A 57671-nucleotide genomic window follows, 5' to 3' on the forward strand; every position below is an offset into this window, starting at 1 on the left:
AGTTTTCCGTACGCCTAGTTGCTGATTGGGCCTTCAGCCAAGGTAATCACGTGGTCAACTAGTCCGTAATCCTTAGCTTCCTGAGCGGTGAACCAGCGGTCACGATCGGAATCCTTGGAGATCTGCTCAAAAGACTGGCCAGTGTGCTCAGCGATAAGCTGTGCCATCTCGCGCTTGGTTGCTGCAAACTGCTCCGCCTGAATTGCGATATCTGCTGCAGTACCACCAACGCCAGCGGAAGGCTGGTGCATCATGATACGAGCATGTGGCAATGCGAAACGCTTGCCCTTAGTGCCACCGGAAAGCAGGAACTGACCCATGGAAGCAGCAAGACCCATACCGTAAGTTGCGATATCGCATGGGGAGTACTTCATAGTGTCATAAATTGCCATGCCTGCGGTGACTGAGCCACCTGGGGAGTTAATGTACAGGGAGATGTCCCTGGTTGGATCCTCAGCCGACAGCAGCAGAATCTGAGCGCAAAGCTTGTTTGCGATCTCATCGTCTACCTGGCTTCCCAGGAAAATGATGCGCTCACTCAGGAGGCGATCAAAGACGTCATTTCCGAAACCAGGGCCACCTGGGGCTGCCATACGAATATCGCTCATGAAAACAGTCAACTCCTATATTCTTCAATCTTGTGTACGTTCATTAAGTTCAATGTCACCAGACTACCCGCGTATTTCCGCGAAACCGCCTCTGTTCGCTATCAGCGTTTTCACCCTCTAAAAACGCAAAAAATAACGCTTTTCGACGCGCGCTTGGGCGTCGAAAAGCGTTATTTGTTTTTAGAGATTAAGCCTCAGACTCAGTCTCTTCGACTTCTTCTTCACCGAAGTAAGCCTTTGGGTCAACGTCATTACCCTCAGAATCCTTGACGTTTACACGGCAGATAGCCTGTGCAAGTGCCTTGCCGCGACGAACATCAGCGAAGAGGTTCGCGATCTGGCCGGACTGCTGCAGCTGACCGATGAACTGGTTAGGGTCCATTCCGTAAGACTGAGCGGTGAATAGGATGTGATCGGTGAGCTCCTGCTGGGAAACCTCAGGCTCTTCAGCCTCAGCAAGTGCATCGAGGAACAGCTGGGTGCGCACAGACTGTGCAGCATCTTCGCGGTTCTGAGCTTCGAACTCTTCACGAGTAAGGCCCTGTGCTTCAAGAACAGAGTTCAGTGCAGCATCGTCGTGTGCGAGCTCACCGAGCAGCTGGTGCAGCTGTGAGTGTGCCTGCTCATCAACGATGGAGTCGGGAACTGCGAACTCAGTTGAGCCAATTGCTGCAGCGAGAACTTCGTCGCGAAGCTTGGAAGCCTGCTCGTTCTTCTGCTTTTCCTCGACGGTAGCAACAGTGGACTCGCGGAGCTCTTCGATGGTGTCGAACTCGGAAGCTAGCTGCGCGAAGTCATCATCCAGCTCAGGCAGCTCGCGCTGCTTGGTAGCGGTGATTTCGACGCTGATCTGAGCTTCCTTGCCCTGGTACTCGCCATTTGCCAGCTCAGAGGTGAACTCTACGGTTTCATCCTTCTTAGCGCCAAGCAAAGCCTTATCCAGGCCGTCAATCAGATCGTCAGATCCGATTTCGTAGGACAGACCTTCGGTGGTTGCCTCGTCAATCTTCTCACCGTCAACAGTTGCGGTGATGTTGATGGTGACAAACTCACCCTTCTTCAGCTTGTGGTTGTGATCCTTCAAGGTGGAGAAACGAGCGCGCAGGCTATCCAGCTCTGCATCGATCGCTGCTTCATCAGCCTTGATAGCTGGAACCTCAACGTTGATCTCTTCAAACTTAGGAAGGTCGAACTCTGGGCGAACGTCAACCTCAGCAACGAACTCAACAAGCTCGCCATCTTCGATCTTGGTGACGTTTACCTGAGGCTGGCCAATCGCCTTGATGCCCTCAGCCTGAATTGCCTGCTCGTAACGGCTTGGAAGCATGTCGTTAACGACCTGCTCCAGAACTGGTCCACGGCCAAAGCGCGCGTCGATCAGCTTGCGTGGAGCCTTGCCCTTGCGGAAACCTGGAACCTGGACCTGCTGCGCTAGAGCGGCATAAGCCTGGTCGATCTCTGGCTTCAGTTCAGAAAATGGAACCTCAACGGTGATCTTTGAACGGGTGTCGCTCAGCTTCTCGACAGAACTCTTCACGAGTGAATCTCCTGGGTGATCGGGAAAGTAAAAGGTATAGATATTACAAAAACAAGCCCGGTTTCAAACGATTATGCGATTTCTCGCGTCGTCCGAAACCGAGCTCGTCCTCAAGTCGGGGCGACAGGATTCGAACCTGCGACCCCCTGCTCCCAAAGCAGGTGCGCTACCAAGCTGCGCCACGCCCCGATATTAAATTTGACCCATGAAGACTAACACATTCGATATAACACAACAAACTTATTTAGCCGCTGCGTAGAATCTCTACGCGTCATGCTCCTTGGTTCGTTTAGAAACTTTACACACACACTGATCAAATAACGAAATCGCTCACATTTATGCAGGTAAAACTAATTTCAAACATTCAGGCAATGAAGCATTTCCACATCACACCCATACCAATGCCCTAAAACGCACTACTCACAACAACCCCACGCATACTGCCCTATATCAAGCCCCCAGAAAGCACAGAAAGCCATGAGGGCATTAACCCTCATGGCTTTGCGTATTAAAAAGGAAAATCAGCTTAGCAAGCAACCTCTGCAGGCTGCCCTGAACTAATGAGTCCCTTATTACCAGCTGCGCGATCATCTACCCACTCTTGAATGGTCTGGGAATCCCACAATGTAAGTCCATGTAGCTTAGCAACTGGCTTTGGCGCACGACCGCGTCCCGCGTAACTGGTGAAGGTACCGCGAGCAGTACCGGAAAACTCTGCGCATTCAATTGCAGTCCAGAGCTGTCTACCCGATTCTGAATCGATGATTTTTGGCTTCATAATTCACGAGGCTACGCCACGAGGGTACCTTTTGTCGAAATTATCTTAAGGTTTCTACAAGGAAATTATATCTCCATGTTTTACCGTATAAATAAAGGACTAACTGGCACTATAAATTATCCATTATGAATTTTACACAGCCATATTCTTAACTTTTACTAACATTTTATTAATTTTTTCTAAGGTAATGCAGGTTTAACTAAAGAAAAATACAGCAAAATGTACAAATACGTGCTAAGTGCAAAGATATCGAGAAATCTCAAGCAGGCCCACAGCCCAGAAGCTCACAACAAAAACCAGCTACTCACCCCTACAGCAAAAGCCTCAAACCACAGTGCTGGCCAGCCGATTTCTTTTCCATCAACAATGTGCGCTATGCTTTTGAACGAACCAAACAAGAGTTCTTGCCAAGTTCAACTTTGGGAATGTCGTATAATGGCTATTACCTCAGCCTTCCAAGCTGATGACGCGGGTTCGATTCCCGTCATTCCCTCAAAGAATAAATAGCCCTTAACCAGCGAAAATGCTAAGGTTAAGGGTTTTTTCTTTTCCCGATTATTCTAAAGGGGAGATACTTCGGAGATATAGCCATCACTCTGGGAACTTTCATCGTGGTTGATCCGTTGTTTAAGTGATAAAGACCAACATGTTGGTGAGAGTTTAAACCCCGAACCCCGCCATCCTAATCCTTGAGTGAGTTGAAGATTTTCGTGGAAGCACTACTTCTTATCGCAATCGTCATTGGTGGTGGCGTTTTTGTCGCATCAAAGATGGGCTCTAAAAATACTAAGAAGCAGGAAGAAACTGAGTTCGCTGATGCGCAAGCTGATGCACGCCGGTGGATTGAGCGCCTTGGTTCCCAGGTATTAACGATCGCAGGAAATGACACTGCATCTACTCAGGCTATTGCGGATGCTTCAGAACGTTATACTGCTGCTTCTTCTCAGATTTCTTCAGCAACTACTCCCCGACAAGCAGAGTTGGCACGCGAATCAGCACTTGAAGGTTTGCACTATATGAACGCAGCCCGCGAGATCATGGGTATGACCCCTGGCCCAGAGCTGCCTCCTCTTGAAGGTCAACGCAATGCAGGTCGCGTCACAGAGAAGCGCACCATTGAACAGGAAGGTCGCCAGATCACGGCCTCTCCTGTGGCAACTGATGCAACTCCGAATTACTACCCAGGCGGCAATGTTGCTGGGCGTCCAGTTCCTGCCGGTTGGTATTCCGAGCCGTGGTGGGCCAGCGCTCTGCGTTCCGGTATTTGGACTGCAGGTTCCGTCATGATGTTCTCTGCAATGTTTAATGGCATGGCAGGTGTTAATTATTCAGGCGCTGCCTTTGAAGATGGTTATGGCGAAGGCTACGAAGATGGTCTCGCTGCTGGTGACGAAGGCGGAGACATGGGTGGTGACACTGGAGCAGATATGGGAGATGCCGGTGGAGAAGACGGCGGCGGCTTCTTCGACGGATTATTCGGTGGCGGTGACGGCGGCGATGGTGGTGGCGGATTCGACTTCGGTGACTTCGATTTCTAACACCTACTAGTTCCCACAATGCCAAAGAGGCGGTCAGATCTTCTGAAGAAGATCTGACCGCCTCTTTTTTAAAATGAATTATCTACTCGTTAGGAACCACAGGTGCAATACCGGTGCGCTCGTAATCAGCAAGGATATCGATGCGACGCTGGTGACGCTCCGCGTTGCTCCACTCCTGCTCGAGGAAAGCATCCACAATTGCGAGTGCTTCTTCGGTGGAGTGCATACGTCCGCCGATTCCGATGAGGTTTGCGTTGTTGTGCTCGCGAGCGAGGCGTGCAGTTTCAACGGACCAAGCAAGTGCACAACGTGCACCCTTGACCTTGTTTGCTGCAATTTGTTCACCGTTTCCGGATCCACCCAGAACAATTCCGAGTGAACCTGGATCATTGACGGTGCGGCTTGCTGCTTCGATGCAGAAAGCTGGGTAATCATCTTCTGCATCATAGGTGTGGGCTCCGCAATCGATCACTTCGTGGCCGTGGGCCTTCAAGTGCTCAGCGATAGCATTTTTAGTTTCGAAACCAGCGTGGTCTGCTCCAAGGTATACGCGCATGCAGAATAGTTTACTGTAGAGGTTTCTTAGCTGGTCGAAACCCAGACTTTTCCCCTCTTTAGGGGATACTCCACACCTCCAAAATTAAAAAACTGCCGAGGATCATCCTCGGCAATTAGGTCACAGGCCTAGTCGAACTGTGGGTCTTCGGTGCGTGAGCGCTTGATCTCGAAAAAGTGCGGGTAGCTGGCCAACTTGAAGGAGGCGTCGAAAAGCTCTCCGGCCTCTTCGCCGCGTGGAATGCGGGTGAGCACTGGGCCGAAGAAGGCGGTATCGCCGAGCTTAACCACTGGGGTGCCGACGTCATTGCCAACCTCGTCCATCGCGCTTTGGTGGAAGGCACGAAGTGCATCATCCCACTCGGTGCTGTCCGCAATCTCACCAAGTGCAGCATCCAAGCCAACTTCTTCCAAGGATTCTGCGATAACGTCCTGGAAAGAACTCTCGATTGGTCCACGACCATCATTGTGGATACGGGTGCCCATCGCGGTATAAAGATCACCCAGTTTGTCCGCGTGATCGGTGGCAACAGCTGCGAACACACGTGCAGGTCCCCATGCTGCCTTCATGCGAACTTCGTATGCCTCTGGGAGATCACGGCCATCATTGAGTACAGCCAAGCTCATTGGAACCCACTGGATTTCAATATCGCGGACTTGTTCTACTTCTTTGATCCACCTAGAGGTGACCCAGCAAAATGGGCAGGTGGTATCAAACCAGAAAGTTACTTTTTCAGCCATGTTTTTTCCTCTTTCAAAATGGTTTCTAGCAATCCACACTAGGCGCGAACTATCGTGGTGTCATTGCACACCTTAAATTGACTGTGCGCACCTCTTATATTTCAAGGAGCTTTTAATGACGTCAACAAATCTCACCCGGCAAGAAGCGCAGGATCGTTCGAAGTTGCTGAGTGTAGAAAATTATGACATTGCACTTGATCTCAACAATGGCGATGAGTTTTTTAGTTCCTCTACTGTTGTCAGTTTCACGGTCAAAGAAGCTGGAGATACCTTTATTGATCTTCGTGCCTCTAGTGTCGAAGAAGTTCGGCTGGATAATCAGTCCATCAAAGAACACGCACTGACCTTGAACGCACAGGGCTATGACGAGACCTCTGGCATTGCATTAAAAGGTCTGACTCCCGGCGCGCACACCCTGCGAGTAACTGCGACTATCCCCTACTCCCGTACAGGTGAGGGCCTACACCGCATGGTGGATCCAGCTGACAATGAGGTGTATCTGTACACCCAGTTGGAAACGGCAGATGCCAAACGACTATTTGCGTGTTTTGATCAGCCAGATCTCAAGGCTACCTACGATCTAAATATCAAAACTCCTAAGGGCTGGAAGATCATTTCCAATGCTGAACAGGCCGTATCTACTCAGCATGTGGATTACGATACCCATGTCTCTCGTGTGGATTACCCACTGTCGACCTATTTGATCGCAGTTTGTGCAGGCCGCTACCACGAGGTGCGTGAGGTCTGGAATGGTCAGTTAACCCACCATGCGGAAACTCCTCAGGATCAGCCAACCGAGCTCTCTGTTCCTCTTGGTCTTTACTGCCGCAGGTCTTTGGCCAAGGATCTTGACGCCGAGCGTCTGTTTGCTGAAACCAAGCAGGGCTTTGATTGGTTCCACCGTAACTTCGGTGTCGCCTATCCATTTGGCAAATATGATCAGATCTTCGTCCCTGAATTTAATGCCGGCGCGATGGAGAACGCGGGCGCCGTTACCATCCGCGATGAGTATGTTTTTGCGTCCAAGGCGACCCGCTACCGCTATGAGCGCCGTGCGGAAACCATCCTCCACGAACTCGCACACATGTGGTTTGGTGACTTGGTGACCATGCAGTGGTGGGATGATCTGTGGCTCAACGAGTCTTTCGCAACCTGGTCTGCGGCGATTTCCCAGAATGAAGAAACTGAATACAACACCGCGTGGGTAACCTTTGCCAATGTGGAAAAGTCCTGGGCGTATCAGCAGGATCAGCTCCCGTCCACTCACCCAGTGTTCTCTGATGGCTACGATATTGAAACTGTTGAGCAGAACTTCGACGGCATCACCTACGCCAAGGGCGCTTCTGTGCTCAAGCAGCTACAGGCTTATGTCGGCCGCGAGGAATTCCTCGCCGGTGTGCGCAGGCATTTTGCTAACCATGCCTGGGGCAACGCCAGCTTCGACGATCTGCTCGGCGCACTTGAGCAGGCGTCCGGCCGCGACTTGTCCGATTGGGCAAATCAGTGGCTCAAGACCACCGGCATCAACACCCTCGGCGCGCAGTTCACCACCGACAACGGCAAGTACACCTCTTTCGCAGTCACCCAGACCGGCGCCGCGCCGGGTGCAGGTGAGCTGCGAACTCACCGCATCGCGGTGGGTCTTTATAAGCTTATCGACGGATCCCTCGACCGCTTTGCACGCGTCGAAATTGACTGCAATGGCGCGTCGACAAGCGTAGAAGAGATCATTGGCCTCGAGCAGGCAGACTTCGTGCTGGTCAACGACGATGACCTGACCTATGCGCTGCTGGATCTGGATGAGGCTTCACGCAATTTTGTGATCGACAATATTGATAAGTTCAGCGATCCGATGCCACGTACTCTCGTATGGTCTGCTGCTTGGGAAATGGCACGCTCCGGCCAGATGAAGGCCCGTGATTTCATCGCATTGGTTGCCCGTGGCGCTGCTGCGGAAACTGAAATCGCTGTGCTGGAACGCATCCTCATGCAAGCAAGCTCTGCACTGAATAACTACGCTGACCCAGCGTGGACGCAGGCTACCGGAAATGATCTGCTTGCCAACGCATTCCTCGACGGTGCCCGCGGTGCTGAAGCAGATTCTGACACCCAATTGGCATTCATCCAAGCACTAGCAAAAATCACGCTCAATGATGCTGCCGCCGATTATTTCCGCGAGATCCTTGCCGGAAATATTGCAGGCCTGACAGTAGATCCTGATCTGCGTTGGTGGGCTCTGACTGCTCTAATTGCGCGTGGCGATATCGCTGCACCTGAGGAAGAAATCGCTACCGAGCTCGCCCGCGATAACTCCAACTCTTCCTACCTTGCATCTCTTCGCGCAGCAGCTGCAGTAAACGATGAAGCCACCAAGGCTGCGGTCTACAAGGAAATCACCGCACTGGACAGTGGATTGTCCAACCTTGAGTTACGCCACAAGATCGAGGGCCTCACGTTTACGGGTTCTTCCGAATTGATGCAGGCGTACAACGAGCAGTACTTCAGAATCCTCGACAATGTCTGGGCAACCTTCTCCGGCGAAATGTCTCAGCAGATCCTCCTCGGCCTCTTCCCTTCCTGGAATATCTCCACCGCAGGACTCGAACAAGCCGATCAGTTCCTCGAAGAGGATCATGTAGCTGGCATCAAGCGCATTGTTGCAGAATCCCGTGACCGCACCGCTCGTGCACTGCGCAACCGCGAGGCTGACGCTGCTTAATTAGTTCTGAGCACGGTGTGCCACTGTCAGGCACACCTCTGCGGTCCATTTACTGGTATTCGCCAGATAAGACCACAGCTGCTGATCTGACAAACCTGCTGGTAGATTAATTCGTGCTTCAGCAAAAATACCCCAGCGCGCACCATTTTCGATCTCTTCAGTAAACACGGTTACCAGCACGTGTTCCTTTGAATACAGGTTGCATAATCTAAGAAGCTGCTCCATATGCTTCTTAGATTTCACAACCATGCCGGTACCTGAAGAAACAGCCAAAGTTTGTCGGTCGCTGCCATCAGTGCCATCGGTCAACCAAGCGCTTACCCGTTGGCCCATGTACTGAAATTCTACGAACTTTTCTGTTTGCTTCAGCTCTTCTGCACCGATCGTTTCGTATTGCTGATAAATACGATCCAATGTGACAGCGGGGGTTGGCTCATCAAGCAGCCCAAAAGGGTTTCCTTCTACTAGTTGCTCCTCGGTAAAAGCAAAATCCACCGCAGGAGGCTCCGACATGGTGAATTCTGTGCGGGCCGGTGCAAACTTTGGCCAAATCTGCTCACACCAAGATACAAAGCTAGTAGCCACATCAGTCATGCAGTAATACACAAACTCAGCTGACTGTTCCCACGTTGCGCCAGCTCCAGAGAATAAAAACTCTCTTCCCCGCACCACCAAGCTCTTGGGATCTGCTTCATCGAGCACCACTTGAAGATCACGTGTTGGGCGGTTGAAATCATTGACAGCACGCAAATATTCTGTTTGTTTCTTCGCTGGCACATAGGCGTGCCACATAAAATCAGCAGTGACGCACAACGTGACTGCATCCAAATTGAAGTTCACTGTCAATCCAGGTCGGCGAACAATCAGTTCCATGCTCTTATCTGTAACTGCCATGTCGTGGTTATAACCTAAGGTCAGCAGCGCCATTTGTACAGGCTTCATCCGCATAGAGAGCAATGCATTATCAAGATTTTCAGTCATCGAAATACTACTTTCTTTGAATGTAAAAAATGCTTCCACTACAAGGCCTTATCAACCTTGAAATCAATCGCTTTTAACAATAAATTTTGCACAATTACCAGAGAATAACATTTGATATCTCTGCGTGTGAGGTGAGCAAAAGTATACATTCAGGTTCTTCCAGCCTCTCTATAGAAGAGGCCAGCAGAGCTTAATACTCTGGACTAGAATGCAGATCAATCACGTTTGTCTCCTTCTAGAAAGTGAATACTTCTATGCCTGCGATACCTGAAATCTTTGAAAGTGACCTGTTTCCGGAAATCAGTGGCACCAAAGAATTTCGCGGGCTAACTTATATTTTCTTTGATCAATTCACACTGCCTACCTCGGAACAATTGGAGCAGGTTCCCGGATGGTCTGTATTTACTTGGGGTTGGTGGAATGCTGAAACCGATTTGGACGATGCTGATCTAGAAGAGATCACTTTTGACGGGGACCGTCTATCACAGCTCTCAGAGATATCCTCTGCATCAGCATTGAATACTTTCAGCTTGACGGAGCAGGGACTTCCCAACGGTGAGCGTGAACCACAGCTCATCGAAAGCGCTGAAATCCTCACGGCAATTTTTGCAGAAGAAGGAACCTGGGGTCTTGTGGCGATCAGCTGCCCCAACTGGCAAGTTCCAGCAGCATGCGAATGGCTTGGCTGCATGAATATCGCTGAACCACATGAAATGGCACTAGCGCTAAAAGCTTGGCAAACAGGTTGGGGTGTTGAAGCACTCGCTTTTGGCGGCGAAGAAGACGATGCCGATCTGCTCTTGCGTATCCCTGATGAGCATGCAGATAATGCAGAGCTGATTAATGCCTTTGCGGTAGCTGCTGATCAGGTGAGGACTTTCAAGCATGAGGATCTAGGTCTCTTGGCTAGTCTTTGGTTCGACTAGATTATCTTTACTAAAATTAATGTCCTCCATATGTATCGAGAGACAAAGAGAATATCTTGCCTTAACCTCAAACTATGAGATACCGAGGTTTCATGATTCTTCTTGTCTCCGTTGTACTCATCGGGCTCATGATATGGGGAGGATATAACGGCTTTCTTCGAGAGTTCTTCTTATGGGCAGCTCCTTTAGCACCTTTTAGCACTGCTTTTGTAGCTATCATCGCTGGAATAATCGCTTGGGAAACCTATAAGCATCGAAGAATCGCTGATAATAGGGCTGAATGGTGGCGTCGCACACAATATGCAATCGACTTGGTCACTGCTGATGATGATCGAATCGGACGCAATACAGGTCTAGCTTTACTTGCGCTTTTAGCAAAGGATCCAGATCCTACAGACCGTGATCTTAAGTTAATTAAAGAAATAACTAACAACTTAATAAATGAAATCTTGTTAAGAGAAGAAAACCAAACAGATAAAGAAGATGAAACTCTTTCGCTGAAACCTTCTAGTGCCCTAGCAAAAATCTTGTCTATACTGAAACCACGGAAGAAAGTTAGGAGACACACGGTATGAAGCTTAAGCATCCAGTCCCTCAAAAACCGCTGAAGCTGCGCTCTCGAGATAATCAAATCGTTCATGTGTCTGATCCCCGCGACCGAGCTTTTCTCGAACAAGCTGATGAGCTGATTATAAAGATCGACGAGCTGTTAGAGGATAGAAAGTCAAAGAAACGCACAAAGTTTTTTAAATAACAGAGAGTTTCTCGTGAGGAGAGTCTCCCTGATGATTTATATCTGAGTCGGTCCGACGCTCTTATCGCCGTGTAACCGCTTCAGTACGTTTTCTGCAGAGATCAAACACATCGGAACACCGACTCCAGGGACAGTCGTGGCACCGGCGTAATACAAGCCATCTACTTTGCGGGATTTGTTAGATCCTCTGAAAAATGCAGACTGTGCCAAAGTGTGTGAAGGCCCAATTGAGCCGCCACTCCACGAGTTGTAACGATCGGCGAAATCAGCAGGGCCGATGGTGCGTTGTGCCACGATGCGCTCTTGGAAATCATCAATTCCAGCCCAGCGCCCAATTTGGTCTATCGCTGCAGCTGCAATGCGCCCGACCAGTTCTGATTCCTCGCCGTAGGCAGAGCCATGTCCGATGGAGGTATCTGCTGGAACGGGAACCAGGATGAAGAGATTCTCGTGCCCGTCTGGGGCGACATCTGTATCGGTTGCTGAGGTTTTGGAAATGTAGATGGATTCAGAGGCAGGGAAATCGGCGTGGAAGCCCTCGAACACTGTGCGGAAATCATCATCCCAGTCGGAAGAAAACAGCAGAGTGTGATGCAGCAGCTCCGGCAATTCCCCCTTCACACCCGCCAATACCAGCACGGTACTTAAGCCCGGTTGTTTGTGCTGCCAGGTCTTCTCTGGTTTTGTGCGCAGCGCTGCGGGTAAAAGTTGCGTTTCCGTGTGGTGCTGATCAGCGCAGCTAACCACAATATCGGCATCGATGAACTCAGATCCCACCTGCACACCGGTGGCGTTTCGGCCATTGGTGGTGATCGCGGTGACGGGAGTGCCGAGGTGAAGGACGGCGTCGTCGATAAGCGAAATTAAGGCCTTAATGAAGGCGGTGAAACCGCCGCGTGGATAGTGGACGCCCTGGACCAGATCGGTGTGGCTCATAAGGTGATACAGCGCCGGAGTGGTTGAGGGGTCTGAGGAGAGGAAAACCGCAGGGTAGCTCAGGATTTGGCGGAGTTTTGCATCGCGGAATTGGGCATTGACTTTAACTTTGAGCGAGGTAGATAAACTCGCTAGAAGTTGTGGCAACAGGCGCAGTACTCCGGGGGAAAGATATGGGATGAAATTGGTAAAATTGGTGTACAAAAAACCATCGACTGCAAGGTTATAGACCTTCGTGGCAGAGTCAATATAAGCGCGTAATTTAGCGCCAGCACCAGGTTCACGGGATTCAAAAAGTTCCGCCATGACATCAATATCGGAGATGACATCAACGCGTTCATTATGTTCATCAATCACGCGGTACGCAGGCTCTAAAGGCACGAGATCAAGATGCTCCTCAATAGTGGTGCCGCACAGCTGGAAAAAGTGGGACATCGCATCGGGCATCAAATACCAGCTGGGGCCTGTATCCCAGCGAAAACCGTCCAGTTCAATAGTTCCGGCGCGGCCACCCAACTGCTCATTTTGCTCAACTAAATGTACCTCATAGCCATCACGCAGGAGCAGCGCGGTGGTGGCAAGGCCGGCAACTCCGCCACCGATAACCACGGCTTTTTTCATTTAAAAAAACACTTCTTTCACCATTGCTTTAGCAGCCAGACCAGCCTTTTTCGCAGGCGATACACTAATGCGCCCAGCTTTGAGTTCTTCCATTGAAGCGGACTCTAGCCCATTCACCAAACAGTCATAAAGATCCGTCGCAGTGCGCACACCAGCACGTGCGCCCAGGGGAAGCAGCTGGATACTTGCACGCGCGGCGGTGAGATCTGAGCGAATATCCGCGATGAGATTTGCTTTGGATTCGTGGGTGAACGCTGGCAGATAGTCGCGGCCTAGGTCTTCATTGTCTTCGGCTAAATCCCTTAAGAAATTCACCTTTTGGAAAGCCGCACCCAGACGTTTTGCTCCCTGTTCCATGGTGGCGCGTTCTTGTGGCGTTGCGACAGAATCCTGCAAGAAAATGCTCAAACACATCAGCCCAATAACCTCTGCCGAGCCATAAATGTACTCATCTAGCTGGGTGGGATCATAGGAAGTCTGATAGAGATCACGGCGCATGGACTCAAAAAAAGCCACAATATGTGCTCGGTTGAACATGCATTTTCGGGCAGTATTGCCGAAAGCGTGAATAATTGGGTCGGTATGAAATGGGGTATCTAGGCTACAGAGCACCTGTTGTTCATAGTTATCCAAAATCTCTGCCACTTGAACCGTAGTGCAGCCGGCAGCAGCAGCCGCCCCATCGACCACTTCATCTGCTACTCGCACCATGCCATACAGCGCCTCGATATCGCGGCGAATCTTCGGCGATAACAGCCTAGATGCCAGCGTGAAACTGGTGGAATAACTAGCGATTACCGTGGCCGTCGCCTTTGAGCTCATCGCATCAAAAACGCCCAAAAAATCTTGCTGATCAGCCACACTCGCCTCCTTCACACAGAAACTTTACCGCGCTAAATCAAGAAAACCGAAAGAGCTGCTTTTCGACGCCTCCCCCTAGCTTTTTAGCAAGCGCCGCAGCGCTCAAGATTCGAATAATCACGTTGTACAAATAATTTATCTACCCAATAATTGACAGCGTATGCATTATAGGGAAATTATCTACCTCCAAGATCCGGCTCTGAAAACTTTTAAGAAACAACAAATATTCCCTGCATTTACGTAACTTTCCACCAAATGTAACCAATTTCCCCAATCACCCTTTCCAAAGTTCGTGATCTGAGTTACACTCAAAATCGTACTAATGCATACGTATTCACAAATGGAGGAAAATTGAAAATACTAAAATCTGGACAAAGTAAATCATTCTCTGACACTAACCAGTCAAGCGTTGCAGAAACCGTCAAAAATGCACTAGATAATGTACGCACCTCAGGCGACGAAGCTGTCCGCCAACTCTCAAATCAATTTGATAACTGGAGTCCGGCCGATTTTCGACTAAGCCCAGAACAAATCCAAGACTGCTTCGACAAAATCGATCCTCAGACATTGGCAGATATTAAATTTGCGCAAGATAATATTTCAAGGTTTGCCACAGAACAGTTAAAGACCCTGCAGCCACTCGAAGTTGAAAGCCAACCAGGAGTCTTTCTAGGACATCGCCACATTCCAGTTTCCGCGTCCGGCGCGTACATCCCAGGAGGTCGATACCCAATGCTCGCCTCAGCGCACATGACAATTCTCACAGCAAAAGTTGCAGGCGTAAAACGTGTCGTAGCTTGTACCCCACCAATCAATGGAGAAATCCCCGTAGCCACTGTTGTTGCAGCAAGTCTTGCCGGAGCCGATGAGATTTACATCCTGGGAGGCGTACAGGCTATCGCTGCCATGTCCATTGGCACAGAGACAATTGCACCCGTAAATATGATCGCAGGTCCTGGAAATGCCTTTGTGGCTGAGGCAAAGCGACAAATGTACGGTGAAATCGGTATTGATCTATTCGCAGGACCAACCGAAGTTCTTATCGTTGCCGATTCAACGGCTGATCCACTTTTAATCGCAGTGGATCTTCTTTCCCAAGCAGAACATGGCCCTGAATCACCAGCAATCCTCGTTACCACGGACGAAAGTGTTGCGAATGCCGTGATGAAGAATATCGAACAAATCTTGCCAAACATGAGCACCGGAGAAGTAGCCAAAAAGGCTTGGGAAGACTTTGGTCAGATCATCTTGTGCGAAAGCTCCGAAGAGCTCTGGGCCATTGCAGATGATCTAGCCTCCGAGCATGTACAAATCTTTACCGCGCAGCCTCGTGAAGCCCTAGAAAAAATGAACAATTACGGGGCATTATTCCTTGGCCAGAACACCTGCGTGGCCTATGGCGACAAAGTAATTGGAACCAACCACGTTCTTCCAACACTAGGAGCTGCCCGCTATTCCGGTGGCCTATGGGTTGGCAAATTCCTCAAAACCTGCACCTACCAAGAAGTACGAGACCCTATCGCTTCTGGTGAACTAGGACGTGTTTGTGGACGAGCATCAAGAGCTGAAAATTTTGAAGGACATGGCCGATCTGGCGATATTAGAGCAGCCCGTGCTCTAGGAGATCAATTTGAATGGATCGAGGAGCTCGCCGATGTCTAAGGCTCCATCCGACTTATACCCAGGTGCTGTACTTATCACTGGCGGAGGAAGCGGACTTGGACTTGAGATTGCTAGAACCCTGGTCCAAGACTCACGTCCTGTCATAATCACTGGTCGAGATGTAAAAAAACTAGAACAGGCAGCTCAAAGTTTAGGCCCACTCTGTACCTACTCAATCTGTGATGCTTCAGATGAAAAATCCGTGCAACAGTTAGGACAAGACCTTGCTGGAACACCCATTTCGGTCCTAATTAATAATGCTGGTGTCGGAGGTCCAGTTAAACCTTTGATAGAACTTTCTACCGCAGAATGGGACGAGGTCTTCGATATTAATGTTAAAGGTACGTTCCTCATGTGTAGAGAATTCGCACCACAGATGGTTAAAAGGAAGAATGGGTTCATTTTAAATGTGGCATCTGTAACCGGAAAACGCCCACTAGAAAACAGAACCCCCTATGCGTCTTCCAAAATGGCTGTATTAGGGCTAACCACTACGTTGGCCTTTGAACTCAGTAAAGATCAAGTAATGGTTAATTCATTATCCCCGGGGCCAATAGTTTCCGAGAGAATGACCAGAAATTTTCGCAACGAAGCAGAACTTTCAGGACGAACAGCCACTGAAGTTGAACAAGAATTTGTCTCTCGTGCTGCACTTAAACGAATGGTGACGCTCGAAGAAACTGCGCAAGCAGCAGCTGCCCTGTTGTCTATCCCTGGTCTAACAGGTTCAGACTTCGATTTCTCAGGAGGAATGATCGCATGATTCTCAATAAATCACTTCGACAGAAAATTAAAAACGGTCAGCAAGTAACTGGAGTGCTGATTCGAATTCCAAATGAGGAACTCGTAGAAATTGCGGCATGCAGTGGCTTTGATTTCATCCTGATAGACGGAGAACACGGAGCAAACGATGCCGTTGCTCTCCGGCAACATATTGCTTCAGCAGCAATATTTGGCGTAGAAACGCTAGTACGAGTTGGCGCAGGTGATCAAAGTTCGGTACTTAGAGCTACTGATGCAGGAGCCGCCGGCATCGTCATTCCTCATGTCGATTCTGCAGAAGAAGCCGAACAAGCGGTCCAATGGTCAAAATACAGGCCAACTGGAAATCGAGGATTTGCCTTATACAGTCGCGCAGCATCTTATGGAAAAATTTCAGCCGCGGAACACATAAGACAGACCGCTGAATCCATGTTGCTTTTCGTCATGCTCGAATCCCCTACTGCTGCATCGAGATCTGCGGAGATCTTGGGAGTAAACGGGGTGGACGGTTTCATGATCGGAACATCAGATCTTGGGGCTTCGACCGAACCATCAGATCCAAGCGTTTCAGAATCTGTCCAGACAATTCATAACAATGGTCTTTCCACGGATGCACTTCGAATGGACATTGTTAATAACTTTGAACAAGCAAAAAACTCTCGAGAAAATGGTGCCAATGTTGTCGTGTACAACACCACCGCAGTCTTGATGGATCTGTTCAATAAACTCAAATAATTTTGATGAAAAGGCCACTGCTATGAATGCCCACAATAACAAAACACACTGGTGGGAAACTGCCACCATCTACCAAATTTATCCTCGTTCATTTAATGATTCGAATGATGATGGCATTGGAGACCTCAATGGAATTCGTGAGAGAATCCCCTATCTCAAAAATCTAGGTATAGATGCGGTGTGGCTTAGTCCCTTTTATAAGAGCCCAGGTGCCGATGCAGGATACGATGTATCCGATTACCTAAGCATCGATAAAGCCGCAGGAGATTTCCCGGAATTCGATGCTTTAGTATCTGAACTTCACAACAATGATCTCAAAATCATCATTGATATCGTTCCCAATCACTGCTCCATTGAGCATGAGTTGTTTCTTAAAGCTTTAGCATCCGCACCTGGATCAGCGGAGCGAGAACTATTCCATTTTCGAGATGGAACTGGCGAAAATGGAGAACTTCCACCAAATAACTGGAAGTCCCATTTCGGAGGAAATGCCTGGACCCAGATTACAAACCCAAATGGGGAACCAGATCAATGGTATTTACATTTATTTGACCCCGGCCAGCCCGACTTCAACTGGGATAATCCCGCAGTAGAACAATATTTCCTCGATGTCCTTGAATTCTGGCTAGAACGGGGAGTAGATGGATTCCGAGTCGATGTAGCTCACCTGCTCTCTAAGGATCCACTCCTCCCCAATTGGGACGGCCCTGCAAATGGAAAACAACACCCCGACTTCCCCACCCAAGACTCTCCCATGTTTGGTCGAGACGAAGTACACAACATTTTTAGATCGTGGAGGGAACTTCTCGATAAATACTCCTCTGACACAGGCACTGAAAAAATGATGTGCGGCGAAGTATGTGTTCAGCCTTTAAGCTGGCAGGCGCAATGGGCTCGCCCCGATGAAATGCATACTGTCTTTAATTTCTCACTACTTGAAATCGGCTTTGACTCTGAAGCATGGGCAACAACTATCAGTAATTCCCTCGAGGCTTTCAACGCAGTTGGAGCTCCAACAACATGGGTACTAAATAACCACGATGTGGCTAGATCCACAACTCGCCTCGGCTATTCAGAGGGCTACCCAAAACCTGGAGATGGCGTCGGACCAGATGATCCACAACCAGATATTGAAAAAGGACTAAGACGAGCATGCGCCGCAGTTTCCACACTCTTCGCGCTTCCCGGCTCTGTTTATATTTATCAAGGAGAAGAACTAGGACTTCCCGACCACACGACACTTTCCGCACAATTTCGAAACGATCCTACGTATTTTAGAACAGCAGGAAAACGTATAGGACGAGATGGCTGCCGCATTCCGCTACCGTGGAATTCCACAGAGAAAAACTTTGGCTTCAGCGATGCAGACTCTACATGGCTCCCACAACCAGCTGAGTTTGATACCTACTCAGCAAATCTGCAAGAGAGGGATCAAGATTCCACTCTTCAGCTCTACAAACTGTTAATAAAGACTCGCAAGAATCTAAATCTAGGGTCTTCAACATTGCGCATGATCGATCACAATGTTTCTCCGAGAATCTTGGCTTTTACAATTGGTGAAACCACAGTTGTGATGAATACAGATGACAGGCCAATCAATATCTCGGAACTGACACAAGAGAAACAGCTAATTCTTGCATCAATTCCCGAGGCTTTGGTAAATGAGCATTGGCTTGCAGCAGAATCAACAGTTTGGCTATCTGTTTAAATATCTACGGCAGTGACTTCCTAGTGACATAGTAACTAGGAAGTTCTACTGTTTTGAAGTCTGCCTCGGGATTTTCAATCCGCTCGAAAAGTAAGTCCACAGCAACTGCGGCTAATTTTTCAAGGTCAAAGCCGACTGTCGAAAGCGAAAAAATTGGCCATTTAGCTTCAGGAAGATCATCAAAACCCACAAGTGCAACATCTTCAGGAACTTTGATGTCATAAACGTGAGCCGCATTGATAGCACCCATCGCAACAACATCATTTGCACAAAAAATAACATCTGGGGGAACCTCACGAGACATGAGCTCCTGGAATCCCTCAAGTCCGGCTGGAATTGAAAAATCTCCATTGACTCTGTAATCAAAGGGGACAAAAATCTCATTCTGCGCGAGTAACTCAAAAAATATATTTGCTCTTAAAGTACCTGTTGTTGCGTTTTTAGGGCCGAGAATTGCCCCCACTCGTTTATATCCATTTCGTTTAATCGCATTTACTAGATCTTGCATGCCATCAGTTAAATCAATTACAGCCGCATCAGCAGGAACAGCTGGCGCAATACGGTTAAAATAGACAAAAGGAATATTTTTTTCTCGGAGCTTATACGGAATAACCGAGTCGGTTGTCGTTGTCGCAAGGATAACTCCATCCAACCCGAGAGAAATAATCCTATTCGGAATATCTGACGTACTTTGGTTATCTGCCAACAACACGACCTCGTGTTGATGTTCATCTACGCGATCAACAACTGGGCCAATCAACCTATGATAAAACTCATTGGAAAGATCTGTTACTAAAAGTCCGATACGGTTTGTCCGACCTGATGACAATGCTCGACCTGCCAGATTCGGTACATACCCAAGAGTTTTTGCGGCATCCGCTACTAATGTACGGGTTCTTTCTGAGACTTTGGAATCTCCTCGCAATGCTCTCGAAACGGTCGATTGCGACACCCCCGCTAATCTCGCTACATCAAAACTATTTACCATTTTCCCACTGTATTCTCTTACGTGTAACAGAAGTTAGTTACAAACCAAGAAACTGCTCCAAGGTCTAAACCTCAGAGCATCTCTATGTCATCACATGTTTTAACAATTTCAGCTAAATAGTGACGGATCCTTCTCATTTGTTACGTTGCAGACATGTAATCACGCTTACAACGTAACAAAGCACTAGCACTACTTTAAACGGACTCCACTTTCACCATCAAAAAACAATGCCCGATCTTTATCAAAAGAAAAGTGCACTTTCGACCCTTTTTCAGGAAGATTATTCTGATCGCCTCGCACTACTAATGGAAAACCAAGTCCAGTGGTGCAATAAAGATAATCGTCTGCGCCAAGTTCCTCAATCATGTCAACTGTGGCTTCAATACCCTCTGTTGACATGGAAAGATGCTCAGGGCGAATGCCTACAGTAACGCTCTTTCCTGCGTTCTCAGGGACAACAATTGGATTGCCGCCCAAAAGAACTTCTTTGTTTTCATTTACTTCTTTAGTAAACAAATTCATCGAAGGTGACCCAATAAAACCTGCGACGAAAGCATTAACTGGGTTCTCGTACAGTTCTCGCGGAGGCGCACATTGTTGCAACTCTCCTTCACGAAGCACTGCAACCCGGTCCCCCATTGTCATTGCTTCCACTTGATCATGGGTCACATAGACCGTGGTAGTTGCCAAACGCCGTTGCAATCGAGCAATTTCTGTTCTGGTTTGAACTCGAAGCTTCGCGTCCAAGTTTGAAAGTGGCTCATCCATGAGAAAAACTTGAGGAGCTCGGACGATAGCTCGACCCATCGCTACGCGCTGCCGCTGTCCGCCGGATAGAGCCTTTGGTTTCCTATCCAGGAACTGTGTGAGATCCAGTAATCGTGCTGCTTCTTCCACCCGTTCCTTGATTTCAGACTTTGCTACTTTCGCCATTTTCAGTGCAAAGCCCATGTTTTCAGCAACCGTCATATGCGGATACAACGCATAATTTTGAAAAACCATAGCCGCATCTCGGTCTTTTGGCGGAATAGTAGTGACGTCTTTCCCTCCAATCATGATCCGTCCTGAGCTAACTTCCTCTAGTCCAGCCAACATGCGAAGCGTAGTTGATTTACCGCAACCTGACGGCCCAACAAGAACGAGGAATTCACCGTCCTCAATCTCTAAATTAATTTGGTTTACGCTTGGTTTCTTAGCACCTGGATAAATAAGGCTAACGTTTTCATAAGTAATGCTTGCCATGTCATTTCCTTTCAAATTATTCGTTGGTTAAAAGAATTATTTCTCAAAATATAGATCTACTCGGCGATCCAAAAAAGCATCATTATCTGGCGATATTCTCGAATTGGAATTCACTTCGACATCAGCCACCCATATCTCAGGCACCGATGGGGTTTTAATGTGTGGACCAGACAACGGATACCCATCCTTACCGATAATTATGCTTCCGCCGATCCAGTCGGTACCTCGTTCTTCACCGCACCGATCAGCGATGACAATCGGCAATCTATACTCTGCGGCATGGGCCATTGCTTTAAATATCTCAATAGGCCAGCTATCACTCGGCCGAGGATTTTTCGGCCAATTTACCGGAGCAGTCAAAACTTCTGCCCCCATTTCTGCTGCGATTCTGACAACTTCTGGAAATTCAATGTCATAACAAATCGCAACAGATATTTTCCCTACGCTAGTAGTAAAAATTGTCGGTAAATGATTTCCCTGCTCGAAAAATTGCTTCTCGGTGTTCCACAGATGCGTCTTCCGATATGTTCCCAGAAGGTGTCCATTGTCGAGGATGATCGCTGAGGAAAAAAGCACACCTTCTTCAGAAATCTCTGAAATTCCAGATACCAATACGATCTGAAATTCACGAGACATTTCTTGCAAAAATGTAGTCCACTTTCCAGGGATAACTTCCGACCTTCGTGTAGCTTCAGCCTGATCAGCAAAACAATATCCAGATGTTGCAAGCTCCGGTAGGACAATAAGCGAGGCTCCAGCATCAGCAGCGGCTTTCACGCTACTAATCATGCTGGCACGAATGCTCTCTGGATTATCAATATCAATGTCAATCTGGCACGAAGCTACTCGAATTGTGTTCACTGTTATCGAAGCCCTGCTGCCTCAAGCACACTGACAGGTGCAACATAATCATTCGGATCAAGAGCAAATCCTGCTTCATGCGCAGCATTGATCACTTCTTCATGCCAGTCAATCTTGACTCTATTATCTCCTGCAGAGACAACAAACAATTCGCCTTCAGTATCTGAGATGCACCTGAATTGTCTCCAAGATCCTTCTGGAATTGAGATGGCATCGCGTGAAGATAACGTAACTACTTGCTTGTCATCACCATCATTAATGGTGATCTTCCAAGTACCAGACTTAATAGTGATTGTTTGTGGTACCTCAATTTTATGTCGGAGGATACCTTCACCAGAGTTCGCAACAATCCATGCCGCAGAGAAAGAATGTGGCTCATGGATTGGTGGAACCTGGCGACGATTTTCAGTCAACCCATACCCAATAACTAGAGCTAATTTCGCACGCCCTCCGGGGAGAGATGAGCACAAAAATGCTTTATCAAAATACACTCGATCTTCTCTAGTTATCACACGCTTACGGAAATCATCCTCGGAGAATACTTCCAGGGATTCCAGCTGTGCTTGGGAGAGCGGACGAATCAAATTCTCGGAGGACGGAATTGGATCTCCTGCTTCTGTATCAACCAATAGATTTTCCCTGGTTAGATGCAGCCCATACCCTTCAGCATCTTGGAGAACCTGAGGTCCCCAAATAATTCCACCAGTATCGTCTCGTCCAAGTGCCGTATACAAAATTCCATCGTCAGGACCGATGTTAGTGAAACCACGAAAGATCCAGGTAGGAACAGTAATTACGTCTCCATCTTGAGAGATGTAATTACCTTGTTCACCATTAGGCCCCCAGCGAAGTTGAAACTCCCCTTCAAAGTTAACAAACACTTCAGCAGTAAAGTGTAAATGCAAACTATTTGAGACTCCATTGGGCATTCCGGCCGCGCCTAGTTGAAAGCCATGCGCTGATGAGACATTCACAAACTGATCTGAGCTTTGAGAAACGCCTGGACCAACGAAGGAGTAATTGTCTTTTTGATCAGATCCTGGGGTTTTGCAGTCAATAAATGCTGCTTTACACGGTACCCAGTCACTGAATGTAATCACCCTTGAGCTGAGTTCTTCTTTAGATACGATTTTTGTCATGATAGCTCTCTTTCAAATCTTTGAATGCTTGTTTTCTACTTGCGTTCTGGCTTAGTAAAGATTCTCAAATTTGTATTCACCATCTCCTCGTGTTGCTTCGATTTGGGCCAAAACTCCAACCCAATCAAAAACCCTGACTTCCCGGATGATCTTCTGATCATGAATCTGGAATTGAGAAACACCGAGGATCTCAATATCTTGGCCTGAAAGTTCGCCAAAGATATCTACACCCGAGTAGTTTCCTTTTAGTTTCCAAGCAACTGCTACTCGCAGACCTCCATACCGGGTCTCGAAGTTTGCTTGAACATCTCTTACTTCAAATTCACATCCAGGAAAACCACTCACTAGATGAAGAAGGTCTTCTTGATATGCTTTCGGCCTAACAACGGTTTTGTCTCCAACCGAATGCAAAATTACGTCGCGATCGAAGTACTTCGACATACTCTTGAAATTTCTTCGAGACCATACATTTTTGATCATCTCTAAAACCATTTGGCATTCTTCGGGATAATCATTTTCTCGAGGGCCCGAATCACCAACAGAAAGCACATCACTGGGTGCATGATCTTTGAAACTCCCTGAGTACCCGACATATGGAAGTTGTTCAGCTGCAACTGCAGGGTCGATTCCCAGCTGAAGGCAATTCGCAAGAGAATCTCGAACAACCCATTCTTCTACCATGCGGCCTTCTCGGTAAAGACAATTGGCAATAGTGCGACTTCTCGTGATCTTGAGCCCTTCTGGGGTAGGAACATGATCGATCCCCAGTACTAGGTGGGAACTTAGAAATGCATTATCGTTTCGGGCTTCCCAAATAACATCTTCTGCAAGTCCAATATGATCTGGGACTTTCGCAATGCGCATTGTTGTCCCCTGAACCACCTGCTCAACACCAATTGCAGTTCCTCCAGGACCATGAACAATAGAGTCCGGTTCATAATTCTCATAGATATGCTCGATATCTCGTTCGACCCAAATACGGTCGGTAACTTCACGGATAAACTCATCAGGATTTGCATATGGTGCATATGCAATCTCTTTGATATTTAGTGGATTGTCCATTGGCATGACGGTTGAACTCCTAGTTCTGTATTAATTGGGTAATCGCATGATTAACAGTTTCAGGCGATTCAATCGGAATTAAATGGCCAGAATTTTCTGCCATTACTAGTTGTGCATTGGGTATCAATGATGCAATTTCTTCATGGTTTGACACCGGACACATAGCATCTTCTCCCCCTGCAATCACAATGGTCGGTGCACCTATTTTCCGCAGTTCAGAGCGCTGATCTACCCTAGTAGCCTGCGTAAGTAATTGGTTTTCCAGGACTTTCGGTTTTAGATCTGCAGCTGATTTCAATGCTTGATTAACCATGTTCGGATCTTGTTGTCCGACATCTGAAAGCAACAAATGAAGTAGTCCTTCTTGAACGGATTCAGGAGAGGTTCCGTCCTTTACTTCTTGACGCGTTGTTCTCCAATTACTTAACTGCTTCGAAGTTGGTCCTTTAGCGTTCGTAGCTAGAAGCATAAGACCAGCAACTCTGTCAGTTTCAGAAGCAATTCTCATTGCTAAATTAGCCCCAAGGCTTAATCCACCGAGATAAAATTTTTCCGGTAAGACTTGCAAAAACATCTCAATATTGTCTTCTATTGAGTTCGCTTCAGGGGTCAAGATGATTGCATCTGAGGGGAGACTGCACGAATGCCACATTCTGGGGGAAAGGTTCATTCCTGAGATAAAAACCATTGGAATAGTCATTTTGAGCTTCTACCCCTTAACTGATCCAGAAGATAGACCTGCAACCAAGTACTTTTGCGCCAAGAAAGCAATTGCAACAACTGGTAGCGTCAATAAAATTGTTGCGGCTCCAGCCTGTTGAAGCATCGGCAGAGTTTGCCCCAATTGCGTTGCGATAAATACTGGAACAGTCTTTGACTCCACATCGGTCAAGATGACTGCTGCAAAATACTCTTGGAATGCAAAGAGGAAAATGAAGATTCCTGCTGTCAAGATTCCTGGTCCCATGATGGGTAGCATTACTCTTCGCAAAGTTTGGAATCTGTTGCATCCATCCATCAATGCAGCTTCATCTAGTTCTTTTGGAATCTCAGCAAAGAAATTTCGCAAGAGCCAAATACTAAAAGGTTGATTGATAGCGATCAGTGCTGCTGAAATAGCCCAGACTGAATCATAAATTCCAAGCTGTTTTGTTACTTCATATAATGGCAACACAACGGCAGGCCTGGGTAGAGCACGAAATATTAGAGCCATCACTAGCAATGCAGCGGAGACCCAGCCAGGAAATCTAGATAACGCATACGCAGCAGGAATACCAATTACTAACGCTACGACTGTGCAAATAAATGCAATAACCGTTGTGTTTAATAAGTATTTGTAAAAAAGTGTTCCCTGCCAGAGCGAGATAAAGGCCTGAGCCGTTGGCTCGTATATAAATACTGGAGGGTTTGCAAATGCCACATTCAGAGGTTTGGTGACTGCCAGGATCGTCCAGATAAATGGGGCCAGACAAAACAGACAAACCAAAAACATTGCGAGTGCAATTAGCGTTCCACGCCAACCGAACTTAATCTTTCGTTTTTGAGGAAGATAACTTTGCTTTGAACTTTCAAATTCAGAATCAGGAGCTTCTGATAGCCGCTGAGCACCTGTCGTTTGAGCAGTTGGATTATTCACGTCCACTCGCCTCCTTTAGAACGCCCCGAATAGATGGGTAAAGCAGAACCAAAATCACGATGATCGACAAGATATTCACAGCGCTTCCCAGCCCAAGCTGTGGTGAACCTTCTCTAAACGCAATATTGAATACGTAAAGCATTACTGATTCATTTCCAATTTGCGCTGCAGCAGGTGACAACGGAATCAACTGGTCAAACACTCGGAAAATATCCATGATCAAGATCAGGAGGACAAATCCCATGATCCCTCTGATACTCGGGATAATGATGTTCCAGTGGCGTTGAAATAGGTTAGCTCCATCCATTGTTCCCGCCTCGATGATTTCTTTTGGAACTCCTTGAAGCCCAGCCAAGATCATTAAAATTGCGAAAGGCAGCATAGACCAGACAATATTTGACATCAATAGAATTCGATTGGGCCAAACATCTGTGAACCAAAGAATTTGCTGGTCGCTAACCAAACTAATGAGATAATTAACCACTCCACCAAAGTTGGAGTCGAACAGCCAGGAGTAGGCCGCAGATCCTACTACTGAGGGAATAACGTATGGGATTAATAGCACTCCCAGAACAATTGGCCGAGGCCAAGTAAGCCGGTTCACCATGACTGCAAGCACATACGCGAGAACCACAATGACTGCTGTCGTGGTAATCGTAAGCCCAGTTGTAAAAACAAGAGCGCTCAAGAATCGATCATCTGTTAATGCACGAGAATAGTTATCTAGTCCAACCCACGTTCCTGGTGAGCCATAACTAACTTCCTCAAAGCTCCAACGTATTGTTTTATAAAGTGGGACTATTAAAAGTCCGATCATGATTACGAGACTTGGACCCATTAGAATCCAAAATTCTCTACGCTTCACATCGCTCACCCATTCTTTGTTGGCGTTTCATCGAAGTTTGTTCGCAACGGATGGAGCCCCATTCCGTCAGTCGAGCATTAGTACTTCTCCATCACGCCTTCAGCGATCTGTTGCATTTCAGCCATTCCTGGGTCAACCTGCTTTTGACCAGAGATAATCTGCGCCAGAACATTGATAGTCTCATTACTCATATCTGCTGCCCATGGAACGATCTGAGGTTCCGGTGCACCTGAAATGCTCTCTTCCACGGCAACTGCGTAGGGCATGTTTTCTGAATTTGCAATACCTTCGCGAGCTGGATAAGCCGCAGGGATTGATTCTTTTGAGGCCTCTTCTGAAACTGATGCTCCAATTAGGTTGAACAATAGATCGGGATCAAGTTTGGTATTTTTGGGGATTGACCATCCGTCAATAGAAACTTGCGAATAGAGTTTTCCTCCCGCTTCTACTGAAGGAGGGGCGCTGAAAGCAAACTGTTCACTCAAATTGGTTTGATTAGTATCCAATAGATCAACCATTCGGCCAGAGAACATGATCGCCATAGCTGCTTGTCCATTAAATAGCTGCTGTTGAACCTTTGGCTGATCAAAAGTTAGGACTTGCGGATCCATGTACTGAGTAAGAGATTTCAGAGACTCCAAGGCAACCTTTGATTCTGGAGAGTCAAAGTTTGGCCGACCAGTACTTTCATCTACATATTGCTTTCCTAATGATCCCAAAGCTGCAATGTAGGCCGTTCCCAAATCGCTAGAAGACAAAAATGGCAGGGCAAGCGGATACTGCATTTTTCCAGATTCTTGGATTGCCTGTGCGCTTTCTTCCATTTCAGCAAAGGTTGTTGGAACTTCCAGACCCAATTCGTCAAATACATCTTGGCGATAGACAAATGTGAATGCTTGAGCTTGCATTGGGACAGCCAAAAGCTGTCCATCATAGCTCATTCGCTCCATGAGATCGCTGCTGATCTGATCAAGGGTGTATTGATCTGAGTACTCCTCAAAAAGGTCATTCAGCGGAAGAACTTTATCTTGTTCTGCCAACCCCGGAAGGATAAATCCATATGTTTCAATAAGGTCATAGGTTCCGTTGTCTGTACCGAGCGTTGCCTGAGTTCTTTGAACCTGGCCTGCGAAGTCAATTGGCTCATGTCGAACTTCAAGATTATCTTTTGTACAGCTACTGACCATAGAATTCGTGAATGGATCAATTGCCGATGAGTTATAGGCAAGCACATTCACGGTTGTCTTCTGCTCCGGGTTTTCGAAGTCACAAGCAGCTACAGCAGAATTACTACTTGATGTTTGACTACCAGCTCCGCAGGCAGTCAGAAAAACTGAGGTAGCTAGAACTGAAGCTGCAACCCCTAAAACTTTTTTGATAGACATTTTTACACCCTTCAATAGTTTTTATTTAGAGTCGATCGAGTCGGAGTTGTGCACTGTCTCGGTGCGCTGGCATTCTTTCAAAATCAGAAATCGTGACAACTGGCTCCGCCTGTGCTCGAGTCGATTCTTTATCCGCCCGTTGATATGTCAGTTGTTTCAAAAACCCTAGAACTGACAAACCTTCAGTGAAACGTGCTCCCCTTGCGGTCGGGAGGACATGGTTCGTACCTGACATTCCCTTATCTGCATAAGCAACTGTTGACCATGGGCCCAAGAACAAAGATCCATAACAGGTAAGGTTGTCTAGCCACCAATCAAGATCTTCTGCAAGAATCTCTAGATGTTCTGGAGCTAAGATATCCATTGCAATAACAGCTGATTCTCTATTTTCAACAACATAAATAGAGCCAAAATCACGCCATGCAGCACTTGCAATTTCTCGTGTATCAAGCTTATTTAATTGACGATCAATCTCGATGAGCACCTCTCTTGCGAGCTTCTCATCAGTTGAGATCAGGCAAGCCGGAGATTGTGGTCCATGCTCCGCCTGAGCTAGGAGATCAGACGCAACCATCTCAGCGTCCGCGGTGCCATCAGCAAGAACAGCCACCTCTGATGGGCCTGCTAAAACATCGATTCCAACGTTTCCATAAAGCTGGCGTTTAGCTTCGGCTACATATGCGTTTCCTGCTCCCACAAGCATGTCGGATGGAGTGCCATCCAAAAGGCCAAAAGCCATTGATGCCAATGCTTGTACGCCTCCGACTGCAAAAATTTCTTCAGCACCCGAAATGTGTGCAGAATAAAGAACCGCCGGATGTGGTCGACCATTCGCGGATGGTGGAGTGCATGAAACAATGTTCTTCACGCCTGCAGCCTTAGCTACTCCCACAGTCATAAAAGGGCTAGCTAAAAGTGGAAAGCGTCCTGCTGGTAGGTATGCTCCGACATTGTTTACTGGAATGTACTTCTGTCCACAGATCACTCCGGGAATTACTTCATCTTCAAAATCTAGTAAACGTGCCCGCTGCATCTCTGCAAAAGTCTTGGTGCGTTCCGCTCCCGCCTGAAGTGCAATTTTTAAGTCTTCTGGAAGGTGAGATTCTGCCTGCTTAATTTCTTTCGCCGAAATCTTAATATCTCCATTGAAGCCATCGAGATCTCGGGAATATTGGAGCACTGCATCCATGCCATTTTGTTCAATATTCAAAAGCATGGACGAAACTGTCTCGATTACTTTTGGATTATTTTGCTCAGCCACATCTTCAACTGGTGGCTCCTTGACTACCAATAGGCGCCCAGGGATTCGGGCTTTATCTTTTTCCGTTAAGTGCATACGTAGAGACTATGTGTCTCAAGACACATTTGGAATAGATGACCCCTTTCGTTACATAAATGTTATAAATTGAGGTGACCTAACTTCAAAAATAATCTAACTACCTGCACAAATGTAAATTGGTGAAAATACCTAATTCCCCAATTCCAATCACAGCAAAGTCCGAAAGGCGTAAAATGGGTACGTATTCCCTCTATGTATTTGGCAATGAGAAAGCGACACTAAACGGAAAAATTTCACAATATAGCTATCTATGTCTCATCGAAGAATTCGACTTTTCTACAATTTCAGGCGCTGCGGGTTGAGCCACTGGGCGACGGCTACGAAAAACAGCGCTAATGCGCTGACCCAAAACGCAGCCGAACCAATCCCCAGATATATGGGAAGGAATACCACTGGTGCTGCGGCGGATCCGAAGAAGCGGAAAGCTTGCACTGTAGATAAAAGGGAAGATCCACCAGGGCTGCCGATTACCGCTAGGTTAACGGTTGCTTGAATGCCTTGGGCAGCTGCTACAGAGAGAGCCCAGAGCACTGCTACCAAAATTGCCCATGGCGCGATGGGAAGAATTCCCAGTGCAACGGTTCCGATAAGTGCACTGACAATGAGCACGGCACGCACCCCGAATTTGTCTGCCATATCTCCGATTTTTCGGGAGGCAAAAAATGCCGCCAGGCCGCCACACATGACCACGAGTCCTCGGGTAGCTGCATCAAAGTTGAATTGATCTCCCACGTGCAGCGATGTCATGAATCCGGTTCCGATGATGCCAGCACCCACAATAAAACCAGATGCCATATGGATGATTGTGGGAAGCCACTGCACCTTGCCTAAAATATTTTGCTTTGATGCAGATGGTGGTGGCACCACAGGAAGTCTCGCTATCAGGACAAATAATGAGGCTAATGCAGTGACTAGGAAGGTTAAGCGCCAAGAAATTACTGAAGATAGCCCAGCTACTAATGGTGCAGAGAGCATGCCGAGGGATTGCATTGCGGCATAAGTACCTAACGCTTTGCCGAGTGCATTGGGTGGGACTAGTTCACGCAACATAATTTGCAGCACTGGCGTAGTAAAGGCATTAGCAACACCGATGAGAGCATAGGCGATGAGGAAAAGCTCCCACGATGGTGTGATCAGCAGCAATAGTGCCAAGGGAAGCGTGGCAATATAGGCAGCCCGCACCACTTTATGCGGATGTACTTTCCTCGTAAGACGACCAGAAATCAACATGGTGCTGGCAAACGGCAACAGATATGCCGTGATAGTCAGTGCGGCTTGGCCGACGCTGATATTAAAAGTATCTGCAAATTCCGGCAAGACTACTGCGAGCGCTTGCCCGGTAAAAGGTCCGACAAAGCCACCGACCAAAATGGCCGCCATTTGCAGTTTCTTCATGAGTTCCTAATCTATGCGAAAACCCCCTGCCTCAATCCTTATATGGGTTAGGCAGGGGGGTAGTACGTTTTTGTGGTCTAGAGGAAACGCTTTGGTACTTCTGGCTCACCAAGTGACAACATCAGGCGGTTTGCCCAGTTGAAGAAAGCAACAGAGTTGATCAGATCAACAATCTGCAGATCGCTGAAACCAACGCCGCGGAGTTTGGTGATGCATCCTTGGTTGAAGGCAGCTGGTGTGGAAGTCAGCGCCCGGGCTGCATCGCGGATAACATTCCACTGTTCAGAGCCCAGGTCGGCGTCGATGCTGCCCAAAAGTGCATTGACATCATCGGCTCGTCCAGATTCTTCTTGTGCACGGCCAGCGTGTACAGAGGCACAGTAAACACAGCCGTTGTAGCGCGAGGTAACCGTTGCGCCGAGTTCGCGCTCTGCACGACCCATTCCTTCTCCATCAGTGTTGAAGAAGATGTCTAGATCGGTCAACGTACGAGCCTTCAATGCTGCAGGATCGCGGGCAAGCAGTCGGAAATAAGGCATATCTGCACGCTGTGGCTGGATGAGTGAATCCAGCTGTTCTTCAGTAAGATCTGCTTTTTCTACTGGTGGAACCCATGATTTCCAGCCCAAAGAGTGGTTAACAAAGGCTTCTGGACGGTTGAGTTCTTCATAGGTGGCGATCTCAAAACCTACGTTGGACAGCTCCCACTCAGCTTCTGGAGCGTTAAGTTGAACGCCTTGTGCTTGGATTTCTTCACCATTTAATGTGCGCAAACCATAAGCCACGCGCAGCTGGAAAGTGAGGAAAGAAATCAGCTGGGCCAGTGACACGGTGTCATCTGCACTCCATCCAGCACCAGAAAGCCTGCCCAAAACCTCAGGGCGGGAATCGCGAGGGTGGAAAACCAACAGGTGTGCATAATCGAATGCAGCAGCTAGACGCTCACCCAAGGTGGATGCATCATTGCGTACAGATCCACCTGGCTGGGATTCAGCTGCTAAGCCTGGTTCACGGTAGGTGCCGTAAGGTCCCTCGGACAATCCCTGGTCGATGGCATCGGAGACCGCGTGTGCCAGAGTGGTTGGGGCATCGTCGAGAAGCAAGTCTTGGTAGAGATCTACTGCCGGGGCGAACTGGTGCAGGCCTGCAACATAGGTTGCTACTGCGTAGCGTTCGCCAAAGCTGAAGGTGCCTGGGTTGACTGGCTCAAGCAGTGCTTCGAAGCTCTTTTGCGCATTATCACGAGCTTGGGGACGGTTGTCACGCAACTGTGGGAGGTCTTCTCCAACCAGCATGTCGATAAGATCTGACATTATAAAACTTTGCTCCTAAAGTCCGAGATTAAGTTCGCCACCACGATAGCGCGATCCTGGGATCGCGTCGATGAGGCGACTGGTGAATTCAGTTTGCGGATTGTTAAACACATCGGCTGTTTTGCCAAGTTCTACCTGGTTGCCGCGGCTCATGACAGAAACAGTGTCAGAGATTTCTCGGACAACAGCCAGGTCATGGGAAATGAACACGTAGGTCAGTCCGAGTTCGCGCTGCAGATCATCAAGCAGACGCAGAATCTGAGCCTGCACAGTCACATCGAGGGCAGAAACAGCCTCATCGAACACAACCAGCTCTGGTTCCAAAATCATTGCGCGCGCAATGGCCACACGCTGGCGTTGACCGCCGGAAAGCTCTCGTGAGCGTCTGCTCGCCAGCGCTGGATCCAGCGCAACCAGCTCAAGGTAATGAGCAACCTTGGCTTCGGCGTCCTTTTTGCTCACCTTGGTGAAATTGCGCAGCGGTTCTGCAATCGTGCTACCGATGGTTTGGCGAGGATCCAGGGAAGAATACGGGTTTTGGTACACCAGCTGAATTTGCTGGCGCAGTTCCCGCTTCTTCGATGCCGACAGCTTCGTGATATCGGTGCCACCCACAGAAATGGAACCAGAAGTTGGGGTATTAAACATCGCAATGGCACGACCCAACGTGGTCTTGCCAGAACCAGATTCACCAACGATGGCGTGAGTAGTTCCAGGTAGCACATCGAAGGAAATATCATTGGCTGCAACAAATACTTCTTCTTTGCCGCGCTGGTATTCCTTGCGGAAATTATCCACGACCAGCAGCGGGCCTTTAGCCCGAGCAACCTCTGGATCTACGGCCGGTACTCGCGCGGGGATCTCGCCGATGGTGAGGGAGGGCGCGTCGGCAAGCAGCTTCTTAGAATATTCATGCCGGGGATCGGTCAAGACCGAAGCAGCGAAACCGCTTTCCCGCACCTCACCTTTTTGCATGACGACGATATGATCCGCACGATCACCTGCGACCGCCAGATCATGGGTGATGAACAAAATACCCATGCCCAGTTCGCGCTGCATATCCTCCAACAGATCCAAAATAATTTTCTGCACTGTCACATCAAGCGCAGAAGTTGGCTCATCCGCGATGATCAACTCAGGCTCCAACGAAATAGCAGCAGCAATCAACGCGCGCTGTTTCATACCGCCAGAAAGCTCATGTGGATACTGGTCATAGCGCACTTCTGGGTTATCAATACCCACGCGCTCTAGAAGCTCAATGACCTTCTTTTTACGCTCCGCAGCAGTACCACGCTTATGGATAGCCAAACCCTCCCCCACTGAAGCACCAATCGTCTTCACTGGGTTCAAAGAGTTATTCGGATCCTGTGGAATCAAACCAATCTTGGTACCGCGAACGCTCTTCCACTCACGGGAACTCAGCCCCACAAGGGAACTGCCTTTAAAGGAAATCCGGCCAGAATCAACTTCTGCATTATCCGCCAACAAACCAATCACAGCTTGCGCCGTGGTGGACTTACCCGAACCAGACTCACCCACAATCGCCGTGATCTGCCCCGGATGCACCTCAAGACTGACGTTGTTGACAGCATGAACTAAACCTTTAGCTGTCTGATAGGAGACAACGAGATCTTCGATCTCTAACAAGGGAGTAGACATTTTCTATGCCTCCTTCTGGATGATGCGACTTAAGTAATTAGCAGACATCACCACAGCGATGATGACAAAACCAGGCAGAACAGTCAGCCACCATGACGTAGCCATGTAATCACGTGCATCAGAGATGAGCAGACCCCACTCTGGTGTTGGTGCAGGTGCACCATAACCCAAGAAGCCCAAGACAGACAGTTGCAAAATAGCCGAACCAAATTGCAGCGCAGCCAAAGCCAACACAGGAGTCAATGAGTTAGGCAGAATGTGACGGAACAACACCTGCATCTGAGTTCCACCAGAACCGTATGCTGCTTCCACAAAATCAGAACCAGCAACCGTCATCACCTGAGAACGCGCAAGACGCGCAAAGGTTGCCACTGACGTAATACCAACAGCAATCGCAGCATTCATCGTGCCGAAGCCCAGCAAAATAATAACAGTCAGGCTAAGCAGCAATGCAGGGATAGACAACAACACATCCACAAAACGCATCAACACAGTGTCAACCAAACCGCGCTGTGCACCAGCCACAAGCCCAAGCAGTGTGCCCACAATCAGACCAACCAACACTGCGATGAGAGCCCCCAACAAGGTTTCTCTCGCGCCATAAACCACACGACTGTATAGATCACGGCCCACAGAATCCGTACCAAACCAGTGCGTGCCACTTGGCTCCAGCAACGCGACATCATCACCATTAAATGGATTTTGCGAGGTAAACAGAGCAGGGATAAGTGCCATCAACACAGCCATAGCCAGCACCACGATAGAAATCACTGTTGCAGGCTTAGTCCAAGGATTTCCTAGACCTTTGCGCTTGCGCGCCGGGTCAGCTGATCCAGTTCGAGGATTGGCGGAAACTGGCTTTTTAGGAGAAATAGGAGGATTACTCATAATAAAGTCTTATGCCCTTTCTCTGCGGCGCAGACGGGCATCGAGGACTGGATATAGTAAGTCCACGATGAGATTGATCAAAACATAAACAGCAGCGGCAACAACCACGATTGCAAGCATCACTGGCATGTCACGGTAAGCCACAGCATTAACAGTCATCTGGCCAAGACCAGCACGACCGAACACTGCTTCAGTCACAACGGCTCCACCGACCAATTCGCCGAACAAAATGCCCGCGATGGTCAACGTTGGCAACAGCGCATTGCGCAGTACATTGCGGAAGAAGATCCACATTTCACCAGCACCACGTGCACGAACAGCTGCGATGAAAGGCTGTGTTTTTACTTCTTCAATAGAACGAATCAGTACCTGGGCCAAAGGCGCTGCGATCGGAATAGACAACGTGATCGTAGGCAGAATCAATCCCTGGATCGGAGTGGTTCCAATGACTGGAACCCAACCGAGACGGAAGGACACAACCTGGATCAAAATGATGCCCAACCAGAAACTTGGCAAAGACACGAAGAATGGAGGAAGTGCTTGGAAGAAGCCCTTGATCCATGCAAAACGATCCATAGTGGCCAAGATGGAAATAACCAATGCCAGCACTGCTGCCAAAAGAAAAGCCAAAATAGCCAAGGTCAATGTGCCAGGTAGGGCTTCAGTCAGTTGGGTGGCAACAGCAGTTCCGGTTTGTACGGAATAACCGAAATTACCCACCAAGAAGCCACCCAAGGTGGTGAAATACTGCGCGAGCAGCGATTCATCAGCCCCATAGGAATCTCGGATTTGAGCAATCTGTTCTGGTGACAGACCTAGATCAGGGCTGGAATACCTTGCGGTAACAGCATCTCCTGGAAGAGCAGAAAGCATGATAAACGCCAAAGTAAAGGTGACCAACAAGACTAAAATGGCTTGGCCAATGCGGCGCAGAATCTGCGAGGTAGTCATTTATTCCTCCTCACTGGAATGGTCAATGTAGGTCTCATAAAAGCTTGGGCGTCCGATTACTTCAGGGCTAAATCCCTTGACATAAGGCTGCACGCCGTAGACAACTGGTTCTTCAAAAAGTGGCAGCACATAGGCTTGTTCAGTGATGTAATCCTGTGCGGCTGCAGAAGCTGCGGCACGATCAGCTTCCCTGGGGCTGGATGCAATGGCCATCAAAAGCTCTTCCAAATGAGGATCCCCAATATCCATGGATTCAGTCATGTTGAGCAGCTCATTGCGGTTGGTGGAATACAGCTGGGATTTCAGTACGTCATAATCAGCACGACCCACCATGGTGTGTCGGACTTGGATTTTTCCTAGTTCCTTGGAATCCGCATCCTGTGATGCTTGATCACCTGGATTGAGATTGACCTTGATACCCAGTTCACCGAGTTGTTCTTGAACCATGATGACTACTTCACGTGAACGAGGCTGTGGCAGTGCTTCATTGAAGGTGAGTTCTAGTAGTTCTCCATCTTTGCGTCGCATGCCATCGTCATCTAATGTCCAGCCAGCTTCATCGAGCAGTGTTACTGCTTTATCGACGTCATAGATATAAGCGTCGACCTGCTCTTTATAGCCCAATGCGTTTTTCCCCAGCACGGAGGTAGCCAGTGGGTAGGACTCACTGAACAACACGCGCATGATCTTTTCACGGTCAATCGCGTGGATCAGAGCTTGGCGTACTCGGATATCAGACAGTAGTTCATCTTTGAAACGGAAGTTGAAGCTGTTGTTCACACCATTGGTGGCAGCTGAAATGATGGTGATGCCTTCATTTTTCAGGTGTGCTTCCACTGGAGCTTCAATCTGACGGGCAATATCACCTTGTCCTGCAACAACTGCACCGATGCGCACAGATTCTTCACCGGCAAGCACATAGTTGACAGCATCAAGTTTGGCGCGACCTTGGTGCTCGCGTGCTGGTGCAGCCCAGTCATAATCTTCACGAGCAGACAGGGTGAGGTTAGTACCTAAGGTTTCATCAGTGATCACAAATGGACCGGATCCGATGATATTTTCAGCGTTGCCCGGGGCGAATTCCTCATTGGCGAAATCCAAGGTGGCATCGGCATAAAGACCAGCATTGAAGGAGCTGGTAGCTTGGGCGAAACCTGGTGCAGGTTCAGTGAAGTGGAAGCGGACAGTGTCCTCATCTACTACTTCGCCGTGGTTATAATTGGTGATCTGTTCAGAAATCGTGAGTCGACGGTCTTTATCACCGAGACCGTAGAGATCGAAGTTTTTCACTACGTTTTCTGCAGTCAAGGGGGTGCCATCGGAGTAGGTGACATCGGTGCGAATATTGAATGTAAATTCAGTCGCATCCTCATTGATTTCCGGCAGTTCAGTGGCAATCCATGGGCTTAATTCTAAGGTTTCGGGATCTTGGTAGAGCAAGCGGTCTGCAATGTTGTTCACTACGCTGCCGTTTGGATAAAAACCTGCTGATGGCGGATACAGCGTGCGGAAGAACTGTGGCTCTAAGTAGGTAAGAGTGTTGTCTTCTGTTTCTGTGGGCTGGGCAGTGCAGCCGGACAAAATAGCTAATCCTGCCAGCGTAGCGGCAGTGACTGTTGCGAGCTTGCGGGCTCTTGAGCGCGGTTTGGTCTCGGGGGAGCCAAGACCGTGCCTGTGCTTTTTAAACACTAGGCTTACCTCCAGTGAATCATTTAAGTTTGTTTACGCGTTAATTAATTTATTCACCAGAACTTAACACACTTTTAGACCAAGCGGTATATTGGATTAGACTGAGTGGTCTAAGTAAGACCATTAACGCAGTGCATTTTTCGTTGAGCAGGAGTTTTTTGTGAGCACCAATAACAAGCACGTGGCCATCGTCGGGGTTGGCCCCAGGGGTATTTCTGTACTCGAAAGGATCGCAGCAGCCCTCAATCATGCGCCACAGCCCGACTCTGAACTCACCATCCACCTCATTGAAAAATCTCAGATGGGTGCAGGCAGCATTTGGCGCACTGATCAAACACGCACATTATGCATGAACACGCTGGCCGGTGCCGTCACGCTTTTCACAGAACCTGGTTCTACAGTGATCTCACCCGTTGTGGAAGGACCCCTGCAATTTGATTGGATCCGGCTCCTGCGCGGAGATGCAGATTTAAGTGGCATCCCAGAAAAGGCCATTGAGCTTTTCCGCACCTACCCCCCAGAGATTTCTGTTGCGGAGGATTTTAGGGAAGAACTAAGCAACACCGTTATCCAATCAAATCCTTCACGCGCACTGTATGGCGCATATTTGCGATGGGCTTTTGATGTCGCACTACATTTATTGCCCGAGTGGGTGAAGGTAGAACAGCATCATGCTCGCGCAATTGGCCTGCGTGAAGATGGCGAGCACGATGTCATCACTCTAGATAATGCCGAGATGATTTCTGTTGATTCCACAGTGCTATCCATCGGATGGCAAACGCCTGCTCCAAATGCGGAAGAACAATCGATCATGGCAGCACTGGAAGAGCATTCCAATCTTGCCTGGGTGAAACCCGGAAACCCGGTGGTACAAAACGCCAGCATCATTCCGGCAGGCGAAGAAGTACTCGTGCGCGGTTTGGGCATGGGATTTTTCGATATCATGGCGCTGACCACCATTGATCGTGGCGGCGTTTTCCATGAGGATCCCAGCACTCGTTCCGGACTACGCTATGAAGCCTCGGGGCAAGAGCCACACTTTGTTATTTCTTCCGGACGCGGCTACCCCTACCTTCCAAAATCTGATTATAAGTCCTTGCCACCGGGAGCCAAACTGGCGCGTCTCAAGGCTGTCATTGCAGCAATCAATGCACAAAACCGTGGTGTCGCATCCATTAATTACGATATGGAAGTATGGCCTGCTGTGGCACGCGATTCCTATGAAGCTTTTTATGAAACCCTCAACCGGGTCAATCCAGAAGCTATCCACACGAGTCTGGATAAAATTGTGGAGATTATTGATGAGGTGGACGTCGATAAGCTGCCTAAAGCCCTCGCAGCACATGCGGCTGAAGGCTTTGACCTGCAGGATTGGGAATTTCCGCTCGCGGGAATTAATGAAAGCGCTGAGGCGCTGACCACTCGTATCGCCGATGGTCTGGCCCGCGATATTCGCCACGCTGTACTCGCCTGGGACAGCCCGCTCAAATCTGCGCTCTGGTCAATCTCCGCTGCCCGCAAACCCAGCTCCATCCTGGGCGCGGAAGGCCGATTCACTTTCGAATCCAGGCGCAACCGCTTCGCCGCCGTCATGGCGATTGGCCAAATGGTCGGCTCCGGCCCTCCACTTTTCCGCACCCGCGAACTACTTGCGCTTATCGACGCTGGCCTCGCCCACTTCATCGGCGCCCGCCCGCGACTCAGCGTCCATAACGGACAGTGGCAGCTGGCCTCCACCACCACCGGCGATGCACCCGTGCGCGCAGACGTCCTGGTTGATGCCTGGATGCACAACCCCGATGTCCGCCGCAGCGCCGATCCCCTTGCACTATCACTAGAAGAAGCTGGCCGAGTACGCGCATTCAACGACTACTCCACCGACGGCACCGCAGCACCAACTGGTTCCCCCGAAGTTGACCCAGCCACCCGTTTACTCGTGCATCCAAATGGAAACTTAGATCCACGCGTGCATTTGATTGGCATCCCCACCTATGGGCAATTGCCAGATACCACCATCTCCCCCATGCCCGGAACCAACCCCCTGATGCTGCAAGAAACGGATAAAACTGCCGTTCACGTGTTAAGACACCTCGGGTTGATCTAGGGTGTGGGATACATACTGACTGATTAATCTTTGGGGAGTGAACTGCGTTGTCATTGAAGGGTTACACCAATTTCGCTGGTGAATTCATCGAATTCGGGTCTGCACAAGCAAAGGAAGAGGAAAAGCGCGCATTTAATAATGATCGCGCACACGTCTTCCACTCATGGTCCGCACAAAACAAGATCAGCCCCAAAGTTTGGGCAGCAGCCGAAGGATCAACGCTCTACGACTTCGATGGCAACACCTTTTTCGACATGGGCTCACAGCTCGTCTCCGCAAACTTGGGACACAACAACTCTCGTTTGGTTCAGGCAATCCAGCACCAAGCAACACGCCTGACCAATATCAACCCTGCATTCGGCAACGATGTCCGTTCTGATGTGGCAGCCCAAATCATCGACATGACCCCCGGGGATTTCTCCCAGGTGTTCTTCACCAACGGCGGTGCAGATGCCATAGAACATTCAATCCGCATGGCACGACTGCACACTGGACGCAATAAAATCCTGTCCGCATACCGCAGCTACCACGGCGCAACTGGTTCCTCGATGATGCTCACCGGAGAAAACCGCCGTTTGGGTAACCCCACTACAGATGGCGATATCTACCATTTCTGGGCACCGTTCCTGTACCGTTCTTCTTTCTTCGCCACCTCAGAAGCTGAAGAAAGCGAACGCGCTTTAAAGCACCTGGAAGATGTCATCGCATTCGAAGGCGCCAACATGATCGCCGCGATCGTTCTGGAACCAGTGGTTGGCTCCTCCGGAATCATCGTTCCACCAGCTGGCTACCTCAATGGTGTGCGCGAACTATGCGATAAGCACGGCATTTTGTTCATCGCGGACGAAGTCATGGTGGGCTTTGGTCGCACTGGAAAACTCTTTGCTTACGAGCACGCTGGCGAAAACTTCCAGCCAGACATGATCGCTTTCGCCAAGGGAGTCAACGCAGGTTATGTCCCACTGGGTGGTGTCATCATGACTCAGGAAATTCGCGATACCTTTGGCGATACCGCTTATTCCGGTGGCCTCACCTATTCCGGACACCCATTGGCAGTTGCTCCAGCAAAGGCCGCCCTAGATATTTATGCAGAGGGAGAAATCATCCCTCGCGTTGCTGCCCTTGGTTCCGAAGTAATCGAACCTCGCCTTCGTGCATTGGCTGAATCCAAGGACGTAATCGGCGATGTTCGTGGCGTGGGATTCTTCTGGGCTATGGAATTTGTTTCCGATGCTGCTGCCAAAACTCCAGCTAGCGCAGATGCCATGGCGGCCGGTGCCGAAGCATTTAAGAAGCATGGTGTGTGGCCAATGATTTCCGGCCACCGCTTCCACATCGCACCGCCGTTGACGTCAAGCGAAGAAGAAATCAACGCTTTGCTTGATGCCATTGAAGCAGCTGCGCAGGCTATTGAAAATGCTATTTCGGGAGCGCTTTTCTAAGGCAGGTTGAGCCCTAGTCCTAGGGTGCATCCACCGATTGAATCCGCCCTGCGCTATCTTTACCTCTTCATTTTCCCCTTCGTCATGGTGTCCATGATGCTCACCGTCATGTTGGGTGCAATGCATGAGCCAGGCTCAAAGGATATGCCGGTTGCAGTAGTTGGCCAGACTATTGAACAGGCCGAGCAGACCATTGCGGGTCTGGAAGAAAACATGGAGGGTCTCTTCGTTTTTGAGGCCAGTGATAATACGGAAGAAACCAGGCAGCTGGTGGCTAACCGTAATCTTGTGAGCGCTCTGGTTCTGCCTTCTATGGACGTTCCACAGGCAACTATTATCACCAACCAGTCCGGCAACAGCAGTGCAAAAATGGTTGTTGGTCAGGTATTTAGCCAAGTAATGTCAGCGGAGCAGATCCCTGTGGTTGAAGAAGATATTGCACCGCTGCTAACTATCGATTCCATGGGTACTGTCTCCATGTACATTGCTATGGGTTGGATTTTGTCTGGCTTCATGATGATCGTCGTGGGAGCTAATGCTGCGCCTGCTAGCCGTGCGCTGCGCAAGCTTCTTCCACTCCTTGTTATCTATTCTGCATTCGTCCACTTTCTGGGGGGTCGGGCCCGTTCGCCACAGCCCAGAGCGTAAACCTTCATTGTAAGATCCGCCCTATAGTAGTGAAACCAGTCAGCTCTTTAGGAGTGGAGTTGCGCTCGAAGAGAAATGGAGATCATGATGGCGATGTATTTTCTCGCGCTGCTTTTTGCTTTCGTGGTGCCTTTCGCGATGTGGGCGGTTCCTACATATTTCTCGTTCCACGCCCGTCAGCGCAGCACCATTCGGGTGTCCGCCACCATGTCGGCGATTTTTACGAGCATTGGTGCGCTCGGCGTTCTCGCCTGGACCGCTGTTGATGATTTCAACGACTATCCCGGCTATACCTGTACTCTACGAGACGGCTATGTGCCAGATGGGCTGCCCGACGACTGGTTTCCGCCTGTGACGTCTTCTCCCACTGACAGTTTTCCTCCCACCATCGGGTGGTCCAGTGGATTGGAAATTTTCCCAGTGGGGATGCGCTGCTCCTACTGGGTCACCGATAATCCGGAATTTATGATCACCACCCACAGTCACTGGCTTTACACCCTTGTGTTCTACGGATTGATTGGTATCGCGGTGCTTCAGATTATTCGCGCAGTAAGAGCCAACAGGACCGCGGGATGAAATCTGGAATCTTATCCAGATTTTTCAGCGCAGGGCGTTGACCACCGACACCACAAATAGCCGATGCCGGCAGCCGTGGAAACCATCCGCTCAATCCTGTACTTCGATGGCGATAATGTCAGCGGGCATCTTTATACGCTCCTCATCTGGGGTGCGGTGTCCTTAGCGCTTGTCCTTATCATCGACCACATCAAGCCGCTTCGCACTAGTACGGATCTGCACGTCTACGATGAAGAATCCGATGCTGAACTGGACGGCGAACAGGCAAAAATGGCACTCATGCCGCAGCCGGCTGCACAGGAAGAGCTCATAAAGGTCTAAAGATTTCGCTTTTCGACGCCTCCCTCCACTGGAGGTTTTCTCCTTTTAAAAACTTCTGGTGGAGGTTTTTGTGATCTAGCTCGTGGATCACAACGCCCTGAGAAATCACCCATTTTTCTTCACAACTGCATTTTTCCTATTAGAAATTTCTTCATGCAGGAGTACGCTGACCACCATGATTTTTACTCTCGCAGATTCTGTCTCCCAGGTTGCGCTAGGTCCATCCTGGCTCGACCCTATGGAACTGCTTTCCGGCTCTGGCCCTTTCGGCAGTTTCATCCTGCCTGCCATGCTTGCCATTGTTTTCATTGAATCAGGATTACTTTTCCCACTTCTGCCTGGTGATTCATTGCTTTTCACAGGCGGATTGCTGGCGAACCAGGCTGATCCTTTTGCCCCATTGTGGCTCGTGCTTGTGTTGTGCCCCATCGCTGCGATTCTTGGTGATCAGGTGGGCTATTGGATTGGCCATAAGTTCCACCCACGGCTAACTAACCGTCCTGATGGTCGAATTTTCAAGCAGGAATACCTCAAGCAGACTGAGGAGTTCTTTGAAAAGCATGGCCCTGTGACCATTATTTTGTGCCGTTTCGTGCCAATTGTGCGCACCTATGCACCGCTTGTTGCTGGTATGGCGGGTATGCGTTACCGCACCTTCTTCATTTACAACGTGATTGGTGGCATTTTGTGGGGCGCTGGTGTGGTTGCTTTGGGTGCTGCGCTGGGTCAGTTCGATTTCGTGCGCAACAATATTGATCTTATTTTCTTGCTGATCGTGTTTATCTCAATTGTTCCGGGCCTTATTGGTATGGCTCGCAAACTAGCGACAGGCCGTAAGCAAGCCTCTACCGAAGAAATTCCAGTAGAGGCCTCTTAAGAATTAGGCTTTTCGATCCCCTAATTCCACACGTGGGCGCACGTCCACATTGGTAATTTGGGTGGTTTCGCCAGCGTCAATCACAAACCTGATTGCGTTGGCGATTTCTTTTGTCTCAATATAGAGCTCAGGCTGGAATTCTTGGCCCTGTGAATCCATCAGACCGCGCAGCATTGGGGTGTTGGTTGGGCCAGGGCTCACAGTTGTAACGCGGACGCCGTTGTTGGCTTCTTCTTTGCGGAAGGCATCTGCAAGACCGCGAAGCGCATGCTTGCTTGCTGCATAGATGGTGTTGCCTGGATGCGGTCCATTGCCAGCACCGGAATTGATGAAGATGACATGTCCTGAAGCAGCACGCAAAGCTGGAAGCAGTTGACGGCTCAATTCTGCCGGGACAATCACGTTGAGATCAAGATGCGCATGCCATTCGGCAACGCTTCCAGCCTCCACTGTCGTATCACGCGCTACCGCTGCAGCATGCACCAGGGTGTCCACGCGGTCTAGGTTTTCTAGCTTTCCGACGCTCCCTGCACCCAAGACATCCGCGATGATATCGGTCTCCACAATTTCCACATCTTCGATCTCTGCAAGCGCCTCAAGTTGCTCCGCATTTCGGCCCAACGCGTAAACGATATGGTCGCGCGCGAGGTCTTTTACGATCTCAATTCCCATGCCTCCGGTGGCTCCAGAAACGACCGCGATCTTGTTTTTCATTGTCAACCTTTCGTATGAATTCTCTGTGTAAAACTAATGATAGATGTTTTATTCAGGGATTTTAGTTGATATGTCCAGTATTTTTGCGATTTGCTGGTCGTATTGCCCAACAAAGCGTAATCTCAATTAACATGCCTAGCGAAACTATGAAACCAGCCGTGTCACCAAATTTGGCAGCCACCTCCACTACCGGACGCCGTCCTGGCCGTCCTACCCAACGCATTCTTTCTGTCGAATCCATAGTTGATCGCACCTTAAAAATTGCGGGCCGTGAAGGATTTACCGCAGTAACAATGAACCGCCTTGCCCGAGATATGGGTGTCACCCCACGAGCATTGTATAACCATGTATTAAACCGTCAGGAAATCATCGACCGCGTCTGGGTACGCATCATTGATGATATTGAGCTTCCAGATCTCGAACCTGAGGATTGGCGCGGTTCAGTGGACACGCTTTGGAACGCTCTGCGCGATCAATTCCGCGAAGCCCCTCGTGTACTTTTGATCGGATTGGATGAACAAATCTCGCCCCAGGGCACGTCTCCACTGCGCATCGCAGGAGCAGAAAAGACTCTTCACTTCTTCACCGGCATTGGCCTTTCCCTTAAGGAAGCAACCATTGTCCGAGAAATGATGCTGGCTGATGTCTTTAGCTTCACCCTGACTTCTGATTACAACTACGATAATCGCCCAGAAGAAGACCGTGCCGGTGCATTCCATCCAGTGCCTAAGCCGTGGTTGGAACAAAACCCTGACGTCGATGCTCCACTGATCTATCAAGCAATTGAAGAGTCCGTCCAATCTTCGGACGAACTCTTCGGCTACATGGTGGATGCGCGCATTGCTTTCATTGAAAAGCTGCTCGCAGCCAAATAATTAAAGGTTATTGAGGGCCTGCTCGACATCTGCGAGCAGGTCTTCGATGTCTTCAATACCAATGGAGATGCGTACCAGATCGCGAGGCACCTCAAGCTGAGAACCAGCAGCTGATTGGTGGGTCATGGTGGCAGGGTGTTCCAAAAGGGATTCCACACCGCCCAAAGACTCAGCCAAACAGATCAGTTTGGTGGAGGTACAGAACTTCTTCGCTGCTTCTTCGCCGCCTGCGAAACGAACTGAAATCATGCCGCCAAAGCGCTTCATCTGCTTTGCGGCAACTTCATGTCCTGGGTGATTTTTCAGACCTGGGTACAGCACGGTGGATACCTCTGGGCGAGAATCTAAGAATTCCGCGATCTTTTCTGCGTTGTCGCAGTGGCGATCCATGCGCACCGCCAAAGTCTTCAAGCCACGGGCAGTCAAATACGCATCAAAGACTGATGGGATTGGTCCGATGCCACCCTGCATGAACAGTAGTTCTTCATCCAGTGACTGCTCGTTGGTGACAACAAGGCCACCGACAACGTCAGAGTGTCCGCCAATGTATTTGGTGGTGGAATGAAGCACTGCGTGAGCGCCCAGCTTGAGTGGCTGCTGTAGGTATGGGGAGGCAAAAGTATTGTCAACAACTAGCTTGGCGTTAGTGCCTTCAGTCAGTTGTGCAACAGCTGCAATATCAGTGATGCCCAAGGCTGGGTTGGTTGGAGTTTCCACCCAGATCAGCTTGGTGTTGTCCTTGATTGCTGCCTTGACCTCTTCAACAACAGAGGTATCGACAACGCTGTATTCAATGCCCCATGCGGAAAACACAGTATCGATCAGACGGTAGGTTCCACCGTATGCGTCATTGCCCAAGACGATGTGATCGCCTGGCTTGAGCAAAATACGGAACAAGATATCAGTTGCAGCCATGCCTGAAGAAAAAGCGCGGCCGTACTGTGCGCCCTCTAGAGCAGCAACGGTTTGTTCCAATGCCACGATGGTGGGGTTTCCAACGCGGGTGTACTCATAGCCCTTACGCAGCTCGTTAGGGCCATTTTGCGCAAATGTAGTAGACGCATAGATCGGAGTGTTAATCGAACCGTAGTAGTCGTCTGGCTCATACCCAGCGTGAATCGATGCAGTGGAGAAACCCTGGGTGTTTGGGTCAAAAGACAAGGTAGATCAACTCCTGAAACTTTAATGTTTTGCCCATAAAAGGCTGGTCTTCTGGCAATGATAGACCAAGCTGTCCATTTTTGTGCAAATTCGGTCTGGTTTAATGCAGAGACCTTTATTAGAAGCCCTCAAAGGCAAACCATCTACCCCGCACAGTTTCCAGCACAACCGACATGTCATAAAGAGCACCCAAATTGGCAGGTGTCATGATCTCGTACACTGGTCCGCTAGCCAATACGCGTGCATCTTTCAGCATCAAAATATCAGTTGTTGATGCGGCGATTTCTTCTACATGGTGGGTGATCATCACTGTTGTCAGCGCCGGCATCGAGGCTCTTAAAGAATCAATTACTTTTAGCAAAGTTTCCCGACCTGGCAGGTCAAGGCCAGTGGTTGGCTCATCGAGCAGCAGCAATGCTGGTTCGATGATTAATGCGCGAGCAATCAGAGTGCGTGCTTTTTCTCCCTGGCTCATATCAGCCCACATGCGATCTGCCCGAGCTGTCATCCCCACGAGCTCTATCATCTCTGCGCAGTGGTTTAACTGGGCAGCGGTGGCACTCCACCGAGGCAGCACACCATTGGACGCAGTCAGCCCCGACAACACAATTTCTTGCGCCGGTAGGTTGCTGAACTTTTGTTTTGGATCAACCAGCCCGATTGTTTTACGCAATTCACGTGTATCAACCCGACCAAAGCGATGCCCCAAAATATCTGCGGTACCTTCCGAGGGATACAGCAAAGTGGCGGCGATCTTCAGGATGGTGGTTTTGCCCGCCCCATTTGGGCCAAGTACCGCCCAATGCGAGCCTTGGGGAATGGTCAGGGAGATGTCGTCGAGAAGCAATTTTGCGCCACGTCGAACGGTCACATGATCCAGTGTCAAAGCTGTTTCAGACATGAGCAACACACTAATCGCCCACGTATAGAATGTATGCCATGACTACCCCTGAGAATTTTTATGATGAAGTGGGCGGTGAGGAGACTTTTTCTCTCATCGTCCACCGTTTTTATGAGCAGGTCCCCCAGGACGACATTTTAGGACCAATGTATCCACCAGATGATTTTGAAGGTGCAGAACAACGCCTGAAGATGTTTCTGAGCCAATATTGGGGCGGTCCGAAAGATTACCAGGAGCAGCGTGGACATCCTCGTTTACGCATGCGCCACGCTCATTATCCCATCGGCGTCACAGCTGCGGAGCGCTGGTTAGAGCTCATGTCCAATGCACTTGATGGCGTAGAGCTCACCCCAACTCAGCGTGAGGCAATTTGGGAGCATATGCTGCGTGCTGCGGATATGTTGATTAATGCCAACCCTGATCCACACCAGCAGGCTTAACTTCTGCCGGTTCACAGTTTTGGCCATAAGCTAATCGCCTGTGAATCGTATTGTAGAAATCGCCCGAAGCTTCGGTGTTCTAGGCTTTAGCGCGTTCGGCGGCCCCACCGCGCATTTGGGCTATTTTCGCAATGAGTTTGTGGAGCGCCGGAGTTGGTTGGATGATCGTCAATATTCCGAAATAGTGGCGCTCAGCCAGCTCCTTCCAGGACCGGGTTCTTCCCAGGTGGGCATGATGCTCGGCTATCACCGCGCGGGCTTTTCCGGCCTCGCAGTTGCCTGGTTCATGTTCACGTGGCCCTCCCTTGCACTCATGGCGGCGTTTGCTTTGCTTTTCGATGCCTCTACCGCAGGTTGGACGCTCGGGCTCCTTGCCGCAGCAGTAGCGGTCGTTTTTCACGCCGTCACCGGCATGGCACGCTCCATGGCTGCCACACCACTAACCGCGACCATTGCGATAGCCTCCGGAATCGCCGTACTCGCTGTTCCCAATGCATTCACGCACCTCGGCGTGATCCTTATCGCTGGGCTCATCGGTGCGCTCAGCTTCACTAAGCTTATCGACGCCTCCCCACCCCCACTACCGCTACGCGCCATGCCTGCCTGGGTAGGCATCGGATCTCTCGTGGTTTTTATCCTCGCATTGCTCGGCGCAATTGTTATGGGTGGGTTTTATCCGGCTTTCATTCAAGCAGGATCCACAGTTTTCGGTGGTGGCCACGTTGTGCTTCCGCTGCTGGAAAAACTCGTGGTAATGCCAGGTTTTATCAACGAGACTGATTTTCTTTCCGGATACTCTGCAGCCCAAGCAGTCCCTGGCCCCATGTTTAGCTTCGCCAGCTATCTTGGCGCACTGTATGGCGGAGTCGGCGGCGCAGTATTGGCCAGCCTCGCTATCTTTTTCCCCGCAGCGTTATTGAGTATCTGTGGCCTTTATTTCTGGGGACGCTGGCGGGAATCACCACGCATCCAAGCCGCCGTAACAGGCATCAACGCAGGTGTTGTTGGACTCCTTGGCGCGGCGTTATACGATCCCGTTTTTACCCACGGCATCACAGGTATTCCATCACTAGCTATTGCAGCGGTCTGCTGGCTAGGACTTGCCCACTGGAAAATTCCCCCGTGGGCAATCGCAGCCGGAGCAGCATTGGGCGGATGGGTACTGCTCTAAAATTCTCAACCCTAATTTGGTTCAAATTCGTGCCGAAAACTGCAACTTAGCTAAACTGAAGGATGCTGAGATTGGGTAAACACTCGATCTGGGTCTCCAGCTTGTTTAAGATGCAAATTCTCGTTCCACATCGCTGGCGGCCTCAGATTTGGAACGAATATTTGCATCTCACCGCCAGTGAGGTACGAATATTCGTTCGATTTAGAGGGGTGGACTGCCAATTGTAACGGATCCTTGAACAGAGAACTCACAGGGTTCTCAATAGCCTCGGACGCCACAGAAGTAACCCCTCTCAGACGTCCATCTAAGCGCTTGATAGACACCGTTTGATGGAATACCCATTCTAGATATTCGATCCCTTAAAACGGCACACAGCCATCGATAGTTCTAGTTCTTCACTAAAAAACGCTCAACCCTAAACCAGCAGAGTGATACACACTGCCATAGGGAGCATCCACGCGTGTCCACCGGCCATTAACTGACACACGCAAATGACGAGGCACTTCATTCGGCGCTTCAAAACCAGGGATAAGACCCAAAGAAGTACAGGTGAAGACCGTGCGCATGGGAATGTGCGCGGTTTTTCCATTACCTTCTGCGGAGATAACTTCCTGATCCATCAACGAAGCAGGCGGGCCCATCGGACCAGAAAATTGGCGAGCCAATGCTTGTCCCTGATCTGCCAAAGTGCGCACTACGTGAGTGGGGAGTTCGTCGATAAGCGTGAACCCTGTTGCCGGTGGCAATGATCCCGGCCAGCTCGCATCGCGGGCAGCACCGATCTCTTCCCGGTTTTCGCTCAGCGCCTGCAGCAAATCCTGCGCGCCAACGGCAGCGCCATCGCGCCTCACCACGCCATTGACCCGGCGCGATGCGCTCACACCAAAAGGTGTGGTGACAAAGACATCAACTACATCGGGGGTGAGCTGGCGGAACCGCACGCTAGCCATCTTGTCCAAACCAACTGCACGCGCGATTAAAGCTTGTAGACCGCGCGCACCCGAGGTGACGGAAAGTGTTTCCAGCACTACTTTTCGAGTGCTTCCTGCGACTGCACCTCATCGGTTGCCACCGCTATGAGCACCTTGCGCTCCACCTTGCTGATGGAACGAGGAGCAGCAGTTTGAATATTGACCGCAACCTGCACGCAATCAACCACACAGCACACACGACCATTGCGGTCCTTGACCTCTTGGCGAGTGCGGAAAGAAGTATTACCCAGCTTGGTTACCTGAGTTTCCACAACAGCCTTGGTGGTATCTGGCAAAATTGCGCGTAGATAATCTACCTCAAGGTGACGAACAAACACTGCGGGGATTTCATAGCCACGCTCGCGGAACTGATCTTCCGCAAAAGTTAGGCGTGCTTCCTGCGCAATCTCAATGAAGGCAGCATTGTTGACGTGCCCAAAACGATCAAAGTCAGACCAGCGAAGATCTACCTCTGTCACGTGAAGGTTGCTTGGGGTGTTTTCTGCGTTCTTGGCTGCCATGGGGGTTCGCCTAGCCTCTTTCTTTAAGTGTCTCTGCCTAGATACAAGCGTCTCGCAAGCATTCTACCGATGCGGGTGAAAGGGAGCACATTTGAGAGACAATCCCCTGCCCAGGCTCACTTAAAATTAACGTGCAGCGAGCGCCATCTCAGCTAATTTGTGCGGTGCAATTTCTACAGGCCACTGTGGTAGCTCACCATTGCTTGACCACACAATTGCCCAGGATTCACGCTCACGATCGCTGGTGCCGCCATGTCCGCCTTCATCACGGTGCCCATGATCGGTGGTTAAAACAACCAACCAATCTTCATCTTCACGGCTTTGTACAGCATCAATTACGGCACTGACGTGAGCATCAACTCGCCTAATGGCATCTCGATACTGCTCGTCGCCAAGCCCATAGACATGGCCGGCATCATCAACGTCACAGAAGTACACAAACCCTGCATCGAAACCGCCACCGTGACGAATTTTAGCCACTGCAATATCTGCGATTTCTGCATCAATGCGCTGGTAGCCAAAGGTTTCACCATCACGCACGATCACGTTGTGCAAACCTGCGTACTGCTGCTCCATGCGGGGATGAATAATTGGCCCCAGCCCATGTGGATCTACGAGCACTGGCCAGCCAGCTGCGGCGAAAGTACGAGAACTTTGATCTTCATAAAAAGCTTTAGCCAAGAAATCCGGGTAATTCCAGGTGCGACCGCCCACGCAAGAGTTGTCTCGCAAACCATGCTCTGCATGAGTAGCACCAGTCAAAATTGATCCCCAGCCTGGTGCAGAAATGGTGGGTGCTTCCATCCACATGCGGTGCAAGCTGCCCTCTTCAGACAAACTTTTCAAACGTGTTCCCACACCAGATTCAGCAACAACGTCCCACCGGCAACCATCGATTCCGATAATCAGGAGATTTCTTTTGGAAGAAGGCGCTGGCTGTTCGCTTGGGGCATTTCGGTGGATAGAGTTCATTTGGAGATCCTGTTCTGTTGCAGTCTGTCAAAAGTTTTCAGCTCTTCAGCATTGGCATAATCAATGACCGTGTCAGGCCGCGCGATGCGCAAAGATACGCGGTCGCCATTGCGGAATTCTTGTGCTTCCCTCGACGGCAAATCAATCCGAAGATGTCCCTTGGAATAGTCCCCTTCCACCACGATGGAGGAGAACATTCCGCGAAGCATGTGGTCAATGACGGTGTAATGCGCAGCATTATCATGATTCATCACGATTTGTTCTGGACGAATCAACGCTGTGGCAACTGCTTCTTGTGCGATCGGAGAAGTCTTGTTCACAATGTCCAAATCAGTATCAAGGACAAACAGCTTATCGCCATGCACTTGTCCAACAACGCGGTTCGCGACACCCACGAATTGAGAAATAAATGGTGACTGCGGATGTAGGTACAGATCATTCGGAGAACCGATCTGTTCAATCTTTCCGTCATACATCACGCCCACTCGGTCCGCCATCGTGATGGCCTCTTCTTGATCGTGAGTAACCATCAGTGTGGCAATTCCTTCAGCCTGCTGAATGCGGCGGATCTCATCGCGTAGTTGGACGCGGACCTTGGCGTCTAGAGCGGACAGGGGCTCGTCGAGAAGCAGCACTTCAGGCTCAATTGCTAGGGCGCGAGCCAAAGCTACGCGCTGTTGCTGGCCACCTGACATTTGGTTTGGGTATTTCCGCATATGCTGCGTAAGCCCAACCATTTCCAGCAATTCTTCAGCGCGCTTGGTGCGGGTTGAGGAATCCCTGCCACGAATTTTCAGACCATAAGCAACATTGTCTACTGCGCTCAAATGCGGGAACAAGGAATACGCCTGGAACACAATGCCCATGTTGCGCTCGCGAGTAGGTTTGCTCGCAACATCTTGGCCGGCAATTAAGACCTCTCCGGAATCTGCCATTTCCAAACCAGCTAGTACACGCAAGCTGGTGGACTTTCCAGATCCAGAAGGCCCCAGCAAAGCAACTAGTTCGCCCTGGTTGATGTGCATATTCAAATTGTCCAACACAGTCATTGGTCCGTAGGACTTAACAATATTTCGCAATTCAACGTGTGGTTGATTCATAAAACTATCCTTTTACTTTCGCTTGGCATTGGCGAGCGAAGAAATACCGACCAAGAGCAGCCACGTGATGATGGTGACAATAAACGACAAAGCGGCAACGCCCTTTGGTGAACTGGAGGCAACTTCCACCATGTACACCGGGAAGGTGTAGTGCAGCAGCAAAGACGCCATTGCGTATTCGCCAAATACTCCAGAAACACAGAGCAAAGCAGCAGACAACATGCCCACGCGCAGGTTCGGAATAATCACCTGGATCAGAGTCATCCACGTTGATGCACCCAAAGAAGAAGAAGCTGCGAACATGGTTTGCAGATCGAGGGATTTCACTCCGGCATCAATAGCTCGGTAGCACAGAGGCATGACCAAAATGACATACAGCGGAACAAGCGACCACATGGATGTAAGAAAAGCTGGAATGGTTGCTCGATATAGCTCCGAGACACCAGAAACCAAAGCCACTGCTGGAACAACCATCGGCAGGATGGATAACACTTCTGCGACTTTAGCCAGCTGAGGTGCCTTCATATTAAGGAAGACAATCGTTGGAACTAACAGCGCCAGCATTAACACAGTGGTGGCAAGAGTCAACAGCAACGTATTCACAATTGCTTCACCAGCTCCATCGATGCTCAAAATTTCAATGAGTGGATCGAAGGTAAAAGGCTGGCCGGGGCGTGAAAAACCATAAGCTGCGGCTGCCAACCACGGGATGAGCAAACCGATAATTGAAACCACCAGGATCGCGATCGATGCCCAGTTATAGTCTCCGGAAGAAGATAACTTGCGTGGCTTTGGCTTCGGTGGAAGTGCTTGGCGTACAGGTTCTTTGGTGCTTAGCTCAGCCATTCGTCACTCTTTCTGGTCAGGTAAAAGCGAATGCCCATGGCCGCAAGAATGATAAACATCATCCAGGTGACCAATGCAGCTGCTAAGCCTGGGTTAAGCAGCACATTTCCGCTGATATAGAAGCCAATGAGAATCGGAACAAGGTTCAACGATCCACCTGCTAGTGCGAAAGCTGTGGCATAGGCAGCAAAGGAATTGGCAAACAGAAGAAGAAAAGAACCAATGATAGACGGCCACAACACGGGGAAAGCCACATCTCTGAGGTATTGGAAGCGCGTAGCTCCAAGAGAGGAAGCAGCTTCCAACCATTGCCCCTTGATGCCACCCATTGCAGGAAGCATCAAAATAGCCATCAGTGGTATCTGGAAATAGAGATACACCAAGGTCACACCGGAAAATCCAGTGATGGAAAAATCAGCTAAAAATCCTGGAAAAAGATCATTCAGCATGCCAGTGAGTAGGCCTTGCACACCAAGAAGTGCGATGAAGGCATACGCCAGGGAGACACCACCAGATTGTGATGCCAATGCAGCAAAACTATTAACTAACGCATTAAGCCATGCCGGTTTGTGTCCCTGTTGCAAAGCCCACGCTAGGAGCAAACCAACTACTGCACCAATCAACGCAGTAATGAAAGACAACTGTGCAGTAAGTACAAAGGCTGGGCGGTGAGCAGAATTCATCGCCTCGCCCATTGTTTCGAAGGAGAAGCCCCCTCGAGGTGCTTGGAAAGCGGTAATCAGGTTTGCCAGAATCGGAAAAATGAGGAAGGCAGCAACAAAGAGAAAGAACGGCAAAGCGCCGAACCAGGAGCCTTTATTAAGGTTGCCCCAGGATAGACGCTTTGCTTTCTTGCTCCGTTGAGGCTTCTCCTGCGAAACAGGATGAGCGACGGAAGACATGATTTTAGTACTTCACCTTTTCAGCCCACTGAGTTGCGATGACCTTATTTGCTTCATCACCCTGTGCTGCGGAAGGAAGTTCTACCTTTTCTACGATTGCTGGATCAGGCAGTGCAGCCAATGCTTCATCGGAAAGCTTTTCAGCTGCTGCAAGTTCAGTGAAGCGAGCAGGAATTGCGCCGCCAAGTGCGTACTGTTCTGCACCTTCATCAGAAGTGAGCCAATCGACCCACAGACGAGCAGCGTTAGGCTGTGGGGAGCCAGCAGTAACCGGCTGCGCGTAGAAGTTGCCAAAGACACCGTCTTCGAGAACGAAGTAATCAAAGTTCACGCCGTCACGCTCTAGCTGTGCGGTGCGGCCCAACCAGTTGTAGTTCCAGTCAAAGATGATGGCTGCTTCACCAGTGGTCATGCCGGAGGCTGCATCAGAAACGGTAGTGAGGTTTCCGGATTCAGCAAGCTTGGCAAAGAAATCAATGCCAGGCTGAATATCATCTAGCGAACCACCATTAGCAAGCGCTGCGGAGAACACCGCAGCGATAGATGATGCACCCTGACGAGGATCACCTGGGATAGCAATCTTGCCGGCATACTGAGGATCGAGAAGATCTTCAAAAGTTGTTGGGATCTCATCCACCAGATCTTTGTTCACGCCAATGGAAACAACACCGTAATACGCACCGACCCAATTTCCTTCAGGATCTTTCAGGTTATCTGGGATGGAATCCCAATTGGATGGCTGATAAGGCTCAACCAAACCCTGATCGATTGCTGGGTTGGTAAAGGAATAGCCGATATCTAAGACATCTGGCTGAGTGTCTTGTCCGCGCAGGTTTTGAACAGCTTGCAGCTCTTCTGCAGAGGATGCATCTGGGGAATCGACAGTGATGTCAACGCCGTATTTTGCTTCAAATTCTTCAAAGTGGCCCGCATAGTTCGCCCAGGTCTCTGGGTATGCGATCAGGCGAACTTCGCCTTCTTCTTGTGCATTGGCGATAATTTCATCAAGGTTTTGACCAATGGCAGAAGGATCGGTTGTGTCGCTGGAAGAGCCACAAGCAACAAGGCTTACAGACATTGCTACAGCGGTTGCGCCAAGGCCAAGGGCACGGAGAAACGGGCGGCGAGAAAGTTTGGTGGACACAGATTTTCCTTTCACAGTGTCTTCAAGGAGACGCCATGGATACACAATCCTTGGCGTCGATGAGATAAATATTCCCATCCAAAACCGACCATCAAGTTGTGACCAGGTTAAATTTCGACAAACAATCATCTAGACCTTTAAAATATTTACTGTACGTTTCCGCCAGTCCCCTATGCTCGACGCCATGATCTCCCCCACCGCACCCCAAATACTTGCTGAAACCGACGCCATACTCTTCGATTTCAATGGCACACTCAGCAACGACGAGGATCTCCTTCAGTCTTGCTATGCACAAGCTCTCCTCGAATTGAACTACCCTGCCCTCGGTGTCACTGAATACGAAGCACTCCTCGGCCGAAGCGAACCAGATATTGCAGAAACGCTGATCCGCGCACGCAGCGACAAAGACATTAAAGCGCAAACAACACTGCTTATCGACGCCGTCGCCCGGCAATATCAAACCGCGTGCCAGCAAGTTCCACGTGTAAGCACCGCCACGGTGTTCATGATTAAAGAGCTAGCGAAAACCCACAAATTAGGGATCGTTACTGGAACGCTTCGCCGCCTGATTGAACCCGTGCTTTCAGATCTTGGAATCGCAGAATACTTTCACACCGTGATCACCATCGAAGACGTACACAAGGGTAAGCCTGCCCCAGAAGGATTCCTCTTGGGTGCTGCACATCTTCATATTTCACCATCGAAAATTATGGTTTTTGAAGATTCAGCTGCCGGAGTAGCAGCTGCACATGCTGCAGGAATGAAAGTCATCGCGGTGGGCCCTGCTGCAGGTTTATCTGAGTTCTTAGAAAAAATCGAAGATTTCCCCCACATAGCTGTGTAATCTCAACGCTCCGGAGTTTTTACTTGGATCCGAATACAATCCGAGCGCAGTAAATCCTCAGAGTATTCCACCACTGCCCGCGATTCGTCTCGGGCAGTTCTTGTAATACGCAGCAGCAATAGACTGTGGTTCACTCCCATGAGCTGCTTTTCTGCAATATTTGCTCGTGAGGTAATGATTTCTTCAATTTTAGAAATAGGTCGATGCGAAAAATTTTCCAACAGCTCATAAAGCGATTTCGTTAAATCCACCTCAAGCAATCCTGGGAACAATACTGCGGGGAAATAAGAGTTCTCCAGCAGTGCCGGGATGCCATTAATTCTGCGCATCCGCACAATATTGAATACTTGCGCTCCCGCTTTAAGCTCCAAGGCTTGGGAGACATGCGCAGGTGCTGATTGCAGTTCTGAATTAAGCACAGTTGATTCCACGGAAATGTGCTGTTCGCGCAGTTGGGGCAAAATTCCTTCGACTCGAGTCAACTCGATTTCAGGTGGTTCATTCATGATGAATGTTCCACCACCACGTCCACGACGTCGATCGATGAGCCCTTCAAATTGCAACATCTCAAGCGCATGGCGAATAGTCATTCTGGCTACGCCAAACCTGGTTGCCAATTTACTTTCCGCAGGTAACCGATCCCCTGGAAGTAAATCACCCGTTTTAATTTCAGTGCGGATCTGATCAGCGATATTTAAATAGATTGGTTGGTTAAGAGCCGATGAACCTTGCTGTTCGTCCACTAAAAACTCCAATCACTTGCACACATACTAATACGACCTACCCTAAGCTTGAAAAGCTTAGGGTAGGTCGTATTAAAGGTTTTCGTTCTTAACGACTCAACTTACGGTGAGTGACACGAGAAGGACGTGCAGCATCTGCACCAAGGCGCTCAACCTTGTTCTTTTCGTAGTCTTCAAAGTTACCCTCGAACCAGTACCACTGGCCTTCAGCAATGTTGCCTTCCCACGCAAGAATGTGGGTACAGGTGCGGTCCAGGAACCAACGGTCGTGAGAAATAACCACTGCACAACCTGGGAAGTTCTGGAGAGCATTTTCCAGGGAACCCAAGGTTTCCACATCAAGGTCGTTTGTAGGCTCATCGAGCAGGATCAGGTTTCCGCCCTGCTTCAAGGTCAAAGCCAGGTTGAGGCGGTTAAGCTCACCACCGGACAGGACCTTGGAAGGCTTCTGCTGATCTGCGCCCTTGAAACCGAATGCCGAAAGGTATGCACGAGAAGGCATTTCGTTCTGGCCAACGATGATGTAGTCAAGGCCATCGGAAACAACTTGCCAAACAGTCTTTTCAGGATCGATGTTTTCACGGCCCTGGTCAACGTAGGACAGCTGAACAGTCTCGCCGATTTCCACGTTGCCGGCGTCAGCCTGCTCAAGGCCAACAATCGTCTTGAACAGGGTGGACTTACCCACACCGTTTGGTCCGATTACGCCAACAATGCCGTTTCGAGGCAAGGTGAAGGAGAGATCCTTGATCAGGACACGTCCATCGAAGCCCTTCTCCAGGTCCTTGACCTCCACGACCTTGTTGCCCAGGCGTGGAGGGGTTGGGATCTGAATTTCTTCGAAGTCCAGTTTGCGGTGCTTCTCAGCTTCAGCAACCATCTCGTCGTAGCGCTGCAGACGAGCTTTGTTCTTTGCCTGACGTGCCTTGGTGCCGGAACGCACCCAAGCCAGCTCGTCCTTCAGTCGCTTCTGCAGCTTCTGATCTTTCTTGCCAGAAACTTCGAGGCGCTCGGCTTTCTTCTCCAGGTAAGTGGAGTAGTTGCCTTCATAAGGGTGCAGCTGACCGCGGTCAACTTCACAGATCCACTGTGCAACGTGATCCAGGAAGTAACGGTCGTGTGTGACGGCAAGGACAGCGCCCTTGTAGTCGGCCAAGTGCTTCTCCAGCCACAGCACGGACTCAGCGTCCAGGTGGTTAGTAGGCTCATCCAGAAGCAGCAGGTCAGGCTCAGCAAGCAGAAGCTTAGCAAGAGCCACACGACGACGCTCACCACCGGAAAGGTGGGTTACTGGCTCATCTGCAGGAGGGCAACGCAGTGCATCCATTGCCTGCTCGATCTTGGAATCAAGCTCCCATGCATCAGCTGCATCGAGAGCTTCCTGCAGAACGCCCATTTCTTCCATGAGCTCATCGGTGTAATTAGTTGCCATTTCTTCGGCAATTGCATCGAAGCGCTGCTTCTTTTCGAAGATCTCGCCGAGACCTTCTTCGACGTTCTGGCGAACTGTCTTTTCTTCGTTTAGTGGTGGCTCCTGCAAGAGGATGCCCACGGTTGCCCCTGG

The 57671-nt window shown here is 49.5% G+C and carries 55 protein-coding genes and 2 tRNA genes (1 of these 57 running past the window's edge); 20 read left to right on the forward strand and 37 right to left on the reverse strand.

The annotated features are described in order from the left end of the window. Window positions 1–14: 14 nt before the first annotated feature. The 4 genes from ccrud_RS10745 to ccrud_RS10760 all read right to left on the reverse strand — a co-directional run bounded on the left by ccrud_RS10745 (window position 15) and on the right by ccrud_RS10760 (window position 2923). Window positions 15–608 (reverse strand): ATP-dependent Clp protease proteolytic subunit, encoded by a 594-nt coding sequence (locus ccrud_RS10745; protein WP_066567432.1) that lies wholly within the window; start codon window positions 606–608, stop codon window positions 15–17. A gap of 187 nt (window positions 609–795) precedes the next feature. Then, a complete protein-coding gene (tig, locus tag ccrud_RS10750; protein WP_066567434.1) occupies window positions 796–2145 on the reverse strand; it encodes a trigger factor in 1350 nt (449 codons plus the stop codon). A gap of 115 nt (window positions 2146–2260) precedes the next feature. Beyond that, a tRNA-Pro gene (locus ccrud_RS10755) sits at window positions 2261–2334 on the reverse strand. Between the two features lie 337 nt (window positions 2335–2671). Further along, a complete protein-coding gene (locus ccrud_RS10760) occupies window positions 2672–2923 on the reverse strand; it encodes a helix-turn-helix transcriptional regulator (protein ID WP_066567436.1) in 252 nt (83 codons plus the stop codon). Between the two features lie 421 nt (window positions 2924–3344). On the opposite strand from ccrud_RS10760, the gene ccrud_RS10765 reads away from it, so the two are divergent. Together ccrud_RS10765 and ccrud_RS10770 are read left to right on the forward strand one after the other, a co-directional pair. Further along, window positions 3345–3416: transfer RNA gene (locus ccrud_RS10765), tRNA-Gly, on the forward strand. A gap of 217 nt (window positions 3417–3633) precedes the next feature. Continuing rightward, window positions 3634–4461: a hypothetical protein gene (locus tag ccrud_RS10770; protein WP_066567439.1), complete on the forward strand. Its 828-nt coding sequence runs from the start codon at window positions 3634–3636 to the stop codon at window positions 4459–4461. A gap of 82 nt (window positions 4462–4543) precedes the next feature. On the opposite strand, the gene ccrud_RS10775 is transcribed toward ccrud_RS10770, so the two are convergent. Both ccrud_RS10775 and ccrud_RS10780 read right to left on the reverse strand, forming a co-directional pair. Beyond that, complete coding sequence (locus ccrud_RS10775) at window positions 4544–5017, reverse strand: ribose-5-phosphate isomerase (RefSeq protein ID WP_066567443.1); 474 nt, start codon at window positions 5015–5017, stop codon at window positions 4544–4546. 128 nt (window positions 5018–5145) lie between these two features. Further along, window positions 5146–5757 carry a mycothiol-dependent nitroreductase Rv2466c family protein gene (locus ccrud_RS10780; protein ID WP_066567446.1) on the reverse strand — a complete coding sequence of 204 codons (612 nt, stop codon included), beginning with the start codon at window positions 5755–5757 and terminating at the stop codon, window positions 5146–5148. Between the two features lie 115 nt (window positions 5758–5872). Here ccrud_RS10780 and pepN point away from each other — a divergent pair, with 115 nt between their 5' ends. Then, window positions 5873–8476, forward strand: a complete 2604-nt coding sequence (gene pepN, locus ccrud_RS10785) for an aminopeptidase N (RefSeq protein ID WP_066567449.1) — start codon at window positions 5873–5875, stop codon at window positions 8474–8476. Here the strand turns inward: pepN and ccrud_RS10790 are convergent, their stop codons facing one another. After that, window positions 8477–9457, reverse strand: coding sequence for a hypothetical protein (locus ccrud_RS10790; protein ID WP_066567451.1), 981 nt, complete (start codon window positions 9455–9457; stop codon window positions 8477–8479). A 254-nt stretch (window positions 9458–9711) separates the two neighbouring features. On the opposite strand from ccrud_RS10790, the gene ccrud_RS10795 reads away from it, so the two are divergent. From ccrud_RS10795 to ccrud_RS10805, 3 genes are all read left to right on the forward strand, one after another. Further along, complete coding sequence (locus ccrud_RS10795) at window positions 9712–10383, forward strand: hypothetical protein (RefSeq protein WP_066567454.1); 672 nt, start codon at window positions 9712–9714, stop codon at window positions 10381–10383. Between the two features lie 92 nt (window positions 10384–10475). Beyond that, a complete protein-coding gene (locus tag ccrud_RS10800; RefSeq protein WP_157776021.1) occupies window positions 10476–10958 on the forward strand; it encodes a hypothetical protein in 483 nt (160 codons plus the stop codon). Further along, window positions 10955–11137 carry a hypothetical protein gene (locus tag ccrud_RS10805; RefSeq protein ID WP_066567460.1) on the forward strand — a complete coding sequence of 61 codons (183 nt, stop codon included), beginning with the start codon at window positions 10955–10957 and terminating at the stop codon, window positions 11135–11137. The genes ccrud_RS10800 and ccrud_RS10805 overlap by 4 nt, the downstream gene beginning before the upstream one ends. 36 nt (window positions 11138–11173) lie before the next feature. On the opposite strand, the gene crtI is transcribed toward ccrud_RS10805, so the two are convergent. Beyond that, window positions 11174–12694, reverse strand: coding sequence for a phytoene desaturase family protein (crtI, locus tag ccrud_RS10810; protein ID WP_066567462.1), 1521 nt, complete (start codon window positions 12692–12694; stop codon window positions 11174–11176). Further along, window positions 12695–13555, reverse strand: a complete 861-nt coding sequence (locus ccrud_RS10815; protein ID WP_074025513.1) for a phytoene/squalene synthase family protein — start codon at window positions 13553–13555, stop codon at window positions 12695–12697. It abuts the gene before it with no gap. A 351-nt stretch (window positions 13556–13906) separates the two neighbouring features. Here ccrud_RS10815 and hisD (ccrud_RS10820) point away from each other — a divergent pair, with 351 nt between their 5' ends. Genes hisD (ccrud_RS10820) through ccrud_RS10835 form a run of 4 tightly spaced genes read left to right on the forward strand, consistent with a single transcriptional unit; the run spans window position 13907 to window position 18422 of the window. Beyond that, on the forward strand, window positions 13907–15217 hold the full coding sequence (hisD, locus tag ccrud_RS10820) for a histidinol dehydrogenase (protein ID WP_066567464.1): 1311 nt from the start codon (window positions 13907–13909) through the stop codon (window positions 15215–15217). Next, window positions 15210–15980: an SDR family NAD(P)-dependent oxidoreductase gene (locus tag ccrud_RS10825; RefSeq protein ID WP_066567466.1), complete on the forward strand. Its 771-nt coding sequence runs from the start codon at window positions 15210–15212 to the stop codon at window positions 15978–15980. Before hisD (ccrud_RS10820) ends, ccrud_RS10825 begins: the two co-directional genes overlap by 8 nt. After that, the gene (locus ccrud_RS10830) at window positions 15977–16714 is read left to right on the forward strand and encodes an HpcH/HpaI aldolase family protein (RefSeq protein WP_066567469.1); all 738 of its coding nucleotides are present in this window, start codon (window positions 15977–15979) and stop codon (window positions 16712–16714) included. The genes ccrud_RS10825 and ccrud_RS10830 overlap by 4 nt, the downstream gene beginning before the upstream one ends. A 22-nt stretch (window positions 16715–16736) precedes the next feature. Beyond that, entirely contained in the window at window positions 16737–18422 is a 1686-nt protein-coding gene (locus ccrud_RS10835) for a glycoside hydrolase family 13 protein (protein ID WP_066567475.1), read from the forward strand. Window positions 18423–18426: 4 nt separating this feature from the next. Here the strand turns inward: ccrud_RS10835 and ccrud_RS10840 are convergent, their stop codons facing one another. The 16 genes from ccrud_RS10840 to ccrud_RS10915 all read right to left on the reverse strand — a co-directional run bounded on the left by ccrud_RS10840 (window position 18427) and on the right by ccrud_RS10915 (window position 36834). Then, on the reverse strand, window positions 18427–19410 hold the full coding sequence (locus tag ccrud_RS10840; RefSeq protein WP_066567478.1) for a LacI family DNA-binding transcriptional regulator: 984 nt from the start codon (window positions 19408–19410) through the stop codon (window positions 18427–18429). 189 nt (window positions 19411–19599) lie between these two features. After that, on the reverse strand, window positions 19600–20652 hold the full coding sequence (locus ccrud_RS10845; RefSeq protein WP_066567481.1) for an ABC transporter ATP-binding protein: 1053 nt from the start codon (window positions 20650–20652) through the stop codon (window positions 19600–19602). Window positions 20653–20688: 36 nt separating this feature from the next. Continuing rightward, window positions 20689–21513: a nitrilase-related carbon-nitrogen hydrolase gene (locus tag ccrud_RS10850; protein ID WP_066567485.1), complete on the reverse strand. Its 825-nt coding sequence runs from the start codon at window positions 21511–21513 to the stop codon at window positions 20689–20691. Between the two features lie 2 nt (window positions 21514–21515). Further along, the gene (locus ccrud_RS10855; RefSeq protein WP_066567487.1) at window positions 21516–22652 is read right to left on the reverse strand and encodes a cupin domain-containing protein; all 1137 of its coding nucleotides are present in this window, start codon (window positions 22650–22652) and stop codon (window positions 21516–21518) included. 51 nt (window positions 22653–22703) lie between these two features. Further along, entirely contained in the window at window positions 22704–23720 is a 1017-nt protein-coding gene (locus ccrud_RS10860) for a nuclear transport factor 2 family protein (RefSeq protein WP_066567489.1), read from the reverse strand. Between the two features lie 13 nt (window positions 23721–23733). Next, window positions 23734–24414, reverse strand: coding sequence for an alpha/beta fold hydrolase (locus ccrud_RS10865; protein ID WP_066567498.1), 681 nt, complete (start codon window positions 24412–24414; stop codon window positions 23734–23736). A 9-nt stretch (window positions 24415–24423) separates the two neighbouring features. Next, entirely contained in the window at window positions 24424–25350 is a 927-nt protein-coding gene (locus ccrud_RS10870) for a carbohydrate ABC transporter permease (protein ID WP_066567501.1), read from the reverse strand. Then, on the reverse strand, window positions 25343–26167 hold the full coding sequence (locus ccrud_RS10875; RefSeq protein ID WP_157776022.1) for a carbohydrate ABC transporter permease: 825 nt from the start codon (window positions 26165–26167) through the stop codon (window positions 25343–25345). The genes ccrud_RS10870 and ccrud_RS10875 overlap by 8 nt, the downstream gene beginning before the upstream one ends. A 125-nt stretch (window positions 26168–26292) precedes the next feature. Continuing rightward, window positions 26293–27600 carry an ABC transporter substrate-binding protein gene (locus ccrud_RS10880; protein ID WP_066567507.1) on the reverse strand — a complete coding sequence of 436 codons (1308 nt, stop codon included), beginning with the start codon at window positions 27598–27600 and terminating at the stop codon, window positions 26293–26295. A gap of 25 nt (window positions 27601–27625) precedes the next feature. Beyond that, window positions 27626–28936 carry a histidinol dehydrogenase gene (hisD, locus tag ccrud_RS10885; protein WP_066567510.1) on the reverse strand — a complete coding sequence of 437 codons (1311 nt, stop codon included), beginning with the start codon at window positions 28934–28936 and terminating at the stop codon, window positions 27626–27628. 279 nt (window positions 28937–29215) lie between these two features. Next, complete coding sequence (locus ccrud_RS10890) at window positions 29216–30334, reverse strand: MFS transporter (protein ID WP_066567511.1); 1119 nt, start codon at window positions 30332–30334, stop codon at window positions 29216–29218. 77 nt (window positions 30335–30411) lie between these two features. Further along, window positions 30412–31647, reverse strand: coding sequence for an alkylhydroperoxidase domain protein (locus ccrud_RS10895; protein ID WP_066567512.1), 1236 nt, complete (start codon window positions 31645–31647; stop codon window positions 30412–30414). Between the two features lie 15 nt (window positions 31648–31662). Continuing rightward, window positions 31663–33306, reverse strand: a complete 1644-nt coding sequence (locus ccrud_RS10900; RefSeq protein ID WP_066567514.1) for a dipeptide ABC transporter ATP-binding protein — start codon at window positions 33304–33306, stop codon at window positions 31663–31665. 3 nt (window positions 33307–33309) lie between these two features. Then, entirely contained in the window at window positions 33310–34194 is an 885-nt protein-coding gene (locus ccrud_RS10905; protein ID WP_066567516.1) for an ABC transporter permease, read from the reverse strand. Window positions 34195–34203: 9 nt separating this feature from the next. After that, window positions 34204–35145, reverse strand: a complete 942-nt coding sequence (locus ccrud_RS10910; RefSeq protein WP_066567517.1) for an ABC transporter permease — start codon at window positions 35143–35145, stop codon at window positions 34204–34206. After that, complete coding sequence (locus tag ccrud_RS10915; RefSeq protein WP_066567519.1) at window positions 35146–36834, reverse strand: TIGR04028 family ABC transporter substrate-binding protein; 1689 nt, start codon at window positions 36832–36834, stop codon at window positions 35146–35148. Between the two features lie 160 nt (window positions 36835–36994). Here ccrud_RS10915 and ccrud_RS10920 point away from each other — a divergent pair, with 160 nt between their 5' ends. The 6 genes from ccrud_RS10920 (at window position 36995) to ccrud_RS10945 (ending at window position 42802) form a co-directional block, all read left to right on the forward strand. After that, window positions 36995–38938 carry an FAD/NAD(P)-binding protein gene (locus ccrud_RS10920; RefSeq protein ID WP_066567521.1) on the forward strand — a complete coding sequence of 648 codons (1944 nt, stop codon included), beginning with the start codon at window positions 36995–36997 and terminating at the stop codon, window positions 38936–38938. 47 nt (window positions 38939–38985) lie between these two features. Continuing rightward, window positions 38986–40380 (forward strand): aspartate aminotransferase family protein, encoded by a 1395-nt coding sequence (locus tag ccrud_RS10925; RefSeq protein WP_066567523.1) that lies wholly within the window; start codon window positions 38986–38988, stop codon window positions 40378–40380. Window positions 40381–40386: 6 nt separating this feature from the next. After that, a complete protein-coding gene (locus tag ccrud_RS10930) occupies window positions 40387–41028 on the forward strand; it encodes an ABC transporter permease (protein ID WP_157776023.1) in 642 nt (213 codons plus the stop codon). A 75-nt stretch (window positions 41029–41103) separates the two neighbouring features. Beyond that, window positions 41104–41604 (forward strand): hypothetical protein, encoded by a 501-nt coding sequence (locus ccrud_RS10935; protein WP_066567530.1) that lies wholly within the window; start codon window positions 41104–41106, stop codon window positions 41602–41604. A 63-nt stretch (window positions 41605–41667) separates the two neighbouring features. Continuing rightward, window positions 41668–41925 carry a hypothetical protein gene (locus ccrud_RS10940; protein ID WP_066567532.1) on the forward strand — a complete coding sequence of 86 codons (258 nt, stop codon included), beginning with the start codon at window positions 41668–41670 and terminating at the stop codon, window positions 41923–41925. Window positions 41926–42100: 175 nt separating this feature from the next. Beyond that, window positions 42101–42802, forward strand: a complete 702-nt coding sequence (locus ccrud_RS10945) for a DedA family protein (RefSeq protein WP_066567536.1) — start codon at window positions 42101–42103, stop codon at window positions 42800–42802. Window positions 42803–42805: 3 nt separating this feature from the next. Here ccrud_RS10945 and ccrud_RS10950 read toward each other — a convergent pair whose 3' ends face one another. Beyond that, the gene (locus ccrud_RS10950; RefSeq protein WP_066567539.1) at window positions 42806–43516 is read right to left on the reverse strand and encodes an SDR family oxidoreductase; all 711 of its coding nucleotides are present in this window, start codon (window positions 43514–43516) and stop codon (window positions 42806–42808) included. 131 nt (window positions 43517–43647) lie between these two features. On the opposite strand from ccrud_RS10950, the gene ccrud_RS10955 reads away from it, so the two are divergent. After that, a complete protein-coding gene (locus tag ccrud_RS10955; protein ID WP_066567542.1) occupies window positions 43648–44391 on the forward strand; it encodes a TetR/AcrR family transcriptional regulator in 744 nt (247 codons plus the stop codon). Here ccrud_RS10955 and ccrud_RS10960 read toward each other — a convergent pair whose 3' ends face one another. Next, complete coding sequence (locus ccrud_RS10960) at window positions 44392–45552, reverse strand: cystathionine gamma-synthase (RefSeq protein WP_066567547.1); 1161 nt, start codon at window positions 45550–45552, stop codon at window positions 44392–44394. 118 nt (window positions 45553–45670) lie between these two features. Then, window positions 45671–46453 (reverse strand): ABC transporter ATP-binding protein, encoded by a 783-nt coding sequence (locus ccrud_RS10965; protein ID WP_066567549.1) that lies wholly within the window; start codon window positions 46451–46453, stop codon window positions 45671–45673. A 38-nt stretch (window positions 46454–46491) separates the two neighbouring features. Between ccrud_RS10965 and ccrud_RS10970 the strand changes: the two genes are divergently transcribed. Next, on the forward strand, window positions 46492–46893 hold the full coding sequence (locus ccrud_RS10970; protein ID WP_066567552.1) for a globin: 402 nt from the start codon (window positions 46492–46494) through the stop codon (window positions 46891–46893). Window positions 46894–46933: 40 nt separating this feature from the next. Continuing rightward, window positions 46934–48064 (forward strand): chromate efflux transporter, encoded by a 1131-nt coding sequence (gene chrA, locus ccrud_RS10975; protein ID WP_066567554.1) that lies wholly within the window; start codon window positions 46934–46936, stop codon window positions 48062–48064. A 398-nt stretch (window positions 48065–48462) separates the two neighbouring features. Here the strand turns inward: chrA and ccrud_RS10980 are convergent, their stop codons facing one another. The 7 genes from ccrud_RS10980 to ccrud_RS11010 form a co-directional block, all read right to left on the reverse strand. Then, on the reverse strand, window positions 48463–49092 hold the full coding sequence (locus ccrud_RS10980) for a DUF8185 domain-containing protein (protein ID WP_066567557.1): 630 nt from the start codon (window positions 49090–49092) through the stop codon (window positions 48463–48465). After that, entirely contained in the window at window positions 49092–49556 is a 465-nt protein-coding gene (locus tag ccrud_RS10985; RefSeq protein ID WP_066567559.1) for an acyl-CoA thioesterase, read from the reverse strand. Before ccrud_RS10985 ends, ccrud_RS10980 begins: the two co-directional genes overlap by 1 nt. A gap of 126 nt (window positions 49557–49682) precedes the next feature. Beyond that, a complete protein-coding gene (locus ccrud_RS15040; protein ID WP_074025515.1) occupies window positions 49683–50528 on the reverse strand; it encodes an alkaline phosphatase family protein in 846 nt (281 codons plus the stop codon). Then, window positions 50525–51628, reverse strand: coding sequence for an ABC transporter ATP-binding protein (locus tag ccrud_RS10995; RefSeq protein WP_066567561.1), 1104 nt, complete (start codon window positions 51626–51628; stop codon window positions 50525–50527). Before ccrud_RS10995 ends, ccrud_RS15040 begins: the two co-directional genes overlap by 4 nt. 12 nt (window positions 51629–51640) lie before the next feature. Then, a complete protein-coding gene (locus ccrud_RS11000) occupies window positions 51641–52474 on the reverse strand; it encodes an ABC transporter permease (RefSeq protein WP_082868812.1) in 834 nt (277 codons plus the stop codon). Further along, a complete protein-coding gene (locus ccrud_RS11005; protein WP_066567563.1) occupies window positions 52462–53376 on the reverse strand; it encodes an ABC transporter permease in 915 nt (304 codons plus the stop codon). Before ccrud_RS11005 ends, ccrud_RS11000 begins: the two co-directional genes overlap by 13 nt. Before the next feature lie 4 nt (window positions 53377–53380). Next, complete coding sequence (locus ccrud_RS11010) at window positions 53381–54520, reverse strand: ABC transporter substrate-binding protein (protein WP_245670251.1); 1140 nt, start codon at window positions 54518–54520, stop codon at window positions 53381–53383. Between the two features lie 184 nt (window positions 54521–54704). Between ccrud_RS11010 and ccrud_RS11015 the strand changes: the two genes are divergently transcribed. Beyond that, entirely contained in the window at window positions 54705–55364 is a 660-nt protein-coding gene (locus ccrud_RS11015; protein WP_066567570.1) for an HAD family hydrolase, read from the forward strand. A 2-nt stretch (window positions 55365–55366) separates the two neighbouring features. On the opposite strand, the gene ccrud_RS11020 is transcribed toward ccrud_RS11015, so the two are convergent. Both ccrud_RS11020 and ettA read right to left on the reverse strand, forming a co-directional pair. Next, window positions 55367–56107 (reverse strand): GntR family transcriptional regulator, encoded by a 741-nt coding sequence (locus ccrud_RS11020; RefSeq protein WP_066567577.1) that lies wholly within the window; start codon window positions 56105–56107, stop codon window positions 55367–55369. Between the two features lie 88 nt (window positions 56108–56195). Continuing rightward, window positions 56196–57671 carry the 3' portion of an energy-dependent translational throttle protein EttA gene (ettA, locus tag ccrud_RS11025; protein WP_066567580.1) on the reverse strand. Its footprint extends 195 nt past the window's final position, so 1476 of the gene's 1671 nt are visible here — the last part of the coding sequence; its start codon lies off the right edge, out of view; its stop codon occupies window positions 56196–56198.

Source organism: Corynebacterium crudilactis (assembly GCF_001643015.1).
GTDB classification, from domain to species: Bacteria; Actinomycetota; Actinomycetes; order Mycobacteriales; family Mycobacteriaceae; genus Corynebacterium; species Corynebacterium crudilactis.

What these genes read in the sequence shown, in the direction of transcription:
- ccrud_RS10900 (WP_066567514.1), bottom strand. Translation starts at nt 33,306, where the DNA reads ATGTCTACTCCCTTGTTAGAGATCGAAGATCTCGTTGTCTCCTATCAG.
- ccrud_RS10795 (WP_066567454.1), top strand. Translation starts at nt 9,712, where the DNA reads ATGCCTGCGATACCTGAAATCTTTGAAAGTGACCTGTTTCCGGAAATC.
- ccrud_RS10805 (WP_066567460.1), top strand. Translation starts at nt 10,955, where the DNA reads ATGAAGCTTAAGCATCCAGTCCCTCAAAAACCGCTGAAGCTGCGCTCT.
- pepN (WP_066567449.1), top strand. Translation starts at nt 5,873, where the DNA reads ATGACGTCAACAAATCTCACCCGGCAAGAAGCGCAGGATCGTTCGAAG.
- ccrud_RS10830 (WP_066567469.1), top strand. Translation starts at nt 15,977, where the DNA reads ATGATTCTCAATAAATCACTTCGACAGAAAATTAAAAACGGTCAGCAA.
- ccrud_RS15040 (WP_074025515.1), bottom strand. Translation starts at nt 50,528, where the DNA reads ATGAACTCTATCCACCGAAATGCCCCAAGCGAACAGCCAGCGCCTTCT.
- ccrud_RS10955 (WP_066567542.1), top strand. Translation starts at nt 43,648, where the DNA reads ATGCCTAGCGAAACTATGAAACCAGCCGTGTCACCAAATTTGGCAGCC.
- ccrud_RS10995 (WP_066567561.1), bottom strand. Translation starts at nt 51,628, where the DNA reads ATGAATCAACCACACGTTGAATTGCGAAATATTGTTAAGTCCTACGGA.
- ccrud_RS10890 (WP_066567511.1), bottom strand. Translation starts at nt 30,334, where the DNA reads ATGAAGAAACTGCAAATGGCGGCCATTTTGGTCGGTGGCTTTGTCGGA.
- ccrud_RS10970 (WP_066567552.1), top strand. Translation starts at nt 46,492, where the DNA reads ATGACTACCCCTGAGAATTTTTATGATGAAGTGGGCGGTGAGGAGACT.
- ccrud_RS11000 (WP_082868812.1), bottom strand. Translation starts at nt 52,474, where the DNA reads ATGGCTGAGCTAAGCACCAAAGAACCTGTACGCCAAGCACTTCCACCG.
- ccrud_RS10895 (WP_066567512.1), bottom strand. Translation starts at nt 31,647, where the DNA reads ATGTCAGATCTTATCGACATGCTGGTTGGAGAAGACCTCCCACAGTTG.
- ccrud_RS10950 (WP_066567539.1), bottom strand. Translation starts at nt 43,516, where the DNA reads ATGAAAAACAAGATCGCGGTCGTTTCTGGAGCCACCGGAGGCATGGGA.
- ccrud_RS10840 (WP_066567478.1), bottom strand. Translation starts at nt 19,410, where the DNA reads ATGGTAAATAGTTTTGATGTAGCGAGATTAGCGGGGGTGTCGCAATCG.
- ccrud_RS10865 (WP_066567498.1), bottom strand. Translation starts at nt 24,414, where the DNA reads ATGACTATTCCAATGGTTTTTATCTCAGGAATGAACCTTTCCCCCAGA.
- ccrud_RS10760 (WP_066567436.1), bottom strand. Translation starts at nt 2,923, where the DNA reads ATGAAGCCAAAAATCATCGATTCAGAATCGGGTAGACAGCTCTGGACT.
- ccrud_RS10855 (WP_066567487.1), bottom strand. Translation starts at nt 22,652, where the DNA reads ATGACAAAAATCGTATCTAAAGAAGAACTCAGCTCAAGGGTGATTACA.
- ccrud_RS10880 (WP_066567507.1), bottom strand. Translation starts at nt 27,600, where the DNA reads ATGTCTATCAAAAAAGTTTTAGGGGTTGCAGCTTCAGTTCTAGCTACC.
- ccrud_RS10905 (WP_066567516.1), bottom strand. Translation starts at nt 34,194, where the DNA reads ATGAGTAATCCTCCTATTTCTCCTAAAAAGCCAGTTTCCGCCAATCCT.
- ccrud_RS10780 (WP_066567446.1), bottom strand. Translation starts at nt 5,757, where the DNA reads ATGGCTGAAAAAGTAACTTTCTGGTTTGATACCACCTGCCCATTTTGC.
- ccrud_RS10775 (WP_066567443.1), bottom strand. Translation starts at nt 5,017, where the DNA reads ATGCGCGTATACCTTGGAGCAGACCACGCTGGTTTCGAAACTAAAAAT.
- ccrud_RS10745 (WP_066567432.1), bottom strand. Translation starts at nt 608, where the DNA reads ATGAGCGATATTCGTATGGCAGCCCCAGGTGGCCCTGGTTTCGGAAAT.
- ccrud_RS10835 (WP_066567475.1), top strand. Translation starts at nt 16,737, where the DNA reads ATGAATGCCCACAATAACAAAACACACTGGTGGGAAACTGCCACCATC.
- hisD (WP_066567510.1), bottom strand. Translation starts at nt 28,936, where the DNA reads ATGCACTTAACGGAAAAAGATAAAGCCCGAATCCCTGGGCGCCTATTG.
- ccrud_RS10790 (WP_066567451.1), bottom strand. Translation starts at nt 9,457, where the DNA reads ATGACTGAAAATCTTGATAATGCATTGCTCTCTATGCGGATGAAGCCT.
- ccrud_RS10940 (WP_066567532.1), top strand. Translation starts at nt 41,668, where the DNA reads ATGCCGGCAGCCGTGGAAACCATCCGCTCAATCCTGTACTTCGATGGC.
- ccrud_RS10860 (WP_066567489.1), bottom strand. Translation starts at nt 23,720, where the DNA reads ATGCCAATGGACAATCCACTAAATATCAAAGAGATTGCATATGCACCA.
- ccrud_RS11005 (WP_066567563.1), bottom strand. Translation starts at nt 53,376, where the DNA reads ATGTCTTCCGTCGCTCATCCTGTTTCGCAGGAGAAGCCTCAACGGAGC.
- ccrud_RS10945 (WP_066567536.1), top strand. Translation starts at nt 42,101, where the DNA reads ATGATTTTTACTCTCGCAGATTCTGTCTCCCAGGTTGCGCTAGGTCCA.
- crtI (WP_066567462.1), bottom strand. Translation starts at nt 12,694, where the DNA reads ATGAAAAAAGCCGTGGTTATCGGTGGCGGAGTTGCCGGCCTTGCCACC.
- ccrud_RS10800 (WP_157776021.1), top strand. Translation starts at nt 10,476, where the DNA reads ATGATTCTTCTTGTCTCCGTTGTACTCATCGGGCTCATGATATGGGGA.
- ccrud_RS10845 (WP_066567481.1), bottom strand. Translation starts at nt 20,652, where the DNA reads ATGGCAAGCATTACTTATGAAAACGTTAGCCTTATTTATCCAGGTGCT.
- ccrud_RS11015 (WP_066567570.1), top strand. Translation starts at nt 54,705, where the DNA reads ATGATCTCCCCCACCGCACCCCAAATACTTGCTGAAACCGACGCCATA.
- ccrud_RS10825 (WP_066567466.1), top strand. Translation starts at nt 15,210, where the DNA reads ATGTCTAAGGCTCCATCCGACTTATACCCAGGTGCTGTACTTATCACT.
- ccrud_RS10935 (WP_066567530.1), top strand. Translation starts at nt 41,104, where the DNA reads ATGGAGATCATGATGGCGATGTATTTTCTCGCGCTGCTTTTTGCTTTC.
- ccrud_RS10910 (WP_066567517.1), bottom strand. Translation starts at nt 35,145, where the DNA reads ATGACTACCTCGCAGATTCTGCGCCGCATTGGCCAAGCCATTTTAGTC.
- ccrud_RS10875 (WP_157776022.1), bottom strand. Translation starts at nt 26,167, where the DNA reads ATGATCGGACTTTTAATAGTCCCACTTTATAAAACAATACGTTGGAGC.
- ccrud_RS10985 (WP_066567559.1), bottom strand. Translation starts at nt 49,556, where the DNA reads ATGGCAGCCAAGAACGCAGAAAACACCCCAAGCAACCTTCACGTGACA.
- ccrud_RS10965 (WP_066567549.1), bottom strand. Translation starts at nt 46,453, where the DNA reads ATGTCTGAAACAGCTTTGACACTGGATCATGTGACCGTTCGACGTGGC.